Source organism: Amycolatopsis sp. FBCC-B4732 (assembly GCF_023008405.1).
Taxonomy (GTDB): Bacteria; Actinomycetota; Actinomycetes; order Mycobacteriales; family Pseudonocardiaceae; genus Amycolatopsis; species Amycolatopsis pretoriensis_A.
On the sequence record NZ_CP095376.1, the window covers coordinates 4907785 to 4965455 of the forward strand.

Below are 57671 nucleotides of genomic sequence, written 5' to 3' on the forward strand. Positions count from 1 at the left end.
ACCGTGGCGGCCTTTCTCCGTGCCCGGCAACGGGAAAAGGGCCCGCCCCCGAACCGGGAGCGGGCCCTTCCTCGGACAAAACTCAGCGCACGCCGACCGGCTCGGTGAGGTCGGGCGCCACCAGGGACACCGTCGTGGGCTCCTCCTGCGGCACCGGCTCCAGGTGCAGCCGCTGCAGGCCCGGGACCTCGCCGGAGGGCAGCACGGCCGTGCACGCGCACGCGTCGTCGGCGAACCCGGCGAAGCGGTAGGCGATCTCCATCATCCGGTTGCGGTCGGTCGCGCGGAAGTCGGCGACCAGGTGCGCGTCGGCGCTCGCGGCCTGGTTGGCCAGCCAGCGCAGGATGATCGAGCCCGCGCCGAACGACACGACCCGGCACGACGTCGCCAGCAGCTTGAGGTGCCAGAACTCCTCGAACGTCTCCAGCAGGATCACCCCGACCGCGCCGTGCGGCCCGAAGCGGTCGCGCATGCTGACCACCAGCACCCGGTGCGACGGGTCGTCGAGCAGGCCGCGCAGCTTCTCGTCGGAGTAGTGGATGCCGGTGGCGTTCATCTGGCTGGTGCGCCGGGTCAGCTCCTCCACCCGGGACAGCTCGGTGTCGGTGGCCGGCAGGATCGTCATCCGCAGGTCGAGCGAGCGCAGGAAGTCCTCGTCCGGGCCGGCGAACCCGGCCTGGGCCTCCTGGCGGCGGAAGGACGCCTGGTACATCTGACGCCGCCGCCGCGAGTCGACGGTGACCGTCTCCGGGCTGAACTCCGGCAGGTCCGCCAGTTCCAGCACGTCCTCGGCTCGGTAGGTGCGCACCTGCGGGTGGTGGTAGGTCACCTCGGCCAGTTCGCTGTCGCGGTCGTCGACGAACGCGATCGTCTCGAGGGCGAACTTCAGCTCGTCGGCGATCGCCTTGACCGACTGGGACTTCGCGTGCCAGCCGATCTGCGGCAGCACGAAGTACTCCGCGAGGCCGAGCTCCTCCAGCCGCGCCCAGGCGTGTTCGTGGTCGTTCTTGCTCGCCACCGACTGCAGGATGCCGCGCGCGTCGAGGGTCTTCACGAGCTGGCGGATCTCTTCGGAAACCTCGACGGTGCCGTCTTCGAGCAACGTGCCGTTCCACAGGGTTTCGTCGAGGTCCCACACCAGGCACTTGACCATGGTCGTGCTAGCCACCGGAATCCTCCTCAGTCGCCGGTATTCACGAGGACACGGGTGTGCCCCGCCAGGATGAGCTGGCAGATCTCGTTGCTGCCTTCGATGAGTTCCATCAGCTTCGCGTCGCGGTGCGCCCGGGCGACCACGTGGCCGTCCTGGGCCGCGGCCGAGGCCAGCACCTGCACCGCCGTGCCCGACCCGCGGGCCGCCGCCGTCGAGCTGACGTACTTGGCCAGCACGGTCGCGACCACCATCTCGGGTGAACGGTCGTCCCAGGCCCGGCTGGCGTGTTCGCACACGCGGGTCGCGGCCTGCTCGTCGGCGTAGAGGTCGGCCAGGTGCCGGGCCACGAGCTGGCGGTCGGCCAGCGGAACCCCGCCCTGGTGCCGGTTCGCCGCGTGCTCGCCGGCCGCGGCCAGGCAGGCCCGCAGGATGCCGACGCAGCCCCAGGCCACCGAGATCCGGCCGTAGGCGAGCGCGGTGGTGATGAGCATCGACAGCTCGACCCCGCCGCCGCCGAGCACCGCCGAGCGCGGCAGCCGGACGTCGTGGAGCCGGACGGTCGAGTGGCCGGCGGCGCGGCACCCGCTGGGGTGCGGGACGCGTTCGATCGTGACGCCCTCGGCGTTCGAGGGCACCACGACCGCGGTGCCGAGGCCGTCGAGCTCGCCGACGACCACGATCAGGTCCGCGTACGCCGCCGCGGTGATCCAGACCTTCTCACCGTTGATCACGACGTCGTCGCCGTCGGCGCGGACGGTCGTGGCCACCGACGACAGGTCGCTGCCCGCCGCGGGTTCGCTGAACGCCACCGCGGCCAGGTCGCCGGAGGTGAGCCGGCCGAGGTAGTTCGCCCGCTGGGCGCGGTCGCCGAAGCGCTGGATGGTCCAGGCCGCCATGCCCTGCGAGGTCATCACGCTGCGCAGCGAGCTGCACAGCGAACCGGCGTGCGCGGTGAACCATCCACTGTGGAGGCTGCTGACGCCGAGCCCGCCGAACTGGGCGGGCACTTCGGCGCACAGCAGGCCCCGCGCGCCCAGCGCGCGCAACAGGTCTTCGGGCAGCCGTCCCTCGACGTCCCAGGCCGCCGCCTGGTCACCGACCCGGGCGGTCAGCTCGGCGGCGGCCGCCGCGAGGGGGTGCTCACTCATCGAGCAGGCGCCCCACGAGCGCCGTCATGCTTTCGACGGTGCGGAAGTTGTCGAGCTTGAGGTCCGGCCCGACGATGGCGATGCCGTAGGTCTGCTCGAGGAACACGACCAGCTCCATGGCGAACATCGAGGAGACCAGGCCGGTGCGGAAGAGGTCCTGGTCGTCCGGGACGTCCTGCTTGACGCGTCCGGTCAGGAACTCCCGGATCTCCCGCGTGACGGCCTCCGGCGTGCGCGCCGGGGTTGCGGTGGTGGAGACGTCGTTCACTCAGAACACCTTCCCGTACTCGTAAAAGCCCCGTCCGGTCTTCCGGCCGAGGTGGCCGTCGGCCACTTTGGACTGCAGCAGGGCGCACGGCGCGTGCCGCGGGTCGCCGGTGCGTTCGGCGAGCGCCCGCAGCGCGTCCGCGAGGTTGTCCAGGCCGATCAGGTCGGCGGTGCGCAGCGGGCCGGTCGGGTGGCCGAGGCAGCCCTGCATGAGCTCGTCCACGGCTTCCACCGACGCGGTGCCTTCCTCGACCAGCCGCGCGGCGTCGTTGATCATGGGGTGCAGCAGCCGGCTGGTGACGAACCCCGGCGAGTCCCGCACGACGATCGGCTTGCGGCTCAGCCGTTCCAGCAGGCCCAGCACCGCGTCCAGAGTGGACTGCTCGGTGCGGGGACCGCGGACGACCTCGACGTTCGGGATGAGGTAGGCCGGGTTCATGAAGTGCGTCGCCAGCAGGTCCGCGGGCCGTTCGACCGCTTCGGCCAGTTCGTCGACCGGGATGCCGGAAGTGTTGCTGATCAAGGGGGTCCCCGGGGCGACCAGCGCCGCGAGCTCACCGAGCACGGTGGCCTTGACCTTGTCGTCTTCGACGATCGCTTCGATGACCGCCGTCGCGTCCTTCGCCGCGCCCAGGTCGGTCGTCGCGGTCAGCTCGCCTTCGGCGACGTCGGGGAACGCGCCCATCAGCCGGCCGTGCCGCAGCTGCTGGGCCACGCGCCGCTTCGCGAGTTCCACCGCCTCGCCGTCGATTTCGACCAGGGTGACCGGGACTCCGTGTCCCAGTGCCATCGCCGTGATGGCCGAGCCCATCACCCCGCCGCCGATCACGGCCGGCCGATCCTGCGCCTGCCCGCCCACCGCGCCTCCCTGAGTCTTCGGGGACTTTTCCTTCGTGCGTCAGGAGCGTCGGTCACCGCGGTGGTACCGGTCAACGAACAGCGCGCATATCTAGGGTTTTCCGTCGGGCTCGCCGGTGCTCAGCACGCCCAGCGCCGCCAGGTCGCCCATCCACGCGCGCAGGGAACCGGTCAGCTCGGCCGGTTCGAGGTCGCAGGTGGGCGCCAGCGCGAGCGCCGCGGCGGCGGGATCCCAGTCGTGCTGGGCCAGCGCGATCCACATCGCCGCGCCGAGGCCGCTGGCGAGCACGCGGTGTTCGCCGGTCGGCAGCACCATTTCGAGCACGCCGGTGTCGTCGACGATCACGGCCAGTCCGGGCACCGGGCGCATGGCACTCCCCCGCGTTCTCCGCGCGTCACCGGTCACAGCGCGGGTTCCGGTGCGAGCAGGCCGCCGGGGAACCGCTCCTGCAGCTGGGTGCGGCCGGTGACGCCCAGCTTGCGGTAGACGCTCGTCAGGTGGATTTCGACGGTCCGCACGGCGAGCTGGAGCGCGTCGGCGATGGTGCGGTTGGTGGCGCCGGTCGCGGCGAGCTCGCCGACCCGCCGCTCCCCCAGCGTCAGCACGTCGGTCACGCTGCCGGTGACCGGGTAGTTGCGGCCGCCGGCCGCGGTGACCCCGGCCTGGGCCTCCTCGGCCCGGCTCCAGAACCCCGCCCGCACCGAGAGGTCCACGGCGGCGCGGAACGCCCGGCGCGCGCCCTGGTGGTCACCGGCGCGCAGAAGTGCTTTCCCCAGCGCGGTTTCCGCTTCGGCGAGGTACCAGGACGCCGCCGTCCCGCCGAGCACTTCGGCCGCCGCGGTGAGGCCGTCGACGGCGGCGTCGCCTTCGGCCACCAGGCCGCGGCCCAGCAGCGCCAATCCCCGCGCCGACGCGGATCCCCAGGCCCGGGCCAGTTCTTCGCCGTGCGCCACGAGGTCGGCCGCTTCCGCCCGCCGGCCGAGCCGGACGAGCACCCGGGCGCCGTCGAGCCACCACGGGGCGAACAGCGGGTGGGCGCCGCCTTCCGCGCGCAGCCCGGCACCGCACGAGCGCAGGTGCGCCAGCGCCCCTTCCAGGTCCCCGCGGGCCTCGGCGAGCCGTCCCCTGGCCAGCAGGTGGGCCGGGAAGCGGAGCACGGACCCGTCGGGCCCGGCCTCGTCGGCGCGGGCCATCGCCGCGGCCGCGCCGTCGACGTCGCCCTGCTGCAGCAGGACCAGCGCCTGGGCGACCAGGGGTGCGGTGGCGAGCTCGGCGCGGTCGTCGCGCTCGGCGGCGCGCACGGCCGCCGCCGCGTCCGAGAGCGCCCGGGACAGGTCGCCCGCCCCGCACGTGAGCCACGAATGCGCGGTCAGGGCCACGACTTCCGCCCAGCCGGTGCCGTCGCGCTCCGGCCCGGGCGACAGGCCGCCCAGGGCGTGCAGTGCTTCGTCGACCTCGTCGGCGGCGAACAGGACGTAGGCGGCCAGCGAACAGGCCCACCGCACCGAGGGTTCCGGGCGTTCGAGGGCCCGCCGCGCGCAGGAGACGGCGAGGTCGCGGTCGGTGCCGCGGATCATGTGCGCGACCGCGGCCAGCGCCAGCACGCCGACCTCGGCCGGGGTCTGGCCGGTCAGCGCGGACATCGCGGGCAGGCGCCCGCCGACGAGGTCCAGCGAGCCGGGCTGTTCGAACGCGACGGCCAGCAGCGCGGCCTCCAGCTCGGTCCGCAGGCCGCGGTCGACGTCCCCGGGGTGCTCGCCGTGGTCGCCGTCGAGCTGGTCGAGCGCGCCGGTGAGCAGCCGCGTCGCTTCCTGGGGTTCACGGGCCGACAGCGCGGCGATGGCCAGCTGCAGGGAGATCCGGGCCCGGCTGCGGGTGTCTTCGGCCAGTTCGGCCATCCCGGCGAGCGTCGCGTACGCCGCCAGCGGGTCGCGCACGCCGACCAGGCGGGCGAACTCGATCCGCACCGGCATGTCCTGGGGCCGGTCGGCGACGAGCACCCCGAGGTAGCGGGCGGCGTCGTGCGGGCGGCCCGACCGTTCCGCGGTGCGCGCGGCCTCGGCGAGCACGTCGCGCATCCAGCGTTCGGGCAGCAGGCGCCGGCCGAGCAGGTGCGCGCCGACGTCCTCGGGCGGGCGGCCACGGTCGTTGAGCAGCCGGGCCGCGGTCAGCCGCAGCGGGCCGAGCCGCCGATCCGGTACGCCGGCCAGCACCGCGTCGCGGACCGCGGGCGAGGCGAGCTCCTCGCCGTCGCCGCGCAGCAGCCCTTCCGCGGCCAGCACGGCCAGCGCGTCGGCGGCGAGCGGTTCGGGCACGCCGCCGAGCAGGGCGACGAGCTCGACGTCGGGGGCGCCGAACACCGCGATCGCCTCGGCGACGCGGCGCACGTGCTCCGGGCGGCCGGCGAGGACGCGCTCGACCAGCCGGGCGCGGGCGCCCGGGACGAGCACGCGGGCCCGCGCCAGCGCCGTCCCGTCCGGGGCGAGCCCCTCCAGGTGCAGGGCCGCGCAGACCTCGCCGAGCAGCGCGGGGTTGCCGCCGGTCAGCCCGGCCAGCTCGCGGGCGAACCCGGGTTCGGGCGCTTCGGGCCACCACGCGGCGGCGACGTCGGCGACCTCGAGCTCGGCGAAGGCCGCCAGGTCGACGGTGGCGACGTCGCCGGGCGGCAGCGTCATCGGCGGCCACAGCGGGTGCCCGGCGGGGCGCTGCGCGACGACGACGAGCAGGGGCTGTTCCGCGCCCCGGTGCGCCTGGTGGGCCAGCACCCGGACGGAGGCCTCGTCGCAGTGGTGGAAGTCGTCGAGCAGGACGACGACGGGACCGGCGACGGTGAGGTCGGCCAGCCGGCGGCCCAGCCGCCGCGAGAGCACCGGCACCGGCATGCCGTACCGGCTCCCGGCGTCCGGGAGCAGCCCTTCGGCGGCCCGGCCGGCGCTCCCGCCGCCCGGCCGGCGGCAGGTCTCCGACAGCACGACGGCGCGGTCGGAAACCGACCGCGCGAACTCCGCCAGCAACGCCGTCTTGCCGGTACCGGTGGCCCCGCGCACCCGCACCAGGGTCGCCGAACCGGCCCGCGCGTTCGCGAACGCCGAGCCGAGGACCTCCAGCTCCCGCCGCCGGCCGACCACGCGCCCGGCGACGCCCGTCACCTCCGCCATCCTCACCCTGCTTTCACGGAAGGCGGCGGCCGCCCAGCCCCTCGTCGTCGGCACCGTGCCACATTTCGCGCGCGTACGGCGTGTCCGGCACGAGCACCCGTTCGTCGGCCGCGCGCGGCGTCGAGGGCAGCTCCCCGAGCCCGCTCTCGATCCAGCCGAGGTCGCTCATCAGGCGCCGCATCGGCGGGCTGTCCCCGTGGATCCGGTGCAGCGACTGGATGGCACGGCGCAGCTCGGTCGCCTTGCGCCGGGCGGCGGTGAGCGCGTCAGCGGTCATCAGGACTCCTCCCGTCGGGCACGGCCGGATCGCGTGCCCCGCCGACGTTAAGTCGTCCCCGACCCGGAAAACCCCGAACCTCGGCGGGATCCGGGTGAAGATCCCGCCGAGGTTCGGGGCCGCGGTGAGGAATCCGTAGGTGCGGGCGCCATGAACGACCCGTTCACCACGCCGGACGCGATGAACGACCCGTTCACCACGCTCCCGCGGCCCCACACCCCACCCGCACCACCGACCAGAAGCCATGAACGACCCGTTCACCACGCCGGACGCCATGAACGACCCGTTCACCACGCTCCCACGGCCCCACACCCCACCCGCACCACCGACCAGAAGCCATGAACGACCCGTTCACCACGCCGGACGCCATGAACGACCCGTTCATGACGTCCGGTGGGGCGGGTGCGGTCACGCTGCGCTCCGAGGTCCCGGCGGCCCCTCATGGGGGTCCCGGCTCCGCCGAGACCGGCGGGATCCCGTGGTGTGAGCGGCAACACTAAGGAATCCGTTGGCCGGGGCGGGGTTGACTGGCGGACCAGAAACCGCGTCGAAGGGAAACGCTCTCGTGAACATCGCGGACAACGCCACGACGTCGTGGATCCGCCGTTACCACCCGGCACCCGGCGCGGGCACCCGGCTCGTCTGTTTCCCCCACGCCGGCGGTTCGGCCAGCTACTTCCACCCGGTCTCGGCCCGGTTCGCCCCGGCCGTCGACGTCGTTTCGCTGCAGTACCCGGGGCGCCAGGACCGGCGCCGGGAGCCGAACGTGGACTCGATCGCCGGGCTCGCCGACCTGATCGCCGACGAGCTGGCCGCCCTCTCCGACAAGCCCGCCGTGTTCTTCGGGCACAGCATGGGCGCGGTCCTCGCCTTCGAAACCGCCTGGCGGCTGGAACTGCGCGGGCTGCGGGCGCCCGGTGCCATCGTCGCCTCGGGGCGGCGCGGGCCCTCGACGTTCCGCGACGAGCGGATCCACGAGCGCACCGACGACGGCGTGCTCGACGAGGTCCGCGAGCTCAACCGGGTGGACCGGACGGTCATCGGCGACGACGAGATCCTGCGGATGGCGCTGCCCGCGATCCGCGCCGACTACCGGGCGATCGAGACCTACGCCTGCCCGGCCGGGCGCCGCGTCCGCTGCCCGGTCACCGTGCTGATCGGCGACCAGGACCCGAAGGTGACCGCCGAGGAGGCCGGGAACTGGGGCGAGCACACCGAAGGCGGCTTCCGCCTGGAGGTCTTCCCCGGCGGCCACTTCTTCCTCGCCCGGCACCAGAGCGCGGTGAACGCCGAGCTGGAGCGCGAGCTGCAGGCCCTCGCCGCCCCCGCGGCGGCATTGCACTCCGGGCGTGATTCAACATAAAGTAACATCATCAACAACACAGAACGACATGGACGGGGGTCGCGGTGTACGCGGAAGAGCGTCAGCAGCTGATCCTCGAGCAGGCCCGGTCGCGCGGCCGGGTCGACGTCGCCGAGCTCGCCGGCGAGTTCGCGGTCACGACGGAGACGATCCGCCGCGACCTCACCACGCTCGAACGCCACGGGTCGCTCCGCCGGGTGCACGGCGGGGCGATCCCGATCGAGCGCCTGGGTTTCGAACCGGCGTTGAACACGCGCGAAAGCGTGATGACGGCGGAGAAGAAGCGCATCGGCAAGGCCGCCCTCGCCGAGCTGCCCGCGGAGGGCGCGATCCTGCTCGACGCGGGCACGACCACCGCCCACCTCGCGGAAGCGCTTCCCATCGACTGCAACCTCACCGTGGTCACCAACTCCGTGAACATCGCGCTGACGCTGTCCAAGCGCCCCAACCTCACGGTGATGCTGGTGGGCGGCCGCCTCCGGGCGCGCACGCTCGCGTCGGTCGACTCGTGGGCGTTGCACTCGCTCAGCGAAACGTTCGTCGAAGTGGCGTTCATGGCGACCAACGGCCTGTCGGTCGAGCGCGGCCTCACCACCCCGGACCCGGCGGAGGCGATGGTCAAGCGGGCCTCGATCGCCGGCGCCCGCCGCGTCGTGCTGCTGGCCGACCACACGAAAGTGGGCAACGACCACTTCGCCCGCTTCGCCGAACTGTCCGAAGTGGACACGTTCATCACCGACGGTGGCATCGATTCCACGGTGGCCGCGGAAATCGAGCGCGAAGGCGTGAACGTCCTGACCGCGTGAGCTACCAGCGCACCGGCAGCTCGTAGAGTCCGAAGAGGACTCCGTCGTGCTTGAACTCGAGCTCGTCGGCCGGCACCGCCAGCCGCAGCCGCGGCACCCGCTCGAACAACGTCGTCAGCGCGACCTCCATCTCCAGCCGGGCCAGGTGCTGCCCGATGCACTGGTGGATCCCGTAGCCGAAGGCGACGTGGTGGCGCGCCGACCGCGCCGGGCAGAACTCGCCGGCGTCCTCGAACACGGTCCCGTCGTGCCCCGCCGCCAGCCCGAGCGGCGCGACCCCTTCGCCGCGGCGGATCAGCTGCCCCGAGATCTCGAGGTCCTCGGTGGCGACGCGCAGGCTGACGACGTCGGAGATGGAGAAGAACCGCAGCAGTTCTTCGACGACGCCCTCGTGCCCGATCCACTGCGGGTTCTCCAGGAGCGTCACGACGCCGAGCGACAGCATGTTGGCGGTGGTTTCGTGCCCGGCGACCAGCAGCAGCATGGCCACGCCGAGCAGTTCGGCGTCGTCGAGCACCCCGCCGTCGATGAGCCGGCTGATCAGGTCCTCGCCGGGCTGCGCGCGCTTCGCGGCGATGAGTCCGGTGAGGTAGGTGTTGATCTCGCCGAGCGCGACTTCCCGCTGCCGGGCCGTCGACGCGAGGCTGACCAGCACGCGGGTGCGGGACTCGAAGTGCTCGTGGTCCTCGTAGGGCACGCCGAGCAGCTGGCAGATGACGAGCGAAGGCAGCACGAGGCAGAAGGCGGCGACGAGGTCCGCGGAGTTCCCGGCGGCGAGCATGGCGTCGATCCGCTCGTCGACGACCTGCTGGATGCCGGGCCGCAGCTCCCGCACCTTCCGCACGGTGAATTCGGGGATGAGCAGCTTCCGGTACCGCGTGTGCTCGGGCGCGTCCATGGCGACGAACCACCCGGGAAGCGCTTCCGGTGCTCCGCCGGTGGCGGGGAACCCGGGCTTCGAGGGATCGGAGCTGAGCCGCGGGTCGGTGAGCGCGGCCCGCACGTCCTCGTGCCGCGCGACGAGCCAGACGGGCGTACCGCCGGGCAGGACGGTCCGGCAGAGACCGGGCCGGGCCCGGAGGTCGGCGTAGCCGTCGGGCGGAGTGACCTGACCGGGCGACCGCCGAGGAAAGGCGACGACCCCGGGTTCCGTGCTCACCATGCCCCGGTTCTACCCCGCCGCGACGCCGGAAACCTTGGGCGGCGGGGAAGTCTGGAAGAACCCCTAGTGTCGCGCGGCAGGTGGTTCACCGGGCCGAACCCGGGCCGTAGTCGACGAACCCTGGACGCGACACCGGAAGCGGCTGCGCGGGAAGCCGGGGCGGGCGGGGTCTCCGCCCGCCCCGGCTCACTTCACCGGATCAGCGGCGGCAGGGGTTGCCCGCCGGGTGCGCGGTGGTGCCGTGCACGTCCGCCTGGGACTCCGCCAGCACGATCTTCGCCAGCGCCGTGTCCAGCGCCACCGCCTGCTGCTTCACCACGCCGCCGGACACCGTCTGGCCGTTCAGCTTCAGCGAGCCGATGACCAGCGGAATGGTCAGCGGGGCCGAACCGACCGTGACCGCGACGCCGTTGATCTTCAGCGAGGCGATGTTCGAGCTGCCGGTCAGGGCCGGGGCGAGGCCGCCCGTCGTCGGCTGGCAGGTCGCCGCCGCCAGGGACTGGATCACGCCCAGCTCGATCGTCAGGCCGACCGTGCTGATCACCGTCTTGTCGATCTTGGCCGTCGCCTGCGCGTGGTCGCCGGCCGCCGGTGCCGCGGACTGGTTGTCCGGGGTCAGGTCGGTCGAGGAGGTCAGCGCGTGGGTCTGCACCTTGATCAGGCCCGCGTTGAGCGTCGCGTCGAGGACGGTCTCGCTGTCGTCGGCGCACGGCAGGTTCTGCGGGTTGGCCACGGCAGCCGTGATGCCGATGACGTTCGCCGCGGTGCCGGTGCAGGAGAAGGCGCCGTCGCGGTCGTCGTCGACGATCGTGCCGACCCCCGTCGGGTCCACCAGCCCGGCGCCGGCCGGGGCGGAGAGGTTCACGGTGAACGTCTCGTCCGGCTCGTCGACGGTGTCCGGGTTGACCAGGACCGTGACCGGCTTGGCCGTCTCACCCGGCGCGAAGGTGACGTCGCCGCTGGTGGCGGCGTAGTCCGCCGGCGCGGTGGCGGTGCCGTTCGCGGTGGCGTAGTGGACGCTCACCGGGTCGGGACTCGCCCCGCCGAGCAGGGACACGGTGAACGTGGCCGGCACCGGCGCGCCACCCGAGCCTTCGGCCACGGTGACGTCGTTGATGCTCAACCCGAGCACGCGCACGGTCGTCGTCTCGACGAAGCCGCGGGACACGCCGTCGACCAGGTAGTCGACCGAGCAGTGGTACGTGCCGGGCGCCGCGTTCGCCGCCGCCGCGATCGTCTCGGTGAACGTCGCGACGTCGCCGCTGGCCACCGTGGCGCTCGCCGGGGCGTTGGTGAGCGTCAGCTGCGGGTCGCAGCTGGTGACGTGCGGGGCCACCGTGACCTCGATGGACTTGATGCCGGCCAGGATGGCCTGCGACACCTGGTTCGAGGGCACGTTGTTGAGCAGCACCCCACCCGTGGCGTCGGTGATGGCCGTCGCCTGCCCCTCGGCGTCCAGCGCCCCGACGTTGACGGCGACCACGCGGATGTTCGCCGCCTTGAGCGCGGCGATCGTGTCGGCCAGCGTGTGCCCGCCGCTGGGGTCGTGCGACGGCGCGTCGCCGAACCAGGCGACGATGCGGGTGCCGTCGGGCCGGAAGGTGACGGCGCCGGTGGCCAGTTCGTACAGCGCGTTCAGGTCGGCTTCGGGGAAGTCCCCGCCGCCGGAGGCCGTCCACTGGTTCGTGCCCGCCTGGATCGCGGCGGTGTCCCCGGTGATGCCCTGGTTGACCTTGAACGGCACGGTGTCGCTGAAGTCCTTGTACTCGGCGACGCCGAACTGCGCGGTCGGCTGCGCGGCGAGCACGTCCCCGGTGATGGCGTTGGCGTTGGTCCGGACGTTCGAGATCGCGCTGCCCATGCTGCCGGTGGTGTCGGCCAGCAGGACGAGGTCGGGGTTCGGGGGCACGGCGGAGGTGGTGACGTGCTTGGTGACGGTGGTGCTCTGCCCGGCGGCGAGCGTCAGGTCGACGGTGGCCGGATCCACCCCCGGCGGCGCGGCGGATGCCACCGCCGTCGGGGCCAGCAGCGCGCCGACCGCGGTGAGGGCGACGAAAATCGATCTTCGCGACATGGGACATCCCTTTCGAGCACCGGCGGGAAGCCGGATTCGGTGTGGGGTTCGTGTGAAAGACGGCGGGCGCGCGGATTTGTTAGCCGCGGCCGCCGACGTCACCCGGAACGCCCTGCGCCCAGGGCTCAACGGGTTAACGGCCTGCGTACAGGTCTACGCAGGCGATGCCGGGAATGCGCCGAACGATCGGAATCCGCCGGGTTTTCCTCACACTTCGGAGCGACGGGTGGCGTGTATTACAAAACCGTGCGTGTCGCCTTTCGCCGGAAGTCCGACGCTTTCTGCCACCCAGCGCCGGAACTACCACCCGGATGTCGTAACGCGCGAAGGCGCGGACCAATCAAATCCGATTTGTCCTTTTCTCCCGCGAAACGGGCCGATCGAGCGACAGAAAATACCGCCGCGCCTGCCCGGTCAGCGGGACACCCCGGACACCCCTGCGACGGAAGGACTTGCCCAGGATCCGCACAATGGCGGTGTACGCGCGGCCGGCTGCCCGTAAGTGCCCGCGGATGTGCACGGATGGCCCGCTCAGCCGACTCCGGCCCGGCGGATCACCTAAGATCATCGGCAAAGCCAACACCGTTCCCGATGCCCTGGGGGAATTCGCCTGCGAACCGAGTTCCGCGATCGATCCGAATTGGTACCGGCCCGACTGCGACCACCTGGAGCGAATTCATGGAGTTTTCCCTGCTCGGCCCGCTCGAAGTCACTGCGCAGGGACGCCGGGTCCCGCTGGGCGGTGTCAAGCAGCGCTTGACCCTCGCACTCCTGCTGCTGCGGCACAACTCGCTGATCTCGGTCAACCAGCTCATGGACGCGCTTTGGCCGGACGAGGCTCCGGTGTCCGCGCGCAAGATGCTGCACAACGCCGTGTCCGGGCTCCGGAAACTGCTCGCCTCGGACGACAGCGCCGAACCGCCGCTGCTGCTCACCCGCTCCCCCGGCTACCTGCTGCGCATCCGGCCGCAGGACATCGACCTCGTGCGCTTCAACGAAGTCGCCGTGCAGGGGCACGCGGCGCTCGCCGGCGGGTGCTGGGAGCAGGCGTCCGAGCTGCTGGGCGAGGCGACGGCCATGTGGCGGGGCCCGATCCTGGCCGACCTGACCGACCAGGCCCTCGACTGGCCCGAGATCGGCATCGTCGGCAACGCGCGGCTGATGGCGCTGGAAGACCGGATGGAGGCGGACTTCCACCTCGGGCGGCACCGCGAGGTGCTGACCGAGCTGGAGGTGCTCGTCGAGCAGGAACCGTTGCGGGAACGCCTGTGCGGCCTGCTGATGCGGGTGCTCTACCAGCGCGGCAGGCAGGCCGACGCGCTCGCCGTCTACAGCCGCACCCGCAGCGCGCTCGTGGAGAAGCTGGGCCTGGACCCCAGCCCCGAGCTGCAGCAGCTGGAGCACGCGATCCTCACCCAGGACAGCTCGCTGGGGCAGGTGGCCGAGCCGGTCGTCGCCGGGCAGCGAGCGCCGGAGCCGCCGTCCGGCGGGCCCGGCGCCGAAGTTCCGGAACCGCGGACGGCGGGCACCGAGGGCGCGCACGTCCCGCTGGAAGAGCTCAAGCGCATCAGCACGGTGGTGATCGCCGCCGGGCCCGCGCCCGGACTGTCCGCGGGGCCACAGGACCTCGCCGCCATCCGCGGCTACCTCGACGACGTCGTCCGCGCCGAAGCCCGGTCGCGCCGGACCCGCGTGATCGGGCCGGACGGGACCGGCGACGGTGACTGCGCCGCGCTGCTCGGCCCCGCGCACCGCGTCTGGCGTGACGTCACGGGAGCGCCGTCGGCCCCGGTGTGGCTGGTCACCGCCGGGCACGGGGCGGCGGGCGAAGCCGAACCGTGGCAGGCACTGCAGCTGGCGCACGCGCTCAACGGCAGGCTGACCGCCGAACCGCGGTGCCGCACCGCCGACGGGCAGCAGCTGCCGTTCGAGGTGCGCGTCGTCGTCGCCACCGGCCCGGCCGTGGTGCGCCACGACGACCCGGCGCGGTCCTGGCCCCGGCCGTCCGACGACCTCGTCGAGCTCTGCCTGCGCCTGCTGGAGGACGACGCCGCGGGCCCGGTGCGGGTCTGCCCGACCACGGCCGAGGCGGTGCGGCTGCTGAACCGGCCGGACGACCTCCCGTTCGTCGGCCGCGAGCGCGAGCTCGCCGCCCTCGACGCCGCGCTGGAAGGCGCCCGCACGCTGCGGCAGCCGCACCTGCTGACCCTGTTCGGCGAGGCCGGTTCCGGCCGCACCCGCCTGCTGGAGGAATGGCGCCGCCGCGGGCCGGGCGACGCCGGGACCCGCGCCACGGTGCTGGTCGGCCGCACGCCGTCGGCGATCAGCGTGGGCAGCCGCGTCACGGCGCTGGCCGAGCTGGTCCGCGCGGCGGCGGGCATCGGCGCGGCCGACGCCATGCCGTTCGCGCTGGCGCGGCTGGGCGACGTCGTGAACGGCGTCGTCGACGAACGCCGGGCGCCGTGGATCCTCTCCCACCTGAGCGTGCTGCTGGAGGCCGACCACGGCGACCGCGCCTGGACCGCGGACACGTTCGACGCGTGGACCCAGTTCTTCGAGGCGCTGGCCGCGCGGACGCCGGTGGCGCTGGTGGTGGAGAACCTGCAGTGGAGCGACGACGTCGTCCTCGACTTCCTCGACCACCTCCTCGAACGGTCGGGCGGCGTGCCGCTGCTGGTGGTCGCGAGCGCCCGCCCGGACCTGCTGACCCGCCGCCGGTCGTGGGGCGGGGGCAAGCTGCACAGCACGTCGGTCTGCCTGCACCCGCTCGCCGACGACGAGGCCGCGCGCCTGATGTGGGAGGCGTACAAGGCCACGCGCATCCCGGTCGGCCACGCGGTCCCGGACGAGCACCCGGAGTCCCTCGTCCCGCTCGCGGGCGCCCTCGGCGGTAACCCGCTGTTCGCCATCGAGTACGGCCGGCGGCTGTCCGGCGCGGATCCGGCGAGTCTCCCGGACCCGATCCCGTACTCGGTGCGTTCCCGGCTGGAGGTCGCCCTCGACCTGCTGCCCACGGAGGCGCGGGCGGTGCTCTACGACGTGGCGGTGTGCGGCGACGACGTCACCGAGACGGTGGTGGCCACGCTGGCGGCCGAGGACGGCTACCACGCCAGCGGACGGTGGCTGCGCCTGCTGGTGAACCGCGGAATGCTGCGCTGCGTCCGGCGGCCGGGTGATCTGGCCTGGACTCGTTACGCGTTCACGAACACCCGGCTGCGGGAGGTCGCGCTGTCGCGGGTGCCGGCGCCGGTGCGGGCGCGGAAGGAGCAGCTGATCGACGCGGCCCGCGCGCCGCGGGCGAGCGCGGAGAGCACGGCGGTGGCGGCCCGGTCACCGGTCGGCTGAACCCGGGGCCCGGCAGCTCCCGCGCGTCGGTGGCCGGGCCGCCGGAGCACCGCACGCGAGCGCGGTCACCAGGTCGGCCGAGCCCAGGCCCGGCTTCCGAGGTTCCCGCTCCTGCCCTGGGGCGGGCAGCCCGGCCGCAACGGAGCACCGCGCACGAGCGGAGAGCACGGCGGTCCCCGACCGCGCCTCGGTCGGCTGAGCCCGGGCCCGGCTCGGGCAGACGCGGCCCGCACACCGCGGGCGAGCGTGGAGAGCACCGCGGTGGCGGCCCGCTCTCCAGTCGGCTGAGCCCCGGGGCCCGGCAGCTCCCGCACGTCGGCCGAGCCCAGGCCCAGCTCGGGCAGACGCGGCCCGCACACCGCGTCCGCGCGTGGAGAGCACCGCGGTGGCGGCCCGCTCTCCAGTCGGCTGAGCCCCGGGGCCCGGCAGCTCCCGCACGTCGGCCGAGCCCAGGCCCGGCTCGGGCAGCCGGGCCCACGCGCGTCGGCCGCTGTGCACCGGCCAGGCGCCACCGCAAACCGCGCGATTACTCCGCCGTTTCCGGGCCGGTTTCCGGATTACCGCTCTCCGGGGCCGCCCGGCCTAGGCTCGTTCGGCAAGGCGGAACGGACGGTGCGCCGGAGGAAAGGGTTACGTTCGATGACGGTTGCGGATCACGTACTCGCGCGCCGCTACGGCGATGCCGGGCCGGCGGTGCCCTCCTCGCCGTGGCGCACCCCGCTGGACGCGCTCGACTGGTTCGCCGTGTGCCAGGGGGACGCGCCCTTCGTCACCGCCGTCGCGCCCGATGGCAGCGCGACCACCCTGGACTACCGCACGGCCGCCGTCGCGAGCCGGGCGCTCGCGGGGTGGCTGTGCGCCGAGTTCGGGACCGTGCGGCCCGCCGTGCTCGGCTTCGCGCCGGCGAACGACATTCCGTCGGTTCTCACCGTGCTCGCCGTGCTCCGGGCCGGGTTCGGGCTGCTGATGCTCGGGCCGTCGGACCCGCCGGAGCGGCGCGCGCGGCAGCTCGAAGCGGCCGGTGCGCTCGCCACCGTCCACCTGCCCGGCACCGATGGCCCGGACTCGCGGCTCCTCCCGCACTGGACCGAGCTGCCGGAGCCCACCGCGGCCCTTCCCGCGATCGACCCCGCGGCCGACGCGCTCTACTTCGCGACGTCCGGTTCCACGGCCGCGTCCAAGCTCGTCGCCCAGACGCACCTCAACGCGGTGGCCAACGCCGAAGCCGTGCGCCGCCACCACGGGCTCGTCCGGGGTGACCGGGTGCTCGCCTGCCTGCCCATCCACCACGTCAACGGCCTGCACTTCACCGTGCTCGGCACGATGGCGGCCGGCGCGCACACGGTGCTGTGCGACTCCTTCTCCCCGCTCGCCTACCCCGGCACCCTGCGGACCTACCGCCCGCGCATCGCGAGCGTCGTGCCCGGCATCCTCGAAGCGCTCGTCGAGACGTGGCGCCGACCCGAACTCCCCGACGGCTTCGGCTACTTCGTCTCCGCCGCGGCGCCGCTGACCAGCCGCACCGCGCGGTCGGTCGCCGAGCGCCTCGGGGCCCGCGTGCTGCAGGGCTACGGCCTTTCCGAGACCACCAACTTCTCCTGCACGATGCCGCCCGGCCTGTCCGACGACACCTACCGGCGGCTGATGCTCGACGCCGAAATACCCTCCGTCGGGGTCGCGGTCTACGGCAACGAGGTCGCGGTGCTGGACCCGGCCGGTGCCCCGCTGCCCCCGGGCGAGGTGGGCGAGGTCTGCATGCGCGGCTTCAACGTCATGTCGCGGTACGTACGCAACGCCGAAGCGACGCGCGAAGCGTTCCGCGACGGCTGGTTCCACTCCCAGGACCTCGGCTACCGGGTCGAGCGGGACGGGCGCGGCTTCTTCGTCCTCACCGGACGGCTCAAGAACATCGCCAAGGTTGCCGGGGAGACCGTCTCCCTCGACGAGATGGACCGCGTGCTGCGTGCCTTGCCCCAGGTCCGGGACGCCGCGTGCGTCACGGTGCCGGACCGCTTCGCCGGGGAGAAGATCATCGCCGCCGTCGTGCTGTCCGGGGGCGGGACCGACGTCGCGACGCTGACCGAGCCGCTGCGGGCCACCTTCGCCGAGGGGGTGCTGCCGTCACGGGTGATCACGCTGGCGGAGATCCCCCGCACCGCGACCGGGAAGGTGCTGCGCCCGCAGCTGAGGGACGACCTGAGCGCGCGTGTTCGGGACTGAGCACCGGACGCCGGGAGACGAACCGGCCGTCACCGGCGGGCCCGCGACCCTGCTGCTCGACCCACGCACCGGGCAGGTGCGCGGGATGGCGCCGATCGGCGACGAGTACGCCGTGTCCGCCGCGGTCGCGGCCGCGCGGGACGCGGCGAAGACGTGGTCGCGGCTGAGCGGCCCGGATCGCGCGGAGCGGCTGGACGCGCTCGCCGGCCACCTCGAAGACCGCGCCGACCGGTACGTGGAGCTGGAGTGCGCGGGCACCGGCAAGCCGGACGCCGACGCGCGGCTCGAGGTGGCGGCGGGGGTGCGGCACCTGCGTTCCTGCGCCGCCGTGGCCGGTGCGCCGTTGCCGGGCAGCTCCGCTCCGCTCGGCGTCGTCGGGGTGCTCGTGCACTGGGCGTTTCCGCTGCTGTCGGCGCTGCACCAGGCCGGGCCCGCGCTGGTCGCGGGCAACGCCGTGGTGGTGAAACCGGCCGAGAGCACACCCGACTCGGTGCAGTTCCTGGCCGAAAGCGCCGTTCCGGTGCTGGGTGCCGATGTGCTGGTCGTGGTCACCGGCGACCGCCGGACCGGGCGCAGCCTGGTGGCCGGCCAGGTGGACGCGCTTTCCTTCGCCGGGAACACCGGGGGCGCGATCGACGTCGCCCACCGCGCCGGGCTGCGGCCGGCGCACCTGCGGTGGGGCGGCAACAGCGCCGCGGTCGTGCTGCCCGGCGCACCCGGATCGACGTTCCGGGCCTTGGCCAGGGCGCGCACGCACAACGCCGGGCAGAACTTCGCGCCGGCGCGCGTGATCACGTTGCGGCAGAACTACGAGCAGGTGGTGCACGGCCTCGCCGACGCCGTCGCGGAGTGCCGGGCGGGCGTGGATTTCGGGCCGCTGAACAACCTCGACCAGCTCAGCCTGTTCGACACCGCGGTGGCCACCAGCGACGCCGGGTTCTGCTTCGAGGCCGAAACCCGCCTGGGGCCGGAGGAACAGCACGGCTTCTGGCGGGGTGCGCGCGTGCTGGCCGATCTCGCGCCGGACGCCCCGGCCGTGCTGCAGGAGGTGCCCGGGCCGTTGCTGACGGTCCAGGCCGCGCCGGATCCCGAGGCGGCGGCACGGCTGGCCGGGTCCGCCGCGGCGGCCGCCCACGCCGCGAGCGTGTGGGGACCACCGGAGGAGGCCTTCGAGGTGGCGCACCTGCTGCGCGCCAAGGAGATTTCGGTCAACTGGGTGCCGGGCGCCGCGGGCGCGCTCGGCGGCGGCGGTTTCCCGTGCCGCCCGGAGCACCTCGCGGCGGCGGTCGAGGACTACCGGGTCAAGCGGACCATCTGGCCGCTGCCGCCCACCGGATAGCGCCGGCGCCGAGCGCCCCAATGTGGCGTTCGGTGCGTCCAGCGCACCCAACGCCACATCGGGGTGCGTCAGGCTTTGCGGGCCCGGTAGATCGCCCGGCACGGGACCGCCGTCCGGGAGCACGAGCCCGAGTCGCACTTGAGGTCCTCGCCGCCGAAGTCGTGCGGCAGGGGCTCGAAGCCCGCCGCGCGCAGGGCGCCCGTGACGTCCTCGGCGTCGTAGTACCAGCTCGTCAGCGTCTGGTCCACGCGCTGCACCCGGTCCCCCGCGCCGAACACCCCCGACACGCGCAGCATGCCCGTGCGGGTGTCGGTGTCCCAGACCCCGCGCTTGACCACCACCGCCTCGGCGGTGTCGGTGAGCGTGACGTTGTTCCAGTGCAGGAAGTGCGTCTGCTCGTAGAGGTCGAAGACGAACTCGCCGCCCGGGGCGAGCGCCGCGTGCGCCGCGGAGAAGCAGGCCTGCAAGTCCTCGGTGGACGGCAGGTGGTTGAGCGCGCCGTCCATGCTGACGCACGCGGACACCGGTGCCGGCAGCCGGAACGCGCGGGCGTCGGACTGCACCACCGAGAACCGGCCGGCTTCGATCGCCCCGGCGTGGCGGGCGCGGGCCAGGTCCAGCATCGACTTCGACCCGTCGACGCCGTGCAGCGTCCAGCCCGCGTCGAGGAAGCAGGCCGCGGTGACGCCGGTGCCGCAGCAGATGTCCACGGCGGTGCGGTCGGTGCCCGGCACGGTCGCCAGGTGGGCGACCAGCTTCGGCGAGAACCGGTTGACCCAGCCGGTGTAGCTGTTGTCGAAGAAGGAGGCGAACCCCTCCGAGTAGTAGTTGCCCATCGTGGCTTCCTTTCTCACCGGCGTCACCGGGACGCGCGGAGCTGGGGGACGACCTGGTCGGCGAAGAGCGTGACGCAGCGCCAGTCCACCGGCGGCCGGACGCCGAGCACGAAGTCGGTGACCCCGAGCCCGACGTAGGGGCGCAACGCTTCGGCGCACTGCTCCGGCGTGCCGAAGACCAGGTATTCCGGCCACACCGGGGAATCGGGCGGGTACCGCCGCCGCAGCCGCTCGAGTTCACCGGGCAGGTCCGCGGGGTCCTCGACGAGCAGGGCGCGGAAGGTCATCGACCGCCGGACGCTCGCCGGGTCGCGGCCGGCTTCCTCGCACAGGCGGTCCAGGCGCGCGCTGCGCTTGCGGTACTCGGCCGGGCCGGCGAGCAGGCTGTTCCAGACGTCCCCGTGCCGCGCCACGGTGCGCAGCACCGGCTCGCTCACGCCGCCGACCACCAGGGGCAGCCGCGGCTGGACCGGGACGGGCCGCAGGTGGGCGTCGGTGAGGTGGAAGTGCTTGCCCACAAAGGTGACCGGCTCGCCCGACCACAGTCCTCTGAGGACTTCCGCGGTCTCTTCGAGCATCCCGAGCCGGTCCGCGCGGGACGGCTGCGGCAGGCCGTACTGCCCGTGCGCCAGATCGGCACCGCCGACGCCGATACCCAGTTCCATCCGGCCGTCGCTGACGTGGTCAATGGTGGCGGCGAGCGCGGCCAGCACGGCCGGGTGCCGCCACGCCACCGGGGCGACCATCAGCGCGCAGCGGACGCGGCTGGTGCTCGCGGCGAGCGCGGACAACAGGGTGGTGCCCTCGAAGCACGGCCCGGCCGGCCCGCCCATCGGCGGGCGCAGGTGGTCGAACACCGAGCACCAGTCGTACCCGAGCGCTTCGGCGCGCTGCCACAATTCCTTGATCTCGCCGTAGCTTTCGTACTGCTGTCCGGAGTGGACCCCGAACCGCAGCCGCGGCTCAGACGCGGTCACGAGCCGGTCCTGCCGCCGCGGCCACCGGCTCGATCGCGGCGGCCAGCGTGCGGACGCTGCGGAAGGTGTCGGGGGTGATCAGTTCCGGGGGCAGCTCCGCGCCCAGGCCGGCCTCGATGGCGACCAGCGTCGCGACGGTGCGCAGCGACGTCAGCCCCGCCTCGCCCAGCGGCGAGTCCGGGCCGAGGTCCGCCGCGGTCGCGGGCAGCTGGCGCAGGACGAGCTCGCGCAGGGCCGCGACCAGTGCGTCACCGGTCCGCCCCGCCAGTGCGTTTCCCATGTCCTCTGTCTCCTTTCCTCGGTGCGGTTCAGCCGGGCAGGTCGGCCAGGAACGGTTCGCGGTCCAGCTCGGCCGCCATCGCCGCGGCGAGGTACGGGGCGAAGACGCCGTGCACGAGCGGCGCGAACTCCTCCCGCACCGGGCCCGCGACCGGGATGTCGGCCTCGCTTCCGCCGACGAAGCGCAGCCGGCGGCCGCGCTGCCGGGCCCGTTCGGCGAGGGCCCGCGCCCGCCGCTGCGCGGTCCCGGGCTGGGCGAGCACGAACACCGGGAGGTCGGTGGGCCGGCAGAACCGCTCGACGTGCCACCACTCTTCGGTGTCCTGCCCGAAGCTGGGCGCGCCGGTGGCCTCGATGAGCTTCGCGGCGGCGTGCAGGGCGGTCCCGTGGCTCGGCCCGGTGCCGAGGAACACCCGCAGCGGCGCGTGCGCGATGTCGGCCGCGGTCTTGACGCAGGCGGGCCGGACGAGTTCCGCCGTCTCCTCGACCACCGCGGCCAGGCCGCCGAGTTCGCCCGTCAGACCCTGGAAGTCCACTGTGGACAATACGGCTCGGCGCGCGCCGAGCCCGATCGCGAGCGCCAGCAGGGTCAGCAGGCTCAGCTGGTGGGTGCGGACGCCCGGCGACGGTTCCAGGTCGGTGAGTTCGGTGACGAGCGCGTGCTCCGCGGCGCCGGTGACGGCGGTGCCGGGCCGTCCGGTCACCGTGACGGTCATCGCGCCGAGTTCCCGTGCCAGGCCCAGTGCCTCGGCCACCATCGGGCTGCCACCCGAGGCCGAGACGCCGACGGCGAGCGTGCCGGGGCCCGTCCCGGGGTCGGGGTGGTCGGCGAACCGTTGCGCGGGCAGGGGTTCGGCCGCGACGCCGGCGAACCGCGCGAACGCGAGCGCGGCCGCGTGGGCGGCGTGGTGGGAATCGCCGTTGCCGAGCAGGACGACCCGTCCGATCCCGGCGAACCCGGGCGCCGCCACGAGGTCCGCCACCCGTTCCGCGATCCCGCCGGCGCACGCCCGCAGGTCCGCGCCGAGCCGATCCGCCTGCCGCACCAGCACTTCCGCCTTCATCCGCGGTTCGCCCGCCCTTCGTCGTTCACTGCTGCACCGCGCGGACTTCGCGCACGTAGTCGTGGACGAGCCGCTCGTCGATCTCACCGCCCCAGCCGTCGCGTTCCAGGCAGGTGCCGACGAACGCGCCGTCGGCCGCGCCCAGCAGCCGCGCGGCGTTGCGGTGGTGGGTGTGCCCGGCCAGGAGCACCGGCGCCGAGGGCGCCGTCTCGCGGACCGAAGCGATCATCGCCAGCGCCTTGTCCTCGTCGCGGTGGGCGAGGGTGACCGCGTCCGCGCCGGCGTCCACGGCGTGCTTCGCGACCTGCCCGGTGGTCTTGTCCCCGGTGAGCCACGAGAAGTGCATCGAGTCCACGTCGGCGACGACCGCGACGTCCCCGGCTTCGATGGCGCGGCGGTAGGTCATCACCCGCAGCGGGTCGCCCTGGACGAGGCCCTGCGGGCTGAGCGTGGCCCCCACCAGGGTGGCGGCGCGCACGAACGACGCGCCCGCCACCGCCGCCACGGCCAGCGACGCCGAGATCGCGTTGCGCATGATCTGCACCCCGGTCCGGAAGCCCGGTCCGGTGGCCCGTACGACTTCGGCCACCACGAGCGCCATCGCCGCGACGCGGGCCGGGTCGGCTTCGTCCTCGGTCCCGTAGACGCGGTCGGCGGTCTGGACCAGGCACCCGTCGGCGCCGCCGTTCTCCAGGGCGCGGGCGGAACGCACGGCGGTCTCGGTGATCCCGGCAAAGGTGCCGCTGCGGTGGTACGGGCTGCCGGGCAGCGGCGGCAGGTGGATCATGCCGAGCACCGCCTTGTGCCCGGCGCGGGCCGCGAACCCGGCCGTCGGGCGCTCAGACACGGAGCACCCCCGGCTCGGCCACGGCGTAGGCCAGGCGGTCACCGGCCTCCGCGAGCTCCGCCCACGGCCGGGCCGTGGTCACCCGGACCACCCCGCCGGAGAAGCAGAAGTTGAGGATGCCCGGGTAGGTCGACACCCCGGTGGTGCGCAGCAGGTCGCGGAAGCACCGGTAGCTGTCGTCCCAGCCGGGGACGCGGACCGCGGCGTTGATGGAGTACGCCGGGACGGTCACCCTGGCCACCGCCGAGAGCCGGTGGCACGCCGCGTCGCGCAACGCCGTCAGCGCGTCCTGGCGTTCCCAGCGCTCCCGCCGGTAGCCCGCGTAGGCCACGCCCAGCCGGTCGGCGTCGAGGCGGTAGGCGGGCTCGAACTCCGCGACCTCGGCCGCGCCGGGCCGGTCGAGCCCGGTGACCAGCCAGCGTTCCATCCGGGCGAGCAGCTCGACGACCGTGTAGAGGAACGACGGCGGGCCACCGAACGCGGTCGACGCGTGCTCGTAGTACTCGTCGATGAACTCCCGGCCGGCCAGGATCCAGCCGATCTTCATGCCCGGCGCCGACCAGTTCTTCGACAGGCTCGACACGCGCACGACGTTGCTCGCGGCGCGGGCGGTGCCGCGGGTGCGCCGCGGGCCGAGCCACTCGTGGCACTCGTCGAGGATGATCGTGGTGCGCGGGCCCGCGGCGCGGATCAGCCGGGTCAGCTCGTCCTCGTCGACCAGCGCGCCGGTGGGGTTGGCGGCGGTCTGGATCATGACCAGCGGCGTATCGGCCGACAACGCCTGGATGAGCGGCTCGAGCGACGTCCGGCCCGCGGTGCTGGGCAGCGGCACCAGCCGGACGTCGCCGCGTCGGGCGACCGCCTCCACCAGCGGCGGGTAGTTGGGGATGCCGCACAGCGCAGGCCCGGTCGGGCCGGTCCGGCCGGTGAGGAGGAAGTCGGCCAGGGTGCTCACGGTGAACGTGCCGCCCATGGTGAGCGCGACGTTGTGCTCGTCGTAGACGTCCCGCTCCATCAAGGCGTTCTCGTACGCGGCGACGGCTTCCCGCGCCGGTATCCGGCCGCGCGAGTCCGAGTAGCCGTACCAGTCGCGGTCGAGGGCGAAGCGCACGCAGTCCTTGAGCGCGGCGGGCAGTCCCCAGCGTTCTTCATCGACCGCGCCGCTCGAGAGCAGCAGCTGCCGGTCGGCCGCGAGGTCGCCGTAGAGGTCGTCGCGGAAGTACCAGTTGAAGAGCTCCTTGACGAACCGGACGGTGGCTCGCGAAGCCAGGGCTTCTTCGGCGCCGACGTGGCGCCGGCGGCGGGAACCGCGCCAGAGTTCGGCGAGACCGGGGCGCAGGGCGTCGGCGCCGAGTTCGTGTTCGACGCGGCCGAGCCACAGGTCCCGCAGTTCGAAGGCGTCCCCGGGATCTTCCGCGCGGGCGATGACGTCGAGCAGCCGGTCGTCGACGTCGGGGCAGAAGGTGTCCAGGTCCGCCTCGGCGGGCCGGGCGAGCGCGGCACAGGCTCGCGCGTCTTCGGGAACCGTTATGCGCCGTGGCCGGGACGGGGGATCGAACAGCGGCATGAACCGGGCTCCGTTCTGGGCCGGGCCTGATCGGACAGCTCACCAGATCCGCAGGCGTGGGATGGGGCCGGCACGAACCGCCGGCTGCGCGAAGGTGCGACTTCGGTGATTTCGCCCCGAATTGCGGGCACCGATCACGTTAGCGATTCGGCCCGGACCCGGCCAACCACGCCGCTCTTCGCCCCCTCATCACCGGGTAATCGACCCCGCCGACATAAAATGTCCGGGGTAATCGGACGGTAAAGCGTGATTTCCCGCGGCGAATACCGGGCAGCTGATTACCGCGCGATGAGCGGATCCCTGAATTCGTAACTGTACAGATGTCGCACCGGCACCGTACGTTCGATGGCGGCCAGGATCACTGGCGATCCCGACGAATCGCCGTTCGCGCCGGAGCCAGAGCCCGGAACGCCGAGGAAAAGGATTGGTCGATGGAAGCGGTTTCCCAGACGATGAAGCACGCGCCGGACGAGGAGAACGAGGTCCAGGACCTCATCGGGTTCCGCGACCCGGCGCAGAACCGGGTGACACCGGTCGCCCAATGGCCCGCCGACATCGCCTTCGCGATCGTCGACCGGCTGGCGTCGGTGGTCCGCGAAGCGCACAAGTCCGAAGAAGCCACCTCCCCCGACGCCGAGGGCATCGTCCGCGCCCAGACGTTCGAGGAGGGCGACGTCTACATGCTGGCGAGCCCGTTCGACGGGTACTTCGCCGACCGCTACCTGATGGACTTCTACGACGTCGAAGAGCGGGACATGTGTTCCCGCATGCACCTGCACACGGGCCTGCGTTTCGTGCGCATGATGACCGGGCCCGGCACGCGCATCCGCGTCTCCAGCCTGTCGCCGTTCATCGTCGGTGACGTCCCGGGCGTGACGCCGTTCGCGCCGGAAGCCTTCGAAGACGACCTGCCCGGCACCCCGGAGGGCCACCGGCGCACGCGGTACAACCTGATCGTGCCGGAGAACTCGTGGGTGGACATGCAGATCCCGCGCGGCACTTCGCACCAGTTCAACGCGATCGGCCCGAACGCGGTCATCGACTCGGTGCATCCCGAGGAGTCGATCGAGGTGTTCCGCGAGAGCATGCGCGACTACAAGATGATGGCCCAGACCATCTTCCTCGCCGAGGAGAAGCAGAGCGCGGAGACCTGCGCCGACCTGCCGCGGTGAGCGGGACGCGCACGGTTCCCCCGGACCGTGCGCCCCCGCGTGCCGCCCGACGAACGGGGAGGACGATGACCACGCAGCACTGGGAAATCGCGACCGACGCCGCCGAGGTCCACGCGCTGCTCTGCGCGAGCGACCAGCACCAGGGCCGCCGGTTCGGCTCCCCCGTCCCGGCGCGCAACCCCGCCACGACCGAGTCCCGCGTGCGTGCGGGGGTGGTGCACCTGTTGCGCGCGGACGACCGCGCGGCGGCGATGTTCACGTTGACCTGGCACCCGGCTTTCGAGCCGCCGACCGGGGTCTTTCCGGAGGCGCACACCCCGGCTTACCTGAGCAGGCTCGCCGTCCACCCTTCACTGGGCAATTCCCTGGCCGGGCCGCAATGCTTGCGGCGTGCGGTGTCGATCGCGCGGGAGAGCGGTGCGGATGCGCTGCGGGCCGAGGCGAATCCGGATCTGGAGTCCACAGTGGACGTGATGGTCCTGCTGGGCTTCACCCGCTGCGGCCCGATCTTCGGCGGTGAGGGTTCGCCGCGGCGGACCTACCTCCAGCACCCGCTGAGCTGATCCGTTACGGGTTGGGGTGGTGGGGCGCCCGAGGTCGCGAATGACTCATGGGGGCCTCGGAAGTCCCCCATGAGTCATTCGCGGCATCCGGAACGCAACCGAAAGCGGCAGACAGCGCTGGAACTGGCTGCGCGGCCGAAATGGTGCACCGCACGGTGCCAGTGCGGCGCACCCGCGGTCGGCGCGACCGAACCAGCGCACCACACGGGTACCGGTGCGCATCACCCGGCATCCGCCACCCCAAAGTGGTACACCGCACGGCGCCAGTGCGGCGCACCCGCGGTCGGCGCGACCGAACCAGCGCACCACACGGGTACCGGCGCACATCACCCCGCGTCCGCCACCCCGAAGCGGTGCACCGTCCGATGCCGGTGCGTTTCACCCGGGTCGAGGCGGACCGAAGGGTAGTCCGGCCGGTTGGGCGCATCGGGGAACGCGCCCGTCTCCAGGCAGATCCCGCCGCGCGGGTTCCCTGTGAACCAGTCCCCCGTGTAGACCCCGACCGCCGGCTGGTCCGTGCTCACCCGCATCACGCGGCCGCTCGCCGGGTGGGTCAGTGTGGCCAGCTCCTCCTCGTCCGGGACCAGGAAGCAGTTGTCCACCCGCACCCCCGCCAGCTCACGCACCGCCGTGAAGTCGCGCGCGGTGCCGGACACCGCCTCCGGTGCCCCCGGCAGCGGGACCAGGTCCGGGTCGAAACGAACCGCTTCCGTCGCCGCGAGGCGCAGGCGGTGGTCGTCGATCGTTCCCTGCCCAGCCAGGTTCCAGAACGCGTGGTTCGTGAGGCCGACCACGGTCGGCGCCGTCGTCCGCGCCCGGTGCGCGATCACCAGTGTGCCGTCCGGCTCGGCGCGGTAGCTCGTGCACACCGTCAGCTCGCCGGGGTAGCCCTGGTCGCCGTCCGGGCTGGTCGTCGTGAACCGGACCTCCAGTGCGTCGCCGTCGGGGGACGCCTCGGCCGACCACACGTGCCGGTCGAGGCCCTCCGTGCCGCCGTGGACGTGGTGGCGGCCTTCGTTGCGGTCCAGGCGGTGGCGCACGCCGTCCAAGGTGAACTCCGCACCCGCCACGCAGCGGCAATAACGACCGACCGTCGCGCCGACGTACGGGTTGCGGGCCCGGTCGAGGTAGGCGTCCAGGTCCGGCAGGCGCAGGCACACGTTGGCGTGCCGCCCGTCCCGGTCCGCGGCCAGCACCTCCACCAGCGTCGCCCCGTAGCTCCACGCCGTGATCGCGAACCCCGAACCGGTGTGCAGCGTGTACGCCTCGACTTCCGTGACCGGCCGGCCCGGGACCTTGCCGACGGTCGTGCGCTCGATGCCCCGCATCAGCGGATGCGCAGCCGCTTGAGGTGCCGCGGTTCGCCCGCCGGGGCGGTGCCCGCCGTCCGGCCGTGGAAGTGGCGCCGGTTGTCGATCACCACCAGCAGCCCGCGCTGCCAGTGCACGCCCCGCGCGCCGGGGGCGTACATCGCCGCGTGGAGGTTCTCCAGCGCGACGTCGACCGCTTCCGGCGGGTCGCCGCCGTCGTTGACCCAGTCGAGGCGCCCGCCGAGGAAGTCGCGGAACGAGAACACCGGACGGCCGTCGTGCTCGCGCAGGATCGTCTCCCCCGGCGGCAGGTGCGCGTAGCGGGTGCGGGACAGCACTTCGCGGTCCGGCGCGGACAACCGCCCGAAGATCTCTTCCATCGGCACCAGGACGGTCTGCGCCGCGGTCGGCCGCGGGCCCGGGTGGCAGCACATCAGCACGATGTACCGCGGCTGGTCGACGGCCACCCGGCCGCTGCCTTCGGTGTGCAGCGACAGCGAGTTCTCGGCGAACGGCTGCAGCGAGACGTCGTCGGTGCGCCGGTTCTTGCCGAGCAGGTTCAGGATCACGCCGCCGGTCACGAACGGCTGCACCGCCGGGTCGGTCTCCTCGGTCGCGGTGCCGAGCCGGGCGCCGAACGCGACGAACTCCTCGTCGGCGAACGGCTCGTCGAGCAGCACCACGCCGGCGCCGTGCTCACGCAGCATCGGCTCGACGAGGGCGAAGACGTCGGCCGCGCGGGGTGCCGAGGTCTTGGCGACCCCGTCGAACGGCGGTGGCAGCACCCGGCCGGCGTCGAGCAGTTCGTGGCGCGACCGGGCGTACCCGGGAGCGGCCTTCTCCTCGTAGGATCCCTTCGACACCTTGACCTCCGTCTTCGGTCGTGCGGTGGACGCGAGCCCACGCTAGGCGCGACCCGCCCACCACCGGGTAAACGGCACCGCGGCCGCGCTCACCGCGCGGTAATCCGCCGTGCCGGGGTAATCGGCGGGTAACCGGCGGCCAGTGCGCCGCGGTGGCGCCCCACGTGCCGCGCGATTACCTCCGCGCGGGGGCGCCCGCGCTACGTTCGGGGAGCCCGGACCACCGCCCGACCCCGGATCTGAGGTGACCGATGAAAACCGACGCGACCGCCGCGGAGCAGGCCGTGCTCGACCGGCTCCGCGCGTGCCTCGGCGAGGTCCTGCCCGTGGAGCCGCTCGCGGCCGACTACGACCTCATCGCCAGCGGCGTGCTGGACTCCTCGCGCTTCCTGGCGGTGTTCGTCGAGCTCGAAGACCACTTCGGCATCCGCATCACCGGTGACGACATCAGCCAGGACAACTTCCGGACCCTCGAACGGATCGCGCGGTTCGTCCGCGCCAAGGGCGGGGACGCCTGACGTGGCCCTCGACTTCGTCCTCACCGGCTACACGCCCGGAGACCGCGCCGAAGCCTGTGCCTTGCAGGACCCGTTGCTGCGCGGCGGTCCCGAGGGCAACGGGTCCTACTTGGACTGGAAGTACCTCGAAAACCCCTACCTGGACGGCCGGTACGTCGTGCTGGCCCGGACTCCCGGTGGGGCGCTGGCCGGGATGGTCGGCGTGTTCGGGTCCGGCTGGGAGGTCGACGGGCAGCGGTTCGTGCTGCCGTGCCTGACCGACACGATCGTCGCGCCGGAGCACCGCAACGGACCGGTGTTCCACGCGATGGTCGACGAGGTCCTCGCCCGCCTGCGCCGGGACAACGTGCCGTGGCTGCTGGACTTCGGCGACCAGGGCACCGTGCCCGCGATGCTGATCCGCGGCTGGCAGCAGGTCGGCCCGTGGGGGCAGGCGGTGCTGAACCGCCCGGCCGGGCACGGTTTCCGCGGCCCGTGGTCCGCGCTCCCCGACGCACGGGGCACGCGGTCCGGCGTGACGATCACCGCGGCCACCGCACCGGACGTCGAGGCCATGGCGGCGGTCGCGGCGGCCCTGCCCGGTGACGGCCGGGTCCGGGTCGCGCGCACGGCGTCGTACTTCGGCTGGCGCGCGGCGAACCCGCTGGCGAAGTACTACTACCTCCTGGCCCGAAGCGAAACCGGCGCGGTGGAGGGGTACCTCGTCGCCCACCGGTCCGGTGTGGACACCGACGACGGGCCGACCCCGACCACGGTCGTCGACTGCGAAGCGAGCAGCGACGACGTCCAGGCCGACCTCGTGCGGCTCGCCGCCGAAACCCTGCCCGGCACCCGGTTCCTGCTGTGGACCCGCGACCTGCCGGACCCGGTCCTCAAGGAACTCGCCGGCCTCGGCGCCGAGTTCGTCGAACCGACCGGGCGGCCCACCCGCGACCGGCCGCTGCCGAGCCTGCTGATCCGGGCGACCGGCGCGCAGACCGTTCCCGCCGCGCTGGCGGACCTGGTCAAGCCGGACTCGTGGGACTTCCGCGGGGTGTCCGGCCGCGGCTGGCGCTAGCCGGCCCTTCCCACCGCCAGAGGCAGAGAGGATTCCCAGTGGCCGGCCAACGAGCAGCAGGCTTCCCGGGCGCGACGCTCACCGGCGAGCACCACGAGCTGACCGCGGCGTCCGTCGTGGCCCTCATCCGCGAGCGGGCCGAAGCCACGCCCGGCGCGGTCGCGATCGAAAGCGACGGCGGCGTGACCACCTTCGGCACGCTCTGGCGGCGTTCCGTCGTCATCGCCGCCGCGCTGCGCGAGATGGGCGTGGAACGCGGTGAGCTCGTCGGCGTCGTCGCGCGCCGCACCCCGGAGAGCATCGCGGCGATGATCGCGGTGATGGCGGCCGGCGCGGCCTACGCGCCCATCGACCCGACCAACCCCGCCGGGCGGGTCCGCCTCATCCTCGAGCAGGTCAGCCCCCGGTTCGTGCTGTGGGACGGGACCGGTGACGCGGACTGCACCTTCGGCTACCCCGGCGTCGACACCTCCCGGCTGCCGGAGCCGGGCACGGTCCCGGCCATGGCCGAGCCGCGGCCGGGCGACGTCGCCTACGTCGTGTTCACCTCCGGCTCCACCGGCCTGCCGAAGGGCGTCCAGGTCGAGCACCGGTCCCTGGTCAACTACATCGGCTGGGCCGAGGCGCACGTCCTGCCCGCCGCCGGCGGCGCGGCCTGCCCGGTCTTCGCGAGCATGAGCTTCGACCTGGCGCTCACGACGCTGTGGGTGCCGCTGGCGCACGGGCGCACGATCGTCCTGCTCGAGTCCTCGTGGAACTACGCGAGCCTGTTCGCCCGCCGCGCCCGTCCCTACGACTTCATCAAGGCCACCCCGAGCCACTTCCGGCTGTTCGAGCGGATGCTCGAGCCGGACTACCGGGCCGTCGCGCACCGGCTGATGATCGGCGGCGAGCCCCTCGAACCCGCCATGCTGAAGGCGATGGGCGAGCGGCTCGACGGCGTTCAGGTGGTGAACCACTACGGGCCGACCGAGACCACCATCGGCTGTTTCGCCCACCGCAGCGAGGTGCGCGACCTGCCGGACCTGCCGACCGTGCCGATCGGCACGCCGGCCTGGAACACCGGGGCGTACGTGCTGGACGAACGCGGCGAGCCGGTGGGAGCCGGCGGCCACGGCGAGCTCTTCGTCGCCGGCGCGGGCATCGCCCGCGGCTACCTCGGCGGGGACGGCGGCCGGTTCCTCGACGACCCCGCGTTCGGCGGCCGCGCCTACCGGACCGGCGACATCGTCGAGGTGCTGCCCGGCGGGATGCTGCTGCACCTCGGGCGGGCCGACGGGCAGCTCAAGGTCAACGGCCACCGCTTCGAGGAGGCCGAGCTACGCCGGCATGCCCTGACGCTGCCGCGGGTGGCCGACGCCGCGTTCGACATCATCCGCGGCGGCACGCTCGACGTCGTCGAGGCGTTCGTCGTCTTCGACCACCGCGGGGACGCGCCGACGGAACGGGAGATCCGCGCGGGGCTGGCCACGCTGCTGCCGCCCGAGCTGGTGCCGCGGCGGATCCACGTCGTCCCCGAGATCCAGGTCAACGCCAACGGGAAGCGCGACGTCCGCGCCACCCGGGAGCAGGCCGCGCTGCAGGAGGTGCGGTGATGCCCGGCCGCGGCCCGATCGTCCTGGGCGTGACCGCCAGCGACGCCCACTCGGTCGCCAACCAGCTCATCGCCCACCGGCTGCGGGCCGAGGGCTACACCGTCGTCAACCTGGGTGCCTGCACGCCGGTCGAGGAGTTCGCGCAGGCCGTGCGCGAGCACCCGGGCACCCTCGCGGTGGTCGTCGGCAGCCTCAACGGCCACGCCTGCGACGACCTGCGCCCGCTGCCGGCCGCCCGGGCCGCCGGCGACCTGCCGTGCCCGATCGTCCTCGGCGGCAACCTGTCCGTCGGCAGCCACAAGGACGGCAGCGCCGAGGACCGGCTGCGCGCGCTCGGCGTCGACCACGTCCTGGCCGGGCTCGGCGAACTCGTGCCGCTGCTGCGCGAACTGGAGCGGCGCGCCGCTTCCGCGCGGGCACCCCGCGCCGGATGAACGGCCCGCCGGCCCTGCTCCCCTTCGCCGCTCCCGGTGCGGAGGCCGACTTCCCGTCCACGGCCGAAGTCGTGCGGTACGCCCACGCCCGGCCGACCGCCCGGGACGTGCTCGCGCGGGCGGCCGGGCGCGGGGTGCCGGCGATCCAGCCCCGCTGCGGCGTCGGCGGCCACGCCGAGATGCTCCGGCTGCTGCGGCAGCTGGAAACCGGGGCGGCGCCGGACATCCTGACGCTGACCATCGACTCGTTCACCCGGCTCAACCGGTTCGACCAGGCGCTGCGCGCGGTCAACACGGACCCGGCGGCGCTCAACGGCTACCCCCTCGTCGCGCACGGCTGGCGGCGCGGCCGCGAGCTGGTCGAAGCGGTCTCCGCCCCGGTGGAGATCCGGCACGGCTCCCCCGACGCCCGCGCGTTGTTCCGGGTCTCCGTGGCCGCCGGCGCGACCTCGTTCGAGGGCGGCGGGATCTCCTACAACCTCCCGTACTGCAAGGACGTCCCGCTGGCGCACTCGCTCGCCTGCTGGCGCGAGGTGGACGCGCTGACCGGCGACCTCCACCGGGCCGGGCTCACGCTGGACCGCGAGCTGTTCGGCACCCTGACCGCGGTGCTGGTCCCGCCGTCGATCAGCCTCGCCGTCGGGATCATCGAAGCGAGCCTGGCCGCCGCCGAGGGCGTGGCGTGCCTGTCGCTGTCCTACCCGCAGGGCGGGAACCTCGCGCAGGACGTCGCCGCGTTGCGCGCGATCCCCTTGCTGGCGAAGCGATACCTGCCGGACGGCGTCGAGGTCTACCCGGTGCTGCACGAGTTCATGGGCGTCTTCCCCGCTCAGCGGGTCAACGCCGACCAGCTGATCTTCTACGGGGCGCTCACCGCGCGGCTCGGCGGCGCCGCCAAGCTGGTCACCAAGACCCACCAGGAGGCGCTCGGCATCCCCGACGCGGCGGCGAACGTCGACGGGATGCGCCTGGCCGCCGTGGCGAACTCGCCGCTGCTGGACTTCGTCCGCGTCGACGAGGAGGCCGTCGAGGCGGAACTCGCGGGGATCCTCGCGGAGGTCGACGAGCTCGCCGGGCCCGTCCTCTCGGCCGCGGACCCGGCCCGTGCCGTCGTCGAGGCGTTCGCCGACGGCACGCTCGACATCCCGTTCAGCGCCAGCAAGCACGCCCGCGGCGAGGTGCTGCCCTGCCGGGACGCGACCGGCGCCATCCGCTACGCCGCGGCCGGCGGGCTGCCGCTTTCCCCGGCGTCCGTGCGGCGGAACCGCCGGAGCCTGCGGTTGCCGCCCGGCGAACCGGACATGGCCGCGCTGGTCGACCGCGTCTCCGACGACATCGGCCACTTCCCGCGACTGTTCGGAGAGGACACTCGATGAGCGCACGAAACCCCCGCGGCGGCCGGGATTACCGCCCGGTGGCGCGGTGCTTACCGCGACCGGGCTCCTCGCGCCGGAACCGCTGGTAGCGTCCCCGTCGAGACTTTTCCCTTCCCCGCAACGGAATTCGCACCCGGAGGAGCAGACGCATGTGCGGCATCACCGGCTGGGTCGCCTTCGACCGCGACCTCCGCCAGGAAACCGGAGCACTGGCGGCGATGACCGCGACCATGTCGTGCCGCGGCCCGGACGCGGCCGGCACCTGGGTCGACCCGCGCGGGAGGGCGGCGCTCGGGCACCGCCGGCTGGCCGTCCTCGACCTCGAGGGCAGCACCCAGCCGATGACCCTCGACGTCCCGGGCGGGACCCTCGCGCTCACCTACAGCGGCGAGGTCTACAACTACGCCGAGCTGCGCGCCGAACTCCGCCGCCGGGGCCACGACTTCCGCACCACCGGTGACACCGAAGTCGTCCTGCGCGGCTACCTGGAGTGGGGCGAGGCGGTCGCGGAACGGCTCAACGGCATGTACGCCTTTGCCGTGTGGGACGCCCGGACGCAGCGGCTCGTGCTGGTGCGCGACCGGATGGGCGTCAAGCCGCTGTACTACGAGTCCACTTCGGACGGAGTCCTGTTCGGCTCGGAACCCAAGGCGCTGCTGGCCCATCCGGAGGCCGGCCGCGAGGTCGGGCTCGACGGCCTGCGCGAGCTGTTCGCCTTCGTCAAGACCCCGGGGCACGCGGTGTGGGCCGGGATGCGCGAAGTCCGGCCCGGCACCGTGGTCACGGTCGACGCGCGCGGATCGCGCGAACACGCGTACTGGTCGTTGAAGACGGTGGCGCACCCCGACGACCGCGCCGAATCGATCGCCCGCGTGCGGGACCTGCTGACCGACATCGTGACCCGGCAGCTGATCGCCGACGTCCCCCGCTGCCTGCTGCTGTCGGGCGGGCTGGACTCCAGTGCCGTCACCGCGCTCGCCGCCCGGGAACTGGCCGGTCACGGCGAAAAGGTTCACAGCTTTTCCGTCGACTTCGCCAGCCAGAGCGAAACGTACGTGCCCGACGCGGCGCGGCCCACCCCCGACGCGCCTTACGTCCGGGAAGTGGCCGCGCACGTGGGTTCCGTGCACACGGAGATCGTGCTCGACGCCGGCGCGATGGCCGACCCGGCGGTCCGCCGCGCGGTGATCGAGGCCCGGGACGTCCCGGCGGGCACCGGCGACACCGACGTTTCGCTCTACCTGCTGTTCAGCGCGATCCGCAAGCACTCCACGGTCGCGCTGTCGGGCGAAAGCGCCGACGAGGTCTTCGGCGGCTACCACTGGCACCGCTCGCCCGAAGCGCAGCGCGCGGGCACGTTCCCGTGGATGTCGGCGGCCAACGGCGCCCCGGCGAACGGGCAGGGCCGCGACGGCACCGTCCTGCGGCCCGAGCTGCTCGACCTGCTCGACATCCCGGCCTACACCCGCGACCGCTACGCCGAAGCGGTCGCCGAGGTCGAGCACCTGCCCGGCGACGACGCGGAGACCCGCGACCGCCGGGTCACGTCGTACCTCGGCATCACCCGCTTCATGCGCATGCTGCTGGACCGCAAGGACCGGCTGAGCATGGCCGCGGGGCTGGAGGTGCGCGTGCCTTTCTGCGACCATCGGCTGGTGGAGTACGTCCACAACGCGCCCTGGACGGAGAAGAGCTTCGACGGCCGGGAAAAGAGCCTGCTGCGCGCGGCGGCGGGCGACCTCCTGCCGCACTCGGTCGCCACCCGGGTCAAGAGCGCCTACCCGTCGATCCAGGCGGCGGGCTACCTGGCGGCGTTGCGGGAGCAGGCGAACGAGCTGCTCGCCGAGCGGCACCACCCGGTGTTCGACCTGGTGAACGGCGCCTGGCTGGAAACCGCGGTGCGGGAACCGGGCGCACCCGGTGTCCGAAGTGGACTGGAGCGCTGCCTGAACCTGGCCGCCTGGCTCGACCTCCGCCGCCCCCGGCTGCTGCTGTCCTGACGCGAAGGAGTTCCCGGTGTTCCGCTCGATACCCGCGGCCGCGCGCCGGATCGCGCTCGCGAGCCTGTTCCTGACGGCGGGGCACGGCGCGTTCATGACCTGCTCGGCGCTCTACTTCACCCAGGTGGCCGGGCTTTCGCCGGCCAAGCTGGGCCTCGGCCTGACCATCGCCGGCGCGGTCGGGCTGCCGGCCGGCATGCCGCTGGGGCACCTGGCCGACCGGCTCGGCCCGCGCGCGACGACTGCGTGGCTCGTCGCGCTCAACGGCGTCGGCGCGGCCGGGTACCTGTTCGTGCGCAGCTTCGCCGCGCTCCTGGTCACGGCCTGCTTCTTCGTGGTGGTGCAACGGGGATCGCGCGCGGCCCTGCAGTCCCTGATCGCGGGCCTGGTCGACGTCGACGGCGTCGTCCGGACGCAGGCGGTCGTGCGCTCGGTCAACAACATCGGCATCGGCGTGGGCGCGGCGGTCGCCGGGATCGCCCTCCAGATCGCGACACCGACGGCGTTTTCGGTCGTGCTGGTCGTGAACGCGCTGAGCTACTTCGTCTCGGCGGCGCTGTTCCGGTCGCTCCCCTACGTCGCGCCGGCCCCGGCACCGGCGGCGGACGCGCCCAAACGGGCCGTCCTGCGTGACGCGCCCTTCGCGGCGCTCACCGCGATCACCGCGGTCCTTTCGCTGCACACGGTGCTGCTGGAACTGGTGATACCGCTGTGGATCACCCGGCACACCCACGTCCCGACCGCCGTGGTGACCGTGCTGTTCGTGCTGAACAGCGTCGCGGTGATCCTCTTCCAGATCCGGATCGGCATGCGGGTGAGCACGATGGAGCGGGCCGTGCGCACCGCCCGGCTGTCCGGGTTCGTCCTGCTGACCGCGTGCGCGCTCTTCTCGTTCTCGGCCTTCGGCCCGACGACCCTGTCGATCGTCCTGCTGGTGGCGGCGGGCGCGGTGCTCGCGCTGGGCGAGATGCTCGTGTCCGCGGCCGTCTGGACGATCACCTTCAAGCTCGCCCCGCCCGGGAAACAGGGCCAGTACCAGGGTTTCTCGATGACCGGCTACGCGGCGGCGGTCATGGTCGCCCCCACCCTGCTGACGTTCCTGATGATCGAATGGGGTTCCCCCGGCTGGTTCGTGCTGGGCGCGGCGTTCGTGCTCGCGAGCCTGCCGACGGGGGCGGTCGTGGCGTGGGCCGCGCGCCGGAACCCCGAGCCCGCCGAAGTCCCCGCCGCCTCCTGAGCCCCGCCCGTCCACCAGTCACGACCCGTGGAGTACGACCATGCCCGACCTTCCCCCCGCGCCGGTGCGCACCGTCTTCGCCCCTTCGCCGATCGGCCGGCCGAGCCTCGGCCTGGTCCGCATGGCCGTCTACAACTGGGCGCTGGCCCGCCACCACGGCGGCACCTTCGTGCTGCGCGTCGAAGACACCGACGAGGCCCGGGTGCGGCCCGAGTTCTACGAGCCCCTGCTCGACGTGCTGCGCTGGCTGGGCCTCGACTGGGACGAGGGTCCGGGTACCGGCGGCGCGCACGGTCCGTACCTGCAGACCGAACGCCGTGAGCTGCACCTCGACGTGGCCCGGCGGCTGCTGGCGGCCGGCGAGCTCTACGAGTCGTTCTCGACGCCGGAGGAGGTCGCCGGGCGGCGCACCCGGGCCGGCCAGGACCCGCGGCTCGGGTACGACAACGCCGACCGGCACACGAGCGAGCGGGAGAAGGCCGCGCACCGCGCCGCCGGCCGCCGCCCTTCGCTGCGGCTGCGCCTGCCCGACGGCGAGACGGTCTTCGACGACCTCGCGCGCGGCGAGATCGTCTTCAAGGCGGGCAGCGCGGCCGACCCGGTGCTGGTGCGCGCCAACGGGCGGCCGACCTTCGCGCTCGCCGGCCCGGTGGACGACGCGCTGATGGGCATCACGCACAACATCCGCGGCGACGCGATGCTGCCGCTGGTGCCGCGCCAGCTCGCGGCCTACCGGGCGCTCGAACGCATCGGCGTCGCCCGCGCGGTCCCCCGGCTCGGGCACGTGCCGATGGTGCTCGCCTCGAACGCGAAGATCCTCAACAGCCAGCAAGATCCCGCCGCGGACGCGCTGGGCTACCGGGACGCGGGCGTCCAGGCGCGCACGGTGGTCAACTACCTGGCCGCGCTGGGCTGGTCGCACCCCACGCGCGGCGGCGTCTTCACGCCGGCGGAGCTGGTGGCGGACTTCGACGTCCGGCGCGTCCGCACCCGCCCCGGGCGCCTCGACGTCAAGCGGCTCACCGACCTCGACACGACCCACCTGCGCGAGCTGACCGCCGGGGAGTTGACCGAGGCGCTCGTGCCGCACCTGGCCCCGCTGGACGGGAACCGGCTCGCCCTGCTCACCCGGGCGGCTCCCGCCTTGCGGCGCCGGGCGAAATCACTCCCCGAAGCCGCACGGGCCGCGGCAGCCCTCTTCGACGACGAACCCGCCGCGATCCAGGAACCGGACTTCGGCGCGCTGCAAGCCGCCCGCGACGCACTGGCCGCACTTTCCCCGTGGACCGAAGAAACGCTCTCGGCCCTGCTCAAGGGCGGGCTCGCCAAGGCGTCGGTGACGGCGGTGCGCACCGCCGTCACCGGACCCGCCCACGGTCACCTGCTGCTCGACTTCCTCGTCCTGCTCGGCCCCGAGCGCGGCTTGCGGCGGATCGACGGCGCCCTGGCGCGATCCACCGCGCAGTGGCACCGCGACCGGGTCGCCTGACTCACGCCTTCGCGACCCGCACGGCGATCTCCCCGGCTTCTTCGGCCACCGTCAAGGAAGCCGCGAGGGTCTCGCGGGCGATGAGGTCCTGGTGCGCCAAGACGGCTTGCCGCACCTGCGCCGGGGCGCCGATCGCCAAGGTGATGCGATCGGCGACCTCGAGACCGGCGTCCCGGCGCGCCTGCTGCACCGCGCGGACGACGTCGCGGGCGATCCCCTCGGCCACCAGGTCCGGGGTGAGCCCGGTGTCCAGCGCGATCGTCACGCCGCGCTGCGACTCCACGACCCAGCCCGTCCGCGGGACCTCCGTCACCAGCACGTCGGCCGCGCCGAGTTCCAGCTCTTCGCCGGCCACGTCGACGGTGAACGCGTCCCGGTCCCGCAGGCTCGCCAGCACGACCCCGGGGTCCGCCCCGGCAATCGCGGTGGCCACCTGCTGGGTGCGCTTCCCGAACCGCTTGCCCAGCTCCCGGAAGTTCGCCTTCACCTGGACGTCGACGACCTCGCTCGCCGCGTCCAGCGGCTGCAGCGCCTTGACGTTGAGCTCGTCGGCGACGTCGTCGAGCAGGTCCTGGGGCAGCGTGACGCCCGGCGGCAGGCCGACCAGCGCGCGGGCGAGCGGCTGGCGCACCCGGATGCTCGTCGTCTTGCGCGCCGCGCGGCCGGCCTCGGCCAGCGCCCGCGCCGTCGCGACCTGCCCGGGCAGCTCCGGGACGAGGAGATCGTCCCGCACCCGCGGCCAGGTCGAGAGGTGGACCGACTCGGCCGCCGCCGGGTCGCCGCGGCGGACGACCCGCTGCCACACCTCTTCGGTGATGAACGGCACGAGCGGCGCCAGCAGCCGGGTGAGCACGTCGATGCATTCGTAGAGCGTGGAAAGCGCGTCCTGGTCCCCGGCCCAGAAGCGCTGCCGCGACCGGCGGACGTACCAGTTCGACAGGTCGTCGACGAAGTCCGCGAGCAGCCGGCCGGCGCGGGCGGTGTCGTAGGCGTCCAGCTGCTCGGTGACCCCGGCGGTCAGCGCCTGCAGCCCGGCGAGGATCCAGCGGTCCAGCACGTGCCGCTCGCCGGCCGGGCGCGCCGATTCCGGCGTCCAGGCCGCACCCGCCGCGTACAGCGAAAAGAACGACGCCGTGTTCCAGTACGTCAGCAGGACCTTCCGCACGATCTCGTCGAGCGGGCCGGCGCCGACCCGGCGTGCCGACCACGGCGAACCGGAGCACGCCATGAACCAGCGCAGCGCGTCGGCGCCGTGCGCGTCCATCAGCGGGATCGGCTCGAGGATGTTGCCGAGGTGCTTGCTCATCTTGCGGCCGTCTTCGGCCAGGATGTGCCCGAGGCAGACGACGTTTTCGTACGGGGACTTGTCGAAGACCAGCGTGCCGATCGCCATCAGGGTGTAGAACCAGCCGCGGGTCTGGTCGATCGCTTCGCAGATGTACTGGGCCGGGTAGGTCTTTTCGAACGCTTCGACGCTGCCCGGCAGGTGCGGGTAGCCCAGGGACGCGAACGGCATCGCGCCCGAGTCGTACCAGGCGTCGATCACTTCGGGGACGCGGGTGGCGGTCTCCCCGCAGTCGGGGCAGGCGAAGGTGATCGCGTCGACGTACGGGCGGTGCGGGTCCAGCCCGGCCAGCTCCCGGCCCGCCAGCGTGCCCAGCTCGGCGCGGGAGCCGACGGCCGTGACGTGCCCGTTCCCGCAGCGCCACAACGGAAGCGGCGTACCCCAGTACCGCGAGCGCGACAACGCCCAGTCGACGTTGTGCTCCAGCCAGTCGCCGTAGCGGCCGTGCTTGATGTGCTCGGGGAACCAGTTCGTCCGCTCGTTTTCGCGCACCAGCGCGTCGCGCACCTCGGTGGTGCGGATGTACCACGACGGCTGCGCGTAGTGGATCAACGGCGTGTGGCAGCGCCAGCAGTGCGGGTAGGAGTGCTCGAACTCCTCGAAGCGGAACAGCGTGCCGCTCTGCCGCAGCGCTTCGACGAGCGGCGCGTCCGCGTCCTTGAAGAAAAGGCCGCCCACGAGCGGCACGGTGGTGAGGAACCGGCCGTCCGGGCCGACCGGGTTGACCAGCGGCAGCCCGTTCGCGCGGCAGACCGCGAGGTCGTCCGCACCGAACGCGGGCGCCTGGTGCACCAGACCGGTGCCGTCGGTGGTGGTCACGTACTCGGCGGGCACCACGACGTGCGCGTCGGGGATCTCGACCAGGTCGAACGGACGCCGGTAGTGCAGCCCGGCGAGGTCCGCGCCGGTGACCGTCGCCAGGGTCTCGGCGTCCTCGCCCAGCACGGCGGCGACCCGCGGTCCGGCCACCACGAAGGTGCCTTCGGCGGTGCGGGCCACGACGTAGGTGACCTCGGGGTGCACCGCGACCGCGGTGTTCGACACGAGCGTCCAGGGCGTGGTGGTCCAGATCAGGAGCTCGGCTCCGGCGACCCCGGCGACCGGCGTGGTCAGCGGGAACCGGACGTAGACCGACGGATCGGTCACGACCTCGTAGCCCTGGGCGACCTCGTGGTCGGACAGCGTGGTGCCGTCCTTGGCGCAGTAGGGCGCGACCCGGAAGTCCTCGACCAGCCGGCCGGCCTCGTGGATGCGCTGCAGCGACCACCACACGCTGTCCACGTACTCCGGCGACATCGTCCGGTAGGGGTGGGACAGGTCGATCCAGTAGCCCATGCGCTCGGTGAGCTGCTCGAACTCGCCGACGTGGCGCAGCACGGATTCCCGGCAGCGGTCGTTGAACTCGGCGATCCCGAGCTTCTCGATGTCGGGCTTGCCGGAGAGCCCGAGTTCCTTCTCCACGGCGAGTTCGACCGGCAGCCCGTGGCAGTCCCAGCCGGCCTGACGGGGTACCGAGTAGCCCCGCATCGTCCGGTAGCGCGGGAAGACGTCCTTGAAGACGCGGGCCTCGACGTGGTGGGTGCCGGGGTGCCCGTTCGCGGTGGGCGGCCCCTCGTAGAACACCCACGGCGGGCCGTCCGCGGTCTGCTTCAGGCTGCGGGCGAACACGTCGTTGTCCTGCCACCACGTGATCACGCCGCGCTCGAGGGCACCGAAGTCGACGTCGGCGGGCAGCGGGGTGAAGGGGGACGGCGGCCTGTTCTCGGTCATGTTCGCGGGCTCCTCGGCTTCGTCACGTCTCGCACGGATGAGGTGTCAGCTCATCCCTGCGGGGACGAAGCCCGGCTGCCCGGTTCTCCGCGGTACCACCCCGCTTGCACCCGGCGGACCGGGTGCCCCTCGCTTCGGCCGCGTGACGTGCGACGCCCGTCCGGTTCTACTGGGGCCAGCCGGCCCGTTCTTCCGGAGGCTCCCCGGTGATCGCCGGATCGGTGCCTGTGCCCGAGCACTATACCGGCGCCCGCCCGCGTCACCCGAACCGGTGAATGCGGGCCCGGGACGTCATTCCGGCGGCCCCCGGCCCTCTTGTCGGGTGCTGAGGTGCCCGGACCGGCACGCCCCCCGATCGGTCCGGGCACGGCAGTCCGGCTCGGCGGCGGAACGCCCCCCGTTCGCCGCCGAGCCCTCCCCTTCGCGCGCACTACCCGACTCAGGTCGGGTGTCCCCGCTGATCACCCGGCCTACAGTGGGAGCGTGGAGCTCGAACTGCGCCACCTGCGTGCCCTCGTGGCCGTCGCCGACGCGCGCAGCCTGACCCGCGCGGCCCGCGTGCTGCACGTTTCGCAGCCGGCGCTGTCCGGGCTCCTGCGGCGGGTCGAACGGTCGGTCGGCGGCGCGCTGTTCCTCCGGTCCCCCACCGGGTGCGAGCCCACCCGGCTCGGCACCGACGTCGTCACCGAAGCCCGGGCGGTGCTGGCCGGCGTGTCCGCGCTGACCGACCGGATCGGCGAGCAGCGGGCGCCCACCGGGCCGCTGCGCGTCGGCGGCTACTGCGGGTTCCTGCACCTGGCCGTGTCCCGCTGGCTGGGCGAGCAGCCGTGGACGCGCGGGGTGAGCGTGCACGAGGACCCGGACGAGTCGATCACCCTCGCCCGGCTCACCGCGGGCGGGCTGGACCTCGCGCTGGTCTACCTGCCGCCGCTGCCCGGCCCGGTCGTCCCCGACGGCGTCGAGACCCTCGTGGTGCACCCGCGGGAGCCGGTGTTCGTGATCCTGTCGCCCGACCACCCGCTGGCGGCGGCACCCGCGGTCCCGTTCGCCGGCCTCGGCGAGCACCCGTGGGCCGACGACCCGCCGGGCACGACGCGCTGGTCGGCGTACCTGCAGCGGGTGTGCCGGCGCCACGGCGTCGTGCTCGACCAGCCCCACCGGCCGCGGTGCCTGGCCACGCTGCTGGACCTCGTCCGCGCCGGCATGGCCGTGGCCCCGGCGCTGGCGACGCGCGAAGACCGGCCGTCGACGGTCGCGGTGCGCGCCATCGAGGGCGAACCGCTGTGGCAGGAACTGCGGCTCTGCTACCGGCCGGGCACCCCGGTGGCGGCGCACGCCGAAGAGATCCACGCCGCCGTCGCGGCGAGCTACGCCGGGCGCGAGGGCTGCAGCGCCGCGTTCGACACCTGGTGGCGCGAACGCGGCCGCGAGCTGCTCAGACCGTGACCCGCCAGGTGCTGTTCGGCGCCGGGACCTCGAACCGCAGCGTCGAGCAGTCGTAGTCGGCCGGCCGCGGGTTCGCGGTCGGGCGCAGCGGCGAGTTCGCCGGCGACGCCGGCACCCAGCGGCCGCCGACGCGCAGCTGCAGCGAGCTCGACTCGAACACCGAGCCGCGGGCGTCCGAGCAGTAGTAGGCGTTGCCGGTCGCGGGGTTGCGCGTCGAGTACAGCTCGAAGATGTCCCAGCCCTCGTCCAGCGAGCTCTGGTCGCTGCCGCTCTGGGTGAACAGCGTGTCCCACGCGCCGGTCTTCACGTTGTAGAGCGAGGCCGTCCAGCTGTTGGCCGTGGCGTTGGTCCGGACCTCCTGCACGGTGTAGGCGGGGTGCCCGTCGACCGACGTGGTGTAGGCGGCGAGGAAAGCGCTGTCGATCGGGACGACCTTCGCCGGCGACACCGAACGGCACCAGTCCCACGCCCAGACCTGCGCCGCTTCGCCGAGCCCGTAAGCGGTGACGACTTCGACGCACGAGTGGCCGGTCGGCTTCATCGTGGGTGCGTAGACGACGTCGTTGCGGTTGGAGATGCGCAGGCCGGGTGTGACGCTCTGGGTGACCACCAGCCCGTCCGCACTGGTGGCGAGCTGCGGTTCGGGCCCCCAGAACGTGTGCCGCTGCGCGACGGCTTTCCCTTGGCGCAGCTGGCGGAACCGATCGGCCATCGGCCCGGCGGCCGCCTTCGCGGCGGCACCGGTCAAGCCGGGGACGACCCCCGCCGCAACCGCCGCACCGGCCGGCGCGATCGTGGCCGTCGTGGCGGCCAAGGCGCAGCAAAGGATGGCAAGCAGCTTCCGCATCGACGCATCTCCTCGTTCCCCGGCGGACGCGAGACCGCCCGCGGAAGAGGGATGCTAGGCCGGGTTTTCCGTTGTGCGGCAGCGACTTTCGAGGGGTTGACGCGCCGCACCGCAGGTCGTCGCGGGCATGCGATTCACCGCGGCGCGGTGCTATGCGGCCGTTCGGCGGATCAGTGCCGGCACGCGGCCGCGCCGTGGCAGGAGACCAGCGCCCGCAGGGTGTCTGCTTCGCCTTGTCCGGCGCCAGCTGAGCGGCGGTGTTGTGCAGTTTCCGGGGATCGGTCCCGCGGTCGTAGTACTCCTGGGTGCCGTCGGCGTATTCGACGTAGGTGAAGGCGGGGCCGCGGATCGCTTCGCAGGTGCTCGGGTTGCCGTTGTTCTTCTGCGGCTTGTCCGGGTCGGTCCGGTCGAAGTCGGGACCGTGGTGCTCGACCAGCCCGACGGTGCGCCACGCCGGCGGCGCGGTGCCGGTCAGCAGCGGCAGGAGGCTTTCGGCGTCCACCTGGGTCCGGTGACCACCAGCGGCACGTGCACGTCGGTGTCGAACGCCGTCTGCTTGCCGGGGGTGAGGCGGTGTTCGCCCATGTGGTAGCCGTTGTCCCAGGTGAACACGAGTTCGGTGTTGCCGCGGACGCCCGCTTTGTCCAGCGCTTCCGGCACGGTGCCGATCATCCCGGTGCGGTACCCGGCCTGCTGCATGGACGTCGCGTAAGTCGACTTGTCGTCGCCGCGGCTGTGGAACACCGCGTAGCCACCGTCCTTGCCGCCGTTGGTGACACCCCGGTGTCGTGCGGCAGCATCCCGGTGAACAGCGACAACCGCGACGGGCAGCACAGCGAGTCGGTGACCGTTTCCCGCCCGCGACGGGTGGACTCTCAGCCGTGCAGGCGCGGTCGCGGCCACCACCTTGACCAGGAACGGGATCGGCAACCGCCGGGTGCGTCGTGACATACCCGCACGCCAAGGCCGCTAAATCCGGCCCCGAGGCACGCGCTGCGTGGTCGTTCCGGTAGCAGTGCGTGCTCGGACGACGTCGAAGAGGCCCGGGGTCAGGGCTTCGGGACGTCGCCGATGTAGGGACCGCCACCCATGCCGCCGACGGGCGACGCACCGGTCGGGGGCCCTTCCACCGCGGCCGCCACCGGAGCGAGCAGGACGAACAGCGCCGCGACGAGCAAGGCGGCCGCACCAGAACGTTTCATCGGTCGAATCCCTTCCGTGTGCCGCTCACGGTGCCGGACCCGACTTCCAAACGGCTTCCATCCGAGGAGGACCACCGGAACCGAGCCGCCGCCCGGCCTGACGGCTCAGGGCTGGCAGGTGCACACCGCGCTGACGCTGTTGTGCTGCTCCACGACGACCTTGCCGTCGACGATGATCTTGCAGGTGTTGTCCCTGGCGCCCAGCTTGAAGTCGACCGCGGTGATCGCCGGCCCCTTGCTGCTCGCCTGGCTCTTGTTCGCGCGCAGCGTCCCGACGATGCCGAAGATCAGCCCGAGGATCACCATCGGCCACGCGACGCCCCCGATGATCGGGATGAACGCGAAGATCAGGCCGCCGAGGCCGAGGACGAACCCGGCGGTCCCGCGGCGGTCGGAAAACGCCGCGGGAGCATGCACCCGGGTGTTCCCTTCTGAGCGGTTCTGAGCGATAGTGGTCGAGTCTGAGTTTTACAACGTTGTAAACCGTGGAGGACCCGATGCGCCGCCGAGTGTCGCAGGGAAGAACCTGGCTCGCCGCCGTGGGCCTGCTCGCGCAGGTCGCGCTCGCCGGTGGCACCGTCGCCGGCGCCGCCGAAGCAGCCGGTACCGGCTCGGGGACGCACTTCCTCGACCACTCCGCCGCCCTCGCCGGGTACGCCGATCCCGCCTGGTACGAAACGAACATCCCCTTCGTGGACCTCCCCGACACCACGATGGAGAGCGTCTACTACTACCGCTGGCGCGTCTTCAAGGAACACCTGCGCTACACCGACCCGGCCGATGGCTGGATCTCGACCGAGTTCCTCGACTGCTGCGGTTACGCCGCGCCCTACCAGGCGATCAACGCGGCCGCCGGGCACCAGCTGACCGAAGGGCGCTGGCTGCGCGATCCGGCCTACGGCCAGGACTACCTCCGGTTCTGGCTCACCGGTCCCGGCGCGGGCGCCAAGCCCGCCACCGACGACGTCAACGCCGACACCACCGACTGGGCGCACGAGTACAGCGTCTGGCTGGCCACTTCGGCCTACGGGCAGGCGCAGGTGACCGGCGACTTCGGCCCGCTGCGCGAACTTCTGCCGTCGCTCGTGCGCCAATATCGCGGCTGGGACAATCAGTTCGACGCCGATCTCGGGCTGTACTGGTCCGTGCCGGTGTGGGACGCCATGGAGTTCTCCGCCTCCTCCTACGAATCCCCCAACCCCTACCACGGCGGCGCCGGCTACCGGCCCACGCTCAACTCCTACCAGTACGGCGACGCCCTCGCGATCAGCCGCATCGCCGGCTCGGTCGGCGACCGCGAGCTCGCCACCGAGTACGCCCAGCGCGCCGCGAAGCTGAAGACCTCCTTGCAGAAGTGGCTGTGGGACCCGAACCGCGGCTTCTACTTCGCGATGGCCCGCGACGACAACCCCGGCCACAAGCTCTCCGGAAGCCGCGAGCAGATCGGGTACCTCCCCTGGATGTTCGGCGCCGCCCAGCCCGGCGACAGCACGGCGTGGTCCCAGCTGCTCGACCCGCAGGGCTTCGCGAGCGCGTTCGGCCCGGCCACAGCCGAGCGCCGCAGCCCGTACTTCATGAAGGACGCCGGTTCCTGCTGCCGCTGGGACGGGCCGAGCTGGCCCTTCGCCACGGCGCAGACCTTGACCGGACTGGCGAACCTCCTCGACGACTACCCGGCCCAGCCCACCGTGTCCAAAGAGGACTACGCCGCCGCGCTGGCGACCTACGCCCGTACCCAGACGAAGAACGGCAAGCCCTACGTCGCCGAGGCGCACGATCCGGACCGCGACGCGTGGATCTACGACGGGCAGAACCACAGCGAGGACTACAACCACTCCACCTACACCGATCTCGTGCTGTCCGGGCTGATCGGCCTGCGCCCGCAGAGCGACGACACCCTGCGCGTCCAGCCGCTCACCCCGTCCGCTTGGGACCACTTCGCCGCCGAAAACGTGCCGTACCACGGCCATTCCGTGACCGTGCTGTGGGACCGCGACGGCAAGCACTACGGGCAGGGCACCGGGATGCGGCTCTACGTCGACGGACGGCTCGTCCAGCGCTCGGCGACGCTGCGCGCCACCACGATCGACGTCGGCCGCACCGCGCTCCCCCGGCCCGGGGAACTCGTCGACGACGCCGCGAACCCGTTGCGCACCGGCTACCCGAAGCCGATCACGTCGTACACGTGGGGAGGTGACAACCCGTGGAGCGCGCTCGACGGGAAGGTCTGGTACAGCGAAGTCCCCGAGAACACCCGCTGGACCAACTACTCCTCGCCGAACGCGAGCGACTTCTACGGCGTCGACTTCGGCGCCCCGACCCCGGTCGGCGACATCCGCTGGCACGGCTACGACGACGGCGGCGGGGTCAAGCCGGCCGCGGCCTACCGCCTGGAGTACTGGACCGGCTCGGCCTGGCAGGAGGTCCCGGGCCAGGTCCGCGAGCAGGCGAACCCGGTGGGCAACGGCGTCAACCGCATCACCTTCCCGACGCTGACCACCAGCAAGGTCCGGCTCGTGTTCACGAATCCGCCGGGCGCCTTCGTCGGCGTCACCGAGCTGCAGTCCTGGACGCCGTCGAGCCGCGACGCGCGGATCACCGCCGGGCCCGCCAACGCCAACGGTGTCATCACGGTCGGCGGGAGCACGCCGCTGACCGTGACCGTGCGGAACACCACCGGCGGCCCGCTCGGCTCCCCGCGGGTGAGCGTCGCCGTCCCGGCCGGCTGGTCGGTCACGGCCGACGGCCGCCCGCCCGCGGCGATCCCGCCCGGGCAAAGCCGGGCCTGGACCTACACGCTGACCGCACCGCCGGGTGCCGAGCCGGGCAGCGCGGCGACGATGACCGCGACGGCGTCCTATCGCGGCCCCGGCGGCCGGGCCGAAACCACGCACCAGCGCCAGAACCTCCAGATCGCCCATCCCGCCGGACAGCGGGACCCGGTCGGCGCCTGGAACCTCGACGAAGGCAGCGGAACCCTCGCCCACGACAGCGTGGGAACGCACGACGCCACCTTGACCGGCTCCCCCGCGTGGGTCCCCGGCCCGGCCGGCACGGCCCTGCAGCTCGACGGCTCGAGCCAGTACGCGGCGACCGGCGGCCCCGTCGTGGACACCACGGGCAACTACTCGGTCAGCGCCCGGGTCCGCCTCGACCGCACCGGCTCCTGGGCGACGGCGCTCAGCCAGGACGGCACCCCGAGCAGCGGCTTCTACCTCCAGTATTCGGCGGCCGACGACCGCCTGGCGTTCTCGACCAGTTCGGGCCGGGCCCTGTCCGACGTCGCCCCGCAACCCGGGCGCTGGTACCACCTGGCCGGGGTGCACGACGCCGACGCCGGCACGTACACCCTCTACGTCGACGGCGTGGCGCAGGCGAAGACGTGGAGCCAGGCAGCGGGCGACGCCGCACCGGGCCCGCTGGCGATCGGCCGCGCGGTCTCGGGCGGGCAGCACAGCGACTTCTGGCCGGGCAGCATCGACGACGTCCGGGTGTGGAACCGGGTCCTGCCCGCGAGCGAGGTCAGCCGGACATGAGCAGAGCAGTGCCCTGGGAGGGCTTCTACAACACCCGGGACCTCGGCGGGCTGCCCACCGGATCCGGCGGCACGACCAGCCGCGGAGCCTTCTTCAGGGCAGCGGACCTTCGGTTCGTCACCGAGGCGGGGTGGGCCCGAGCGCGCGAGGCCGGCGTCCGCACGGTGATCGACCTCCGCAACGCCGACGAGATCCGGCCCACCGGATCCTCGTTGACGGCGCAGGCGGGCTCGGCGCAGTTCGCGGCGAGCCCGGCGGGTCCCGCCACACCGACCGGCGTCGACCGGCTCGAAGTCCCGCTCGACGACATCGGCGACGTCGAGTTCTGGCAGCACGTCAACCGTGAGCGGCTCAACGGCACCCCGCTCTACTACCCCGGCTTCCTCCGGCGGAAGGCCGAGCGGTGCGCAGCCGTCGTCAAGGCGATCGCCCACGCCGGTCCCGGCGGGGTGCTGTTCCACTGCGGCGGCGGGCGTGACCGGACCGGGCTGATCGCGCTTCTGCTGCTCGCGCTGGCCGGCGTCGAACCCCGGGCGATCGCCGCGGACTACGCCCTGTCCGCCGAAGCCCTCAAGGCGCTGTACGCCGCGATGGGAACCGCCGACCAGGAACCGGTCATCCAGCGTGTCCTCGCGGACCGGGGCACCACCACCGAAGAGGCCGTCATGGCGACCCTCGACGGCTTCGACGCCGAGCGGTACCTGCTCGACGCCGGCGTGACCGGCGGCGAACTCCGCCGCGTTCGCGGCAGGCTCGCGGGCTCGCCGGGCTGAGCGCCTCGATCGGCGACGCGGGCCGTCGACGATCAGTTCCGGGCCGAACTCGTCTTCCCATGCCACCGGCCGCGAGTCCGCGGGGAACTCCGGCAGGGCGTGGCAGGGGGGCCGCCACCCGGGATAGGCCTCGCGATCCCGAAGCACCCACGGCTCAGGCTGACCGTCCGGGCGGCTCCGGTGCGGTCATCACCCAGCGCACCGCCTTCACCAGGCCCGTCCCGGCGGCGCGCACGACGGTGGCCTCGGCCACCGGCAGGTGGGGCAGCCGCAGCTCCGGGCGCGCCCAGCCCGGCAGCATCGCCACCGCCGACGCCGCCAACGCCGCGTACGGGAGCTTCGCCGGCCACGGGATCGGCGGGGTGACCAGCAAGAAACGTGCGGCCAGCCGGGCGTCGCGGGTGCCGTGCAGCTCCAGGCGGTACTGCGCCAGCTGTTCGTCGAGCGCCGCCACGGTCAGCGGTGGATCCGGTACGCCGAGCTTGCCGGCGATGACGGCCGTCTCGGCGACGTAGCGATCTTGGCCCGCCTGGTCGAGCGGGTGTGCGCCGTAGCGCTGGTGGGCGCGCAGGAAGCTGTCGACCTCGGCGATGTGCACCCATGTGAGCAGGTGCGGGTCGTCCGCGCGGTAGGGCCGCCCGTCGGCGGCGGTTCCGCGGACCCGCCGGTGCACAGCCCGCACGACCGCGACCGCGCGGGCGGCGTCGTCGGCCGTGCCGAACGTCGTCGTGGCGAGGAAAGTGCTGGTTCGCTGCAGCCTGCCCCACGGGTCGCCGCGGTAGCCGGAGTGCGCGGCCACCGCCGCCATCGCCAGCGGGTGCAGCGACTGCAGCAGCAGCGCGCGCAGACCACCGACGAACATCGCGGTGTCGCCGTGCACCCGGCGGATCGCGCTGTCCGGGCCGAACCACCGCGGGCCGGGTGACTCGTGGATGCGAGTCCGGTTGCGGGGACCGTCCGGGCCCGCGATCCGGGCGAAGAGGGCGTCACGGGTCCGTTCCCGGAGTACGGCGACGACGGGCGGCGTTGCGGCCAAGGCTACCTCCACTCCGCGAGCACGTTCGATGCAACTGCGATGCAAACTGGCGGCTTTTCCGAGCCGGTTCGCACGGCTCGACTGCCCGCACTCTCCGCATTCTACCTGCGAATTCGGCTCCGCAACTCGGCGCTGACCGAGCCGGCCACGCACGGACGTCGTCGGCCTGCGCGGCAGCGACAGCGTCACGGACCTAGATTCGCATCGTCTCTGCATCGATGATCGGAGAGCGTTGCATGGCTGTCAGCACTTCGCGCGCGGCCCGTCCCGGCCCTCGGCCGGCGACGAGCCGGTGCCCGGCGCCGGACGCCTCGTGAGCCGTCGCCAGCACCTCCGCGGCGGCCCGGGTCACCGTGTCCGGGGTCAGGCGGTGGGGATCGAGCACCCGGCCGGCCGGGATGCGTTCGAGGTCGTGGGCGACCGCGAACTGGTCGCTGGAGAACGGCAGTGCGAGCGCGGGGACCCCGGCGGCCAGGCACTCGGTGAACGAGTTGTTGCCGCCGTGGTGCACGACGGCGGCGACCTGCGGCAGCAGCGCGCGCTGGGGCACCTGGTCGGCGACGTCGACGAAGGACTCGCCGTCGAACTCCGCGCGCAGACCGGGCGCGCGGTCACCCGCGGCGACCAGGACCGACACGCCGGGCAGGGCGAGCAGGCCCCGGACGACCGTGCTCAGCACGTCGTCCCGCGCGGACAAGAAGGTGCCGAACGACACGAGGACCAGCTTCCGCCGGCCGCCGTCGGTCAGCCTGGTGACCCGCTCGGCCCAAGCGCCCGGCAGCCGCGCCCGCCCGACGTCGCTGCAGTGCCCGGCGAAGATCCGCGCCGGCCCCGCCGGGAGGTCCGGCAGCCACGGCAGCTCCGGGTAGTTGAACAGCACCGCCTCCGGCGACGTCAGCCCGAACGCCCTCGCCGGGGCCGGCCGCCCCGGAGCGTGTTCCGCGAGGAACCGGGCGAACAACCCGGTGAACGTGCGGTCGTTGGCGCCGGCCTCGGCCACCAGCCGGTCCAGTTCCTCGCGCGGCGGCCGGATCGCGCGTGGCCAGTACGGCGGCAGCCCGAAGAACCGGTGCGCGCCTTCGAAGACGTAGCTGGGGTGGCCCGGGCAGAACGCGGCCCAGCGCCGGCCGAGCGCGTACACCGCCAGGGTGACCGCGTAGGCGAGCTGGTCGATCAGGTACCAGCCGGGACGCAGCCGCTCGTCGAGCGACCGGACCGAGGCGAGCACGCTCGCGGGGTCGGGCAGCATGTCCGCCCGCCGGTGCCGGGCCTGCGCGAGCAGCGCGGGGACCGCACCGGCGCGGGTGGCGTCGAGGAACTCGGCCAGCCGCCGCGCACCGGCGGCCTCCTGGCGGGTGCGTTCGGCGATGCCGGTGTTCGCGTTGTCGCCGAAGGAAAGCGCCGCGAACGGCAGCCCGTGCTCGGCCGCCAGCTCCGCGAACGCCGGCGCGCAGGCGAACGTCACCTCCGCGCCCTCCGCCGCGAGCGCCGCGGCGACCGTCGCGAGTGGACGTGCGTGCGAAGCGAACGGCGGGCTCACCACCACGACCCGCGCTGCGGCCATCCCGAAACCCTCCCTCTCCCCCGTCCCCGCCGACCCTACGGCCCGACCGCTGGAGCAGCGCAGTGACCGTGCAGACCAGGACCCCCACCCGCGTGGACGCGCTCACCGCGCTCCGGGCGCTGACACCCGACGCTGGCCCGTCCCGGATCGAAGCGGTCCGGCGGGCGTTCCACCCGGGCTTCGCCGGTCCCGCGCTCGTGGAATACGCCGGTGCGCGACCGGACGACCGCGATCCCGGCGAGGCGGTCGCCGCCCTGCGCGCCCTCGGCCGCGGAGACGGACCGCCCCGCGCCGCCGCGGTGCTGCAGGCGGTGCCGGAGACCGGTGACGCGCAGCTCGACGCCACGGCCGGCTCGGTCGTCCTCGACCTCTTCGCCGACGCGGTCACGGCACACGGCCGGGCGGCGGCGGCCACGGCGATCCGCACCGCCTTCGCCGACGCGTCACCGCGACGCCGTGCGCTCGTGCTGGATTTGGCCGAGCGACACGGTTTCCGCTGCTTCCCGGTGGCCGAAGTGCTCGACGCCGGCCCCCGCGACCGTGGCGGCCGGCACGCCGCGTGGCGCTACCTCTCCCAGTGCGACGCCACCCCCGAGGCGACCGAAGCGCTGAGCGCAGCGCACGCCGGGGCCGAGGACGACTACGAGCGCCTGCTGTCCGCGGTGTGCCTGGCCCGCCAGTCCGGGCACGGCCACCGGAGTCCGTTGTGGACGGTGCCGCCGCCGGACCGCGGCGGGCTGACCATCGTGCAGTCGATGCTGCTCGGCTCCTTCGACCAGCCGGGAGCCGGGGCCAGCGGCGGGCTGACCGTGCTGCTGCGGCACCTCGGGAGCGCGTTGCCGCGGCACCCCGGCATCGCGCGCGTGGTGACGCTGACCCTGGCCGGCCACGACCAGCTGCGCGGCCGGGAGAGCCTGGCCGACGCCGGCACCGGCGGGCACGTCGTGCTCCGGCTGCCCGTCGACGCGCCCGGCGCACCGGCCCAGGCGGAGCTCGCCCGGCACCGGCCGTCGATCGGGTTCCTGGCCCGGCACCTGCTCTGGCTCGCCGGCTGCACGCCGGACGTCGTCCACGTGCGCTATTCCGACGACGGATCCGCCGCGGTCGCGGACGCGGCCCGGGCGATGGGCTCGCGGACCGTGTTCACCCTCACCGCCGACCCGCACCGCACGCTCGCCGAGCGGCATCGGCCCGGCCCGGGTGCCGACCGGGCTTCCGCGCGGTTCGACCTGCACCGGGTGTGGGCCGCCGACCGGCTGGTGGCCGCCGCCGACACCGTGCTGGGCCTGCCCGGCCGCCCGGACGGCGAACTCACCGCCTACTTCCCCCGGCTGCGGGATCACCCGGAACCGGAGTCACTGGCCGAAGGCATCCCCGTGCTCTCCCCGACGGCCGCCGCCGAGGCACGCCAGCAGCAGCTGATCGCGTCCCTGTTCGCCGCCGGCTCCGGGCTCCCCCGGCTCGCGCCCGAAGCCCGGGGCGTGCCGGTCGTGCTGTCCGTCGGCCGGCTGCACCCGGTCAAGCAGCAGGACCTGCTCGTCGAAGCCTGGCTGGCCCGCGGCTTGTACCGGGAGAGCGCGCTCGTGCTCGTCGGCGGCGACCCGGCCGACCCGACCGGCGACGAAGCCCGGATCCTGGACCGCATCCGGCAGCTGGCGGACGACCACCCGGACGCCGCGGGCCGCCTGGCGGTGCTGGCGGCGTTGAGCAACGAGGACGTGCGGCTGCTCGAGCACGGGCTCACCCGCCTGCTGCCCGCTTCGACACCGCACCTCTACGCCTGCCCCAGCCGCAAGGAGGAGTTCGGCATCGCCGTGCTCGAAGCGATGGACGCGGGGCTGCTCGTCCTCGGCCCCCGTCGCGGCGGTCTCGGCCACTACATCGACCACGGCCGCAACGGCCTGCTCGCCGACACGGCGGACCTCGGGACGTTCGGCGACGCCCTCACGGCCTTCGTCCGCGGCGCGGCCGGCGACCCGGCACGAGCACGGGCGGCCGCGGCCGCCGGCCGGGAGACCGTCGCACGGCGCTTCGGCATCCACGAGGTCGCCGGCCGGTTCGCCGCCGCTTACCAGCGCACCGCCGCCACTTCCGGACGTGCGGACCGGTGCCCGCCGGCACCGGACAGCGGCCTGGTGCGGTGAACGCGTGGACCCCGCCCCCGCTAGCGGGCGGTACGAGAGGCGGCCGCGGCACACCGGACGGCGCCGGCCCCGTCGCAGGTCACCTCGGCCCACACCGTCTTGCCGCCGGCCGCGCGGTTCTCCGAGACGCCCCAGCCCGCGGCGAGCTTGTCCACGAGCACCATGCCGCGACCTCGCCGCCCGTGCGGCGAAGCCACCCTGAGAACGGGGTGGTCGAGGCTGTTGTCGTCGACCTCGATCCGCACCCGGCAGGGGCCGGGGGCGTAGTCCATCCGGACCTCCAGCGGACCGCGGCCGTGGTCGTAGGCGTTCGTCACCAGCTCCGTGACCACCAGCAGCACGTCGCCGAGGTGCGTGTCGTCGACCAGGACCAGCGTGCGGGAAGCCCACCGGCGGACTTCGACCAGCACCGGTGCCGACGTACCGCGCAGGTTCCACGACCACGGTCGTGAAGCGGCCGGACCGGCTGCCCGCTCGGCCATGGCCGACACCACCTTTTCGCTCTTGTCCTCGCAGCTGAAGACGACCGCTGCCGGGTTCCCCGATCGAGGCGGGTCAACCCCCGCACCGCCCGGACGGCGCAGCGCGCGGTGCGGCGGCCGTCAGCCGGTCCGGTCGCGGCGGCTTCCGGCCGCTTCCCGGCGCAGCTGCTCGGTGCGCTCGCGGATCACGCCCAGCCGGTCGGCCAGGCCCGCGTGCTCGTGCGGCAGGCGCGCGCGGACCGCTTCCAACGGCGACAGCAGGCTGGTGACGTCGTTGTCGCCGAGCGCCGCACCCAGCCGCTCGGCGCCTTCCCGGGCCGCCGCGTCCAAGCCGTCGAGCGCGCTGACCTGACCGGCCAGCTGCCGCAGCACCGCCGAATTGCGCCGCGCCCAGTCCGCGACCGCGCGGTCACCCGCACGCCGGTCGCGCTCGGCGACGACGCGCGCCTCGCCGGTCTTCTCCCCCGTCGAAGACGGCCGCAGCCGCAGGAACCGCCGTTCCGCGGCCTGCCGGCTCGCCACACCCAGCGCCGGGGCGAGGGCGGCCCAGCTCGTGCCGCCGTCCCGCGCCGCCGCGATCAGCTCCGGCTCCCACGCGCCGAGCTGCTCCCGCAGCGCCCGCAGTTCGGTCAGCGCGGCCAGCCACCGTTCCGGGGGCAGGCCGGTGCCACGCCGGGCCGCCAGCACGGCTTCGTGCACACCTCGGACGCCCTCAGCCGGGTCCCTCTCCATAAAAGTCATCCCTTCGACGACGCAGTACTTGTCATCCTTTAGACGACATGTTAGAACAGTGGTGCGTGTTGACACCAGATCAGCGAAACCCAGGAGGTGGAACCCATGTTGATGCGCACCGACCCGTTCCGTGAGTTCGACCGCTTCGCCCAGCAGGTCTTCAACGGCCCCGGAACCTGGTCCAAGCCGGCCGCGATGCCGATGGACGCCTACCGCGACGGCGAGGAGTTCGTCGTCTGCTTCGACCTGCCCGGCGTCACCCCCGAGGCCATCGAGCTCGACGTCGAACGCAACGTCCTGACCGTCAAGGCCGAACGGCGGCCCCTCCCCGGCGGCGACGTCCAGATGCAGGTCTCCGAACGGCCCCTCGGCGTGTTCTCCCGCCAGCTGTTCCTCGGCGACACCCTCGACACCGACCACATCACCGCCGGCTACGAAGCCGGCGTGCTGACCCTGCGCATCCCGATCGCCGAGAAGGCCAAGCCGCGGCGCATCGACATCGCCGGCACTTCGGGCGACCGCAAGGAAATCCAGGCCTGACAGGTCCCTGCCCCGGGGGCGGGACCGGTAACCCCGAGCCGGTCCCGCCCCCGGGGCAGTCGCACGAGAAAGGCATCCGCACCCGTGACCGCATCGCTGCACACCACGACCGGCCACCCCCACCCCGCCCTCGCCGCCCTGCGCGGCTACCTCGACGAGGTCACCCGCGCGCTCGGGATCGGCCTCGAGTCCTGCACGGTCGACCACGACACCCCGGTCTCCGCCTACATCGCCCTCGACGAGCGCCTGCCCGGTTACCCCGGCCGCGACGTCGCCCTGCTCTGGGACGAGGCCCACGGCTGGTCCGCCGCGATCGAGACCCACTCCGGGGAAGACCTCATCGTCATCCGCTACCTCGGCGGCCCGACCGTCACCCCCGCGGCCGCGGCGGTCGCCCGGTTCGTCACGGCCTTGCGCGAGGACGACCACCGCGTCGGACGGCTCGACCCGCCGGGCCTCCGCGCCGCCGGCGACCTGGCCGAGCTCGAAGCGCTGCTGCGCACCGGGAGGGCCCGATGACCACCGGCACGCTCCCCCTGCCGACCAGCTTCGCGCTCACCATGCGCGGCTACGACCGCGAACAGGTCGACCAGCACCTCGCCGAACTGCACGACGAAATCCGGGTGCTCACCCTGGACCGCGACGCCGCCGTCGCCGAAGCCGAAAACCTGGCCCGCCGCCTCGAAACCGTCCGCGCCGAGAACGCCGGGCTCCGCGCCCGGCTCGACCACGCCCTGCGCTCCCCGGCGGACCCGGCCGTGCTCGGCGACCGCGTCCGGCGGATGCTCGAACTCGCCCGCGCCGAAGCGGGCACCGTCGTCGCGACCGCGCGCCGGCAGGCCGCGGAGGTGCTGGACCAGGCCGCCGCGGCCGAACGACGCGTCGCCGCCCGGCTGCGGGCCGTCGACGACTACCTGGCCCGCGCCGAGCACGTCCTGGCCGACGAACCGGACCGCCCGCGCCCGCACCTCACCGCCGCGTGAAAGCCCGATGACCGACACCGCGTCGGCCGCGGCCGCGGCCGAAACGATCTTCGCCGCGGCAGCCGAACTCGGCACCACCCGCCAGGAAGCCATCCTCGTCACCCGCGCGGTCCACGCGGTCAAGCGCGGCCGCCCGACCGGCGTCGCACTCACCGACACCGACCAGCACCGGCGCCGCCGGCTCGCCCACGTCGTCGGGATGCAGCTGTGGCGCCCGGACCTCGACGCCGACGCCGTACTCGCCGCCGTCACCGCCGCGCCCCCGCCGGCCCGGCAGCCCCGCTCGCCCGCGAACGAGAGCTCTCCGCCCCGCGAGCTGCTGCCGGCGGGGTGATCGCGCCGCCGGACCCCGGGCGCGAGATCGGACCCGAGCCAGCTGCCGTGCCCGGTGCGCCCACGGTGGAGACACAGCCGGGCCGCGAGGTGCTGCCGGCGAGGTGATCCCGCCGCGGAACCGGCCTCGAATCAGCCGCCGTACCCGATACGTCCACTGTGGAAGCACAGCCGCCCCGCGAGGTACTGCCGGTAAGGTGATCCCGCCGCCGGAGCCCGGCGCGAGACCGAGTCAGCTGCGGTGCCCGACACGTCCACTGTGGAGACACAGCCGCCCCGCAAGGCGCTGCCGACGAGGTGATCCCGCCGCCGGACCCGGGCGCGGAACCGGCCCCGAGCCAGCTGCCATGCCCGGTGCGCCCACCGTGGAAGCACAGCCGCCCCGCAAGGTAAACCCGCCGCCGGACCCCGGCGCGAGACCGGCCCCGAACCAGTTGCGGCACCCCGTGCGTCCACCGTGGAGACACAGCCGCCCCGCGAGGTGCCTCAGGCGCCGAGCCGGCTGTAGATCCGGCTGGCCAGCGACGCGGCCAGCTGGTTCATCGTGGCGTGCGGGTCGAGCTGCGCGAACTGCCCGAGCAGT

Annotated in this window: 50 protein-coding genes (1 of these 50 running past the window's edge); 23 read left to right on the forward strand and 27 right to left on the reverse strand. The window is 73.5% G+C overall.

The window, feature by feature from the left end:
• Window positions 1-82 precede the first annotated feature (82 nt).
• The 7 genes from MUY14_RS20940 to MUY14_RS20970 form a co-directional block, all read right to left on the reverse strand.
• Window positions 83-1153 carry an HAD family hydrolase gene (locus MUY14_RS20940; RefSeq protein WP_247025192.1) on the reverse strand — a complete coding sequence of 357 codons (1071 nt, stop codon included), beginning with the start codon at window positions 1151-1153 and terminating at the stop codon, window positions 83-85.
• Window positions 1154-1179: 26 nt separating this feature from the next.
• On the reverse strand, window positions 1180-2301 hold the full coding sequence (locus MUY14_RS20945) for an acyl-CoA dehydrogenase family protein (protein WP_247024842.1): 1122 nt from the start codon (window positions 2299-2301) through the stop codon (window positions 1180-1182).
• Entirely contained in the window at window positions 2294-2569 is a 276-nt protein-coding gene (locus tag MUY14_RS20950; RefSeq protein ID WP_247024843.1) for an acyl carrier protein, read from the reverse strand. The genes MUY14_RS20945 and MUY14_RS20950 overlap by 8 nt, the downstream gene beginning before the upstream one ends.
• Window positions 2570-3427, reverse strand: coding sequence for a 3-hydroxyacyl-CoA dehydrogenase family protein (locus tag MUY14_RS20955; RefSeq protein WP_247024845.1), 858 nt, complete (start codon window positions 3425-3427; stop codon window positions 2570-2572). It lies immediately after the preceding gene.
• Window positions 3428-3517: 90 nt separating this feature from the next.
• Complete coding sequence (locus tag MUY14_RS20960; protein ID WP_247024847.1) at window positions 3518-3796, reverse strand: hypothetical protein; 279 nt, start codon at window positions 3794-3796, stop codon at window positions 3518-3520.
• A 32-nt stretch (window positions 3797-3828) separates the two neighbouring features.
• Window positions 3829-6585, reverse strand: coding sequence for an AAA family ATPase (locus MUY14_RS20965; RefSeq protein WP_247024849.1), 2757 nt, complete (start codon window positions 6583-6585; stop codon window positions 3829-3831).
• Between the two features lie 13 nt (window positions 6586-6598).
• The gene (locus MUY14_RS20970; protein WP_247024850.1) at window positions 6599-6862 is read right to left on the reverse strand and encodes a hypothetical protein; all 264 of its coding nucleotides are present in this window, start codon (window positions 6860-6862) and stop codon (window positions 6599-6601) included.
• Window positions 6863-7427: 565 nt separating this feature from the next.
• Here MUY14_RS20970 and MUY14_RS20975 point away from each other — a divergent pair.
• Together MUY14_RS20975 and MUY14_RS20980 are read left to right on the forward strand one after the other, a co-directional pair.
• On the forward strand, window positions 7428-8225 hold the full coding sequence (locus MUY14_RS20975) for a thioesterase II family protein (protein ID WP_247024852.1): 798 nt from the start codon (window positions 7428-7430) through the stop codon (window positions 8223-8225).
• Between the two features lie 44 nt (window positions 8226-8269).
• Window positions 8270-9031: a DeoR/GlpR family DNA-binding transcription regulator gene (locus tag MUY14_RS20980; RefSeq protein WP_086865209.1), complete on the forward strand. Its 762-nt coding sequence runs from the start codon at window positions 8270-8272 to the stop codon at window positions 9029-9031.
• A 1-nt stretch (window position 9032) separates the two neighbouring features.
• Here the strand turns inward: MUY14_RS20980 and MUY14_RS20985 are convergent, their stop codons facing one another.
• On the reverse strand, window positions 9033-10193 hold the full coding sequence (locus tag MUY14_RS20985) for a cytochrome P450 (protein ID WP_247024854.1): 1161 nt from the start codon (window positions 10191-10193) through the stop codon (window positions 9033-9035).
• A 199-nt stretch (window positions 10194-10392) separates the two neighbouring features.
• Entirely contained in the window at window positions 10393-12267 is a 1875-nt protein-coding gene (locus tag MUY14_RS20990; RefSeq protein WP_247024856.1) for a Calx-beta domain-containing protein, read from the reverse strand.
• Between the two features lie 678 nt (window positions 12268-12945).
• Between MUY14_RS20990 and MUY14_RS20995 the strand changes: the two genes are divergently transcribed.
• The 3 genes from MUY14_RS20995 (at window position 12946) to MUY14_RS21005 (ending at window position 19171) form a co-directional block, all read left to right on the forward strand.
• Complete coding sequence (locus tag MUY14_RS20995; protein ID WP_247024858.1) at window positions 12946-15612, forward strand: BTAD domain-containing putative transcriptional regulator; 2667 nt, start codon at window positions 12946-12948, stop codon at window positions 15610-15612.
• 639 nt (window positions 15613-16251) lie between these two features.
• Entirely contained in the window at window positions 16252-17832 is a 1581-nt protein-coding gene (locus tag MUY14_RS21000) for a class I adenylate-forming enzyme family protein (protein WP_247024860.1), read from the forward strand.
• Complete coding sequence (locus MUY14_RS21005; RefSeq protein WP_247024862.1) at window positions 17819-19171, forward strand: aldehyde dehydrogenase; 1353 nt, start codon at window positions 17819-17821, stop codon at window positions 19169-19171. The genes MUY14_RS21000 and MUY14_RS21005 overlap by 14 nt, the downstream gene beginning before the upstream one ends.
• A gap of 68 nt (window positions 19172-19239) precedes the next feature.
• Here the strand turns inward: MUY14_RS21005 and MUY14_RS21010 are convergent, their stop codons facing one another.
• Genes MUY14_RS21010 through MUY14_RS21035 form a run of 6 tightly spaced genes read right to left on the reverse strand, consistent with a single transcriptional unit; the run spans window position 19240 to window position 24741 of the window.
• Window positions 19240-20025, reverse strand: a complete 786-nt coding sequence (locus MUY14_RS21010; protein WP_247024864.1) for a class I SAM-dependent methyltransferase — start codon at window positions 20023-20025, stop codon at window positions 19240-19242.
• Window positions 20026-20030: 5 nt separating this feature from the next.
• On the reverse strand, window positions 20031-20984 hold the full coding sequence (locus MUY14_RS21015) for an LLM class flavin-dependent oxidoreductase (RefSeq protein WP_247024866.1): 954 nt from the start codon (window positions 20982-20984) through the stop codon (window positions 20031-20033).
• A complete protein-coding gene (locus tag MUY14_RS21020; protein WP_247024868.1) occupies window positions 20971-21264 on the reverse strand; it encodes a phosphopantetheine-binding protein in 294 nt (97 codons plus the stop codon). The genes MUY14_RS21015 and MUY14_RS21020 overlap by 14 nt, the downstream gene beginning before the upstream one ends.
• Before the next feature lie 28 nt (window positions 21265-21292).
• The gene (locus MUY14_RS21025) at window positions 21293-22327 is read right to left on the reverse strand and encodes an SIS domain-containing protein (RefSeq protein ID WP_247024870.1); all 1035 of its coding nucleotides are present in this window, start codon (window positions 22325-22327) and stop codon (window positions 21293-21295) included.
• 25 nt (window positions 22328-22352) lie between these two features.
• Window positions 22353-23174, reverse strand: coding sequence for a BtpA/SgcQ family protein (locus MUY14_RS21030; protein ID WP_247024872.1), 822 nt, complete (start codon window positions 23172-23174; stop codon window positions 22353-22355).
• A complete protein-coding gene (locus MUY14_RS21035; RefSeq protein ID WP_247024874.1) occupies window positions 23167-24741 on the reverse strand; it encodes a pyridoxal phosphate-dependent aminotransferase in 1575 nt (524 codons plus the stop codon). The genes MUY14_RS21030 and MUY14_RS21035 overlap by 8 nt, the downstream gene beginning before the upstream one ends.
• A gap of 431 nt (window positions 24742-25172) precedes the next feature.
• On the opposite strand from MUY14_RS21035, the gene MUY14_RS21040 reads away from it, so the two are divergent.
• Together MUY14_RS21040 and MUY14_RS21045 are read left to right on the forward strand one after the other, a co-directional pair.
• On the forward strand, window positions 25173-25913 hold the full coding sequence (locus tag MUY14_RS21040) for a hypothetical protein (RefSeq protein WP_247024876.1): 741 nt from the start codon (window positions 25173-25175) through the stop codon (window positions 25911-25913).
• A 65-nt stretch (window positions 25914-25978) separates the two neighbouring features.
• Window positions 25979-26476 carry a hypothetical protein gene (locus MUY14_RS21045; protein WP_247024878.1) on the forward strand — a complete coding sequence of 166 codons (498 nt, stop codon included), beginning with the start codon at window positions 25979-25981 and terminating at the stop codon, window positions 26474-26476.
• Between the two features lie 326 nt (window positions 26477-26802).
• On the opposite strand, the gene MUY14_RS21050 is transcribed toward MUY14_RS21045, so the two are convergent.
• Window positions 26803-27804 carry an aldose epimerase family protein gene (locus MUY14_RS21050; protein WP_247024880.1) on the reverse strand — a complete coding sequence of 334 codons (1002 nt, stop codon included), beginning with the start codon at window positions 27802-27804 and terminating at the stop codon, window positions 26803-26805.
• A complete protein-coding gene (locus tag MUY14_RS21055; RefSeq protein ID WP_247024882.1) occupies window positions 27804-28649 on the reverse strand; it encodes a TauD/TfdA family dioxygenase in 846 nt (281 codons plus the stop codon). The genes MUY14_RS21050 and MUY14_RS21055 overlap by 1 nt, the downstream gene beginning before the upstream one ends.
• Window positions 28650-28900: 251 nt before the next feature.
• Between MUY14_RS21055 and MUY14_RS21060 the strand changes: the two genes are divergently transcribed.
• From MUY14_RS21060 to MUY14_RS21095, 8 genes are all read left to right on the forward strand, one after another.
• Window positions 28901-29167, forward strand: coding sequence for an acyl carrier protein (locus MUY14_RS21060; RefSeq protein ID WP_247024884.1), 267 nt, complete (start codon window positions 28901-28903; stop codon window positions 29165-29167).
• A gap of 1 nt (window position 29168) precedes the next feature.
• Window positions 29169-30224 (forward strand): GNAT family N-acetyltransferase, encoded by a 1056-nt coding sequence (locus MUY14_RS21065; protein ID WP_247024886.1) that lies wholly within the window; start codon window positions 29169-29171, stop codon window positions 30222-30224.
• Between the two features lie 38 nt (window positions 30225-30262).
• Complete coding sequence (locus MUY14_RS21070) at window positions 30263-31819, forward strand: amino acid adenylation domain-containing protein (RefSeq protein ID WP_247024888.1); 1557 nt, start codon at window positions 30263-30265, stop codon at window positions 31817-31819.
• The gene (locus MUY14_RS21075) at window positions 31819-32253 is read left to right on the forward strand and encodes a cobalamin-dependent protein (RefSeq protein WP_247024891.1); all 435 of its coding nucleotides are present in this window, start codon (window positions 31819-31821) and stop codon (window positions 32251-32253) included. The genes MUY14_RS21070 and MUY14_RS21075 overlap by 1 nt, the downstream gene beginning before the upstream one ends.
• On the forward strand, window positions 32250-33629 hold the full coding sequence (locus tag MUY14_RS21080) for a methylaspartate mutase (RefSeq protein WP_247024893.1): 1380 nt from the start codon (window positions 32250-32252) through the stop codon (window positions 33627-33629). Before MUY14_RS21075 ends, MUY14_RS21080 begins: the two co-directional genes overlap by 4 nt.
• A gap of 149 nt (window positions 33630-33778) precedes the next feature.
• Entirely contained in the window at window positions 33779-35629 is a 1851-nt protein-coding gene (gene asnB, locus MUY14_RS21085) for an asparagine synthase (glutamine-hydrolyzing) (protein ID WP_247024894.1), read from the forward strand.
• Between the two features lie 16 nt (window positions 35630-35645).
• Window positions 35646-36866, forward strand: a complete 1221-nt coding sequence (locus MUY14_RS21090; protein ID WP_247024895.1) for an MFS transporter — start codon at window positions 35646-35648, stop codon at window positions 36864-36866.
• Window positions 36867-36906: 40 nt separating this feature from the next.
• Window positions 36907-38355: a glutamate--tRNA ligase gene (locus MUY14_RS21095; RefSeq protein ID WP_247024896.1), complete on the forward strand. Its 1449-nt coding sequence runs from the start codon at window positions 36907-36909 to the stop codon at window positions 38353-38355.
• A 1-nt stretch (window position 38356) separates the two neighbouring features.
• Here the strand turns inward: MUY14_RS21095 and ileS are convergent, their stop codons facing one another.
• The gene (ileS, locus tag MUY14_RS21100; protein ID WP_247024897.1) at window positions 38357-41470 is read right to left on the reverse strand and encodes an isoleucine--tRNA ligase; all 3114 of its coding nucleotides are present in this window, start codon (window positions 41468-41470) and stop codon (window positions 38357-38359) included.
• A gap of 483 nt (window positions 41471-41953) precedes the next feature.
• Here ileS and MUY14_RS21105 point away from each other — a divergent pair, with 483 nt between their 5' ends.
• Entirely contained in the window at window positions 41954-42916 is a 963-nt protein-coding gene (locus tag MUY14_RS21105; protein ID WP_247024898.1) for a LysR family transcriptional regulator, read from the forward strand.
• Here the strand turns inward: MUY14_RS21105 and MUY14_RS21110 are convergent.
• The 4 genes from MUY14_RS21110 to MUY14_RS21125 form a co-directional block, all read right to left on the reverse strand.
• On the reverse strand, window positions 42906-43763 hold the full coding sequence (locus MUY14_RS21110; protein WP_247024899.1) for a carbohydrate-binding protein: 858 nt from the start codon (window positions 43761-43763) through the stop codon (window positions 42906-42908). The genes MUY14_RS21105 and MUY14_RS21110 overlap by 11 nt on opposite strands.
• 471 nt (window positions 43764-44234) lie before the next feature.
• Window positions 44235-44507 (reverse strand): sulfatase-like hydrolase/transferase, encoded by a 273-nt coding sequence (locus MUY14_RS47340; protein WP_396126831.1) that lies wholly within the window; start codon window positions 44505-44507, stop codon window positions 44235-44237.
• A gap of 305 nt (window positions 44508-44812) precedes the next feature.
• Window positions 44813-44965, reverse strand: a complete 153-nt coding sequence (locus tag MUY14_RS21120; protein ID WP_247024901.1) for a hypothetical protein — start codon at window positions 44963-44965, stop codon at window positions 44813-44815.
• A gap of 105 nt (window positions 44966-45070) precedes the next feature.
• Entirely contained in the window at window positions 45071-45382 is a 312-nt protein-coding gene (locus MUY14_RS21125; protein ID WP_247024902.1) for a hypothetical protein, read from the reverse strand.
• 80 nt (window positions 45383-45462) lie between these two features.
• Here MUY14_RS21125 and MUY14_RS21130 point away from each other — a divergent pair, with 80 nt between their 5' ends.
• Together MUY14_RS21130 and MUY14_RS21135 are read left to right on the forward strand one after the other, a co-directional pair.
• The gene (locus tag MUY14_RS21130) at window positions 45463-48501 is read left to right on the forward strand and encodes an MGH1-like glycoside hydrolase domain-containing protein (protein WP_247024903.1); all 3039 of its coding nucleotides are present in this window, start codon (window positions 45463-45465) and stop codon (window positions 48499-48501) included.
• The gene (locus tag MUY14_RS21135) at window positions 48498-49274 is read left to right on the forward strand and encodes a tyrosine-protein phosphatase (protein ID WP_247024904.1); all 777 of its coding nucleotides are present in this window, start codon (window positions 48498-48500) and stop codon (window positions 49272-49274) included. The genes MUY14_RS21130 and MUY14_RS21135 overlap by 4 nt, the downstream gene beginning before the upstream one ends.
• Before the next feature lie 154 nt (window positions 49275-49428).
• On the opposite strand, the gene MUY14_RS21140 is transcribed toward MUY14_RS21135, so the two are convergent.
• A complete protein-coding gene (locus tag MUY14_RS21140; protein WP_247024905.1) occupies window positions 49429-50310 on the reverse strand; it encodes an oxygenase MpaB family protein in 882 nt (293 codons plus the stop codon).
• 193 nt (window positions 50311-50503) lie between these two features.
• The gene (locus MUY14_RS21145; protein ID WP_247024906.1) at window positions 50504-51874 is read right to left on the reverse strand and encodes a glycosyltransferase; all 1371 of its coding nucleotides are present in this window, start codon (window positions 51872-51874) and stop codon (window positions 50504-50506) included.
• A gap of 62 nt (window positions 51875-51936) precedes the next feature.
• Here MUY14_RS21145 and MUY14_RS21150 point away from each other — a divergent pair, with 62 nt between their 5' ends.
• Complete coding sequence (locus MUY14_RS21150; protein WP_247024907.1) at window positions 51937-54018, forward strand: glycosyltransferase; 2082 nt, start codon at window positions 51937-51939, stop codon at window positions 54016-54018.
• 20 nt (window positions 54019-54038) lie between these two features.
• Here MUY14_RS21150 and MUY14_RS21155 read toward each other — a convergent pair whose 3' ends face one another.
• Together MUY14_RS21155 and MUY14_RS21160 are read right to left on the reverse strand one after the other, a co-directional pair.
• Window positions 54039-54500, reverse strand: coding sequence for an ATP-binding protein (locus MUY14_RS21155; protein ID WP_247024908.1), 462 nt, complete (start codon window positions 54498-54500; stop codon window positions 54039-54041).
• Between the two features lie 120 nt (window positions 54501-54620).
• Window positions 54621-55232 carry an HSP18 transcriptional regulator gene (locus MUY14_RS21160; protein WP_247024909.1) on the reverse strand — a complete coding sequence of 204 codons (612 nt, stop codon included), beginning with the start codon at window positions 55230-55232 and terminating at the stop codon, window positions 54621-54623.
• A gap of 105 nt (window positions 55233-55337) precedes the next feature.
• Here MUY14_RS21160 and MUY14_RS21165 point away from each other — a divergent pair, with 105 nt between their 5' ends.
• From MUY14_RS21165 to MUY14_RS21180, 4 genes are all read left to right on the forward strand, one after another.
• Window positions 55338-55772: an Hsp20/alpha crystallin family protein gene (locus MUY14_RS21165; RefSeq protein WP_247024910.1), complete on the forward strand. Its 435-nt coding sequence runs from the start codon at window positions 55338-55340 to the stop codon at window positions 55770-55772.
• An 84-nt stretch (window positions 55773-55856) separates the two neighbouring features.
• Window positions 55857-56291 carry a DUF6292 family protein gene (locus tag MUY14_RS21170; protein ID WP_247024911.1) on the forward strand — a complete coding sequence of 145 codons (435 nt, stop codon included), beginning with the start codon at window positions 55857-55859 and terminating at the stop codon, window positions 56289-56291.
• The gene (locus tag MUY14_RS21175; RefSeq protein WP_247024912.1) at window positions 56288-56755 is read left to right on the forward strand and encodes a DivIVA domain-containing protein; all 468 of its coding nucleotides are present in this window, start codon (window positions 56288-56290) and stop codon (window positions 56753-56755) included. Before MUY14_RS21170 ends, MUY14_RS21175 begins: the two co-directional genes overlap by 4 nt.
• Window positions 56756-56762: 7 nt before the next feature.
• Complete coding sequence (locus MUY14_RS21180; RefSeq protein WP_247024913.1) at window positions 56763-57089, forward strand: hypothetical protein; 327 nt, start codon at window positions 56763-56765, stop codon at window positions 57087-57089.
• Between the two features lie 485 nt (window positions 57090-57574).
• Here the strand turns inward: MUY14_RS21180 and MUY14_RS21185 are convergent, their stop codons facing one another.
• Window positions 57575-57671, reverse strand: the end of a protein-coding gene (locus MUY14_RS21185) for a hypothetical protein (protein WP_247024914.1). The gene runs 164 nt beyond the window's last position; only the last 97 of its 261 coding nucleotides appear in the window; its start codon lies beyond the right edge, outside the window — the gene reads right to left on this strand; it ends in the stop codon at window positions 57575-57577.

Bases quoted from the DNA above. Each gene is read 5' to 3' on its own strand.
- MUY14_RS20940 (WP_247025192.1), bottom strand. From the start codon at position 1,153: ATGGTCAAGTGCCTGGTGTGGGACCTCGACGAAACCCTGTGGAACGGC.
- MUY14_RS20945 (WP_247024842.1), bottom strand. From the start codon at position 2,301: ATGAGTGAGCACCCCCTCGCGGCGGCCGCCGCCGAGCTGACCGCCCGG.
- MUY14_RS20960 (WP_247024847.1), bottom strand. From the start codon at position 3,796: ATGCGCCCGGTGCCCGGACTGGCCGTGATCGTCGACGACACCGGCGTG.
- MUY14_RS20965 (WP_247024849.1), bottom strand. From the start codon at position 6,585: ATGGCGGAGGTGACGGGCGTCGCCGGGCGCGTGGTCGGCCGGCGGCGG.
- MUY14_RS20970 (WP_247024850.1), bottom strand. From the start codon at position 6,862: ATGACCGCTGACGCGCTCACCGCCGCCCGGCGCAAGGCGACCGAGCTG.
- MUY14_RS20985 (WP_247024854.1), bottom strand. From the start codon at position 10,193: ATGGTGAGCACGGAACCCGGGGTCGTCGCCTTTCCTCGGCGGTCGCCC.
- MUY14_RS20990 (WP_247024856.1), bottom strand. From the start codon at position 12,267: ATGTCGCGAAGATCGATTTTCGTCGCCCTCACCGCGGTCGGCGCGCTG.
- MUY14_RS20995 (WP_247024858.1), top strand. From the start codon at position 12,946: ATGGAGTTTTCCCTGCTCGGCCCGCTCGAAGTCACTGCGCAGGGACGC.
- MUY14_RS21000 (WP_247024860.1), top strand. From the start codon at position 16,252: ATGACGGTTGCGGATCACGTACTCGCGCGCCGCTACGGCGATGCCGGG.
- MUY14_RS21020 (WP_247024868.1), bottom strand. From the start codon at position 21,264: ATGGGAAACGCACTGGCGGGGCGGACCGGTGACGCACTGGTCGCGGCC.
- MUY14_RS21025 (WP_247024870.1), bottom strand. From the start codon at position 22,327: ATGAAGGCGGAAGTGCTGGTGCGGCAGGCGGATCGGCTCGGCGCGGAC.
- MUY14_RS21035 (WP_247024874.1), bottom strand. From the start codon at position 24,741: ATGCCGCTGTTCGATCCCCCGTCCCGGCCACGGCGCATAACGGTTCCC.
- MUY14_RS21040 (WP_247024876.1), top strand. From the start codon at position 25,173: ATGGAAGCGGTTTCCCAGACGATGAAGCACGCGCCGGACGAGGAGAAC.
- MUY14_RS21045 (WP_247024878.1), top strand. From the start codon at position 25,979: ATGACCACGCAGCACTGGGAAATCGCGACCGACGCCGCCGAGGTCCAC.
- MUY14_RS21050 (WP_247024880.1), bottom strand. From the start codon at position 27,804: ATGCGGGGCATCGAGCGCACGACCGTCGGCAAGGTCCCGGGCCGGCCG.
- MUY14_RS21060 (WP_247024884.1), top strand. From the start codon at position 28,901: ATGAAAACCGACGCGACCGCCGCGGAGCAGGCCGTGCTCGACCGGCTC.
- MUY14_RS21075 (WP_247024891.1), top strand. From the start codon at position 31,819: ATGCCCGGCCGCGGCCCGATCGTCCTGGGCGTGACCGCCAGCGACGCC.
- MUY14_RS21080 (WP_247024893.1), top strand. From the start codon at position 32,250: ATGAACGGCCCGCCGGCCCTGCTCCCCTTCGCCGCTCCCGGTGCGGAG.
- asnB (WP_247024894.1), top strand. From the start codon at position 33,779: ATGTGCGGCATCACCGGCTGGGTCGCCTTCGACCGCGACCTCCGCCAG.
- MUY14_RS21095 (WP_247024896.1), top strand. From the start codon at position 36,907: ATGCCCGACCTTCCCCCCGCGCCGGTGCGCACCGTCTTCGCCCCTTCG.
- ileS (WP_247024897.1), bottom strand. From the start codon at position 41,470: ATGACCGAGAACAGGCCGCCGTCCCCCTTCACCCCGCTGCCCGCCGAC.
- MUY14_RS21110 (WP_247024899.1), bottom strand. From the start codon at position 43,763: ATGCGGAAGCTGCTTGCCATCCTTTGCTGCGCCTTGGCCGCCACGACG.
- MUY14_RS21120 (WP_247024901.1), bottom strand. From the start codon at position 44,965: ATGAAACGTTCTGGTGCGGCCGCCTTGCTCGTCGCGGCGCTGTTCGTC.
- MUY14_RS21130 (WP_247024903.1), top strand. From the start codon at position 45,463: ATGCGCCGCCGAGTGTCGCAGGGAAGAACCTGGCTCGCCGCCGTGGGC.
- MUY14_RS21135 (WP_247024904.1), top strand. From the start codon at position 48,498: ATGAGCAGAGCAGTGCCCTGGGAGGGCTTCTACAACACCCGGGACCTC.
- MUY14_RS21145 (WP_247024906.1), bottom strand. From the start codon at position 51,874: ATGGCCGCAGCGCGGGTCGTGGTGGTGAGCCCGCCGTTCGCTTCGCAC.
- MUY14_RS21155 (WP_247024908.1), bottom strand. From the start codon at position 54,500: ATGGCCGAGCGGGCAGCCGGTCCGGCCGCTTCACGACCGTGGTCGTGG.
- MUY14_RS21160 (WP_247024909.1), bottom strand. From the start codon at position 55,232: ATGGAGAGGGACCCGGCTGAGGGCGTCCGAGGTGTGCACGAAGCCGTG.
- MUY14_RS21165 (WP_247024910.1), top strand. From the start codon at position 55,338: ATGTTGATGCGCACCGACCCGTTCCGTGAGTTCGACCGCTTCGCCCAG.
- MUY14_RS21175 (WP_247024912.1), top strand. From the start codon at position 56,288: ATGACCACCGGCACGCTCCCCCTGCCGACCAGCTTCGCGCTCACCATG.
- MUY14_RS21180 (WP_247024913.1), top strand. From the start codon at position 56,763: ATGACCGACACCGCGTCGGCCGCGGCCGCGGCCGAAACGATCTTCGCC.